The organism is Arthrobacter sp. B1805, assembly GCF_002929745.1.
In the GTDB taxonomy this organism is placed as follows: Bacteria; Actinomycetota; Actinomycetes; order Actinomycetales; family Micrococcaceae; genus Arthrobacter_D.
The window spans coordinates 1-54249 of the sequence record NZ_PJIQ01000001.1 but is presented as its reverse complement, the minus strand read 5'-3'; the positions used below and the strand labels follow the sequence as shown (position 1 = coordinate 54249).

The following is a 54249-nucleotide window of genomic DNA, read 5'->3' as shown; positions in this document are numbered from 1 at the left end:
CCTCGAAGGCAGCAGCGCCGTCGACGCCGCACTGCTGACCGGCGAGAGCCTCCCGGTCGAGGTGTCCGTGGGTGACCCCGTCACGGGCGCGACCATCAACACCTCCGGCCGGCTCGTGGTGCGGGCGACCCGCGTCGGTTCCGACACGGTCCTGTCGTCGATGGGCCGCCTGGTCAGCCAGGCCCAGGGCGGCAAGGCCCGGATCGCCCGGCTCGCCGACCGCATCAGTGCCGTCTTCGTGCCCGTGGTCCTCGTTCTCGCGATCATCACCTTCATCCTGTGGCTCGTGCTGGCCGGCGACCTCGACGCCGCCTTCACGGCCGCCGTCACCGTCCTGGTGATCGCCTGCCCGTGCGCCCTCGGCCTCGCCACGCCTACCGCGTTGCTGACCGGTACCGGCCGGGGCGCCCAGCTCGGCATCCTCATCCGCGGACCGCAGGTCCTCGAGGACACCCGGACCGTGGACACGATCGTCCTGGACAAGACCGGGACGGTCACGACCGGCACCATGGCGGTCGACGACGTCGTCGTGCTGTCCGACCTTCCCGCAGCGGAGGTGCTGCGCCTCGCGGGCGCCGTCGAGGCGGCCAGCGAGCATCCGATCGCCCAGGCCATCGCCAAGCGGGCCGCCGGTCAGGGCGAGCTCCCCGACGTGAGCGGTTTCTCGAGCGCTCCGGGCGGCGGTGTCCGGGGAGAGGTGGACGGCGCCGTCGTCGTGGCCGGGCGGGCCTCCTGGCTGGAGCGGAACGCGGTCCGCGCCACGGCCCCGCAGGTCGAATCCTTCACTGCGGCCGAGAAAGCGGGGGCGACCGCGGTCTGGGTCGCAGTCGACGGCGTGATCGTGGGTTTCATCACGCTGTCCGACACCGTCAAGGACGGCTCGACCGCCGCCATCGAGCGCCTTCGCGCGCTGGGGCTACGCCCCGTGCTGCTCACCGGGGACAACCGCGCCGTCGCGCTGCAGGTAGCCGCGACCGTGGGCATCGACCCGGCCGACGTCCGCGCCGGCGTGACTCCGGAGGGCAAGGTCGACGCGGTCCGCCAACTGCAGGCGGCAGGGGCAACCGTCGCCATGGCGGGCGACGGCGTCAACGACGCGGCGGCGTTGGCCCAGGCGGACCTCGGTATCGCGATGGGGTCCGGCACCGACGTGGCGATCGAAGCCGCGGACCTGACGGTGATGGGGAACAGCCTGGAGCAGGTGGCCCAGGCCATCGAACTCTCACGCCGCACCCTCGGCACCATCAAGGTCAACCTCTTCTGGGCCTTCTTCTACAACGCCGTGGGGATACCGATAGCCGCATTCGGCCTGCTCAATCCGATGCTGGCCGGAGCTGCCATGGCGGCGAGTTCGGTGCTCGTCGTCGCCAACTCGCTCAGGCTCCGCAGCTTCGGCAGGTAGTTCCCGGGGGGACGAGACTACGGAGTCGCCGTCGTCCCGGCCTCCGCAGCCGTCTGGGCGTACGACGCCGAGACCCTGCGATAGACCGGGGTGATGAAAGCCAGCGCCGCGGCCCCGATGATGATGATGCCGGCGACCAGGAACACCAGGGCGATGCCGCGGGACGTGCCCTCGCCCAGCAGTGGCGCCAGATGGGCTGCGCCGTCCGTGGACCGCGCGTAGGGGATGATCCAGAACTGGGCCATCGGCGCGATGAGGAACGCGGTGATCGGCGCGGCCGCGGACTCGAACGCCATCGCGAAGCCGAACACGCGCCCCTGCCGGTGCAGCGGTACCACCCGCTGGATCACCGTCTGCTCGGCGGCCTCGACGAATGGCACCAGGACCAGATAGAGCCAGATCCCGGCGACATACAGCCAGGCCCACTCGCGCACGGTGAACACCGCACCCACGACTCCCATCAGGATCACGGCGATGAGCATGGTGCGCAGCGGATTCGACCCCAGCCCGAACTTGCCGATCAGGGAGCCGCCCACGATGAACCCCGTGGCACCCAGCGCGAAGTAGGTTCCCCACATCTCCACGGAGAACAGTTCCAGACCGTAGGGATCCATCAACGCCATGTAGACGCCACCCACGAAGTTGTTGAACGTGGAGAAGAGGATCAGCGCGAACAACCCCGAGATCGCCAGCACCGCAGCGAAGGAGCCACGCAGGTCGAACCCGCCGTGCGCGTCCGTGGTGGCCACCCGCACCTCTTCGGGCATGCGCAGCGTGAGCAGATGCGCGAATGCCAGGGCCGTCAGCGCGATCGCGACGACGATCGTCCAGCCCATGCCGAGCAGCCCGACCGACAGGCCGGAGAGCACCGACGTGATGATGAACATCAATCCCTGCACCATGCCCACCAGACCGTTGGCGTTGGCGCGTCGGTCCGGCTCGATGAGGATGGTGACCGTCGTGGACAGGGCGATGTTGCGCATGTTCTCCACCACCGCGCCGATCAGGATGATCAGGGTGAAGACCCAGAACCACGGCTGTCGCAGGTCCAGCAGGACGGAGGCAGGTGTCAGCAGGTACATGACCCCGGACAGCACGAACATCACCAGTGTGAAGCCGCCGGCGAAGCGCATCACGGCCAGCTTGCGGTAGCGGTCGACGAAGGTCCCGAAGCTGATGCTGGAGAGGGCGATGAGCAGCATGTATGCGCCGCCGATCACTCCTGTGGCGATGACGTTGCGGGTCTGGAGGTACGCCCAGAACGTCAGTGCGAACCACAGATAACTCGTGGTGATGTTCGCGACGCCGGTGTTCACCAGGATGCCGCGGAAGGTGCGGGACCTCTCCGCCGGGCTGCGCAGGACCGGGTCGATGGCAGCCGACTCCTCGCACGGACCGCCGTCGTCACCGGGCTCAAGGGCAGCGGCGCTCTCGGACCGGCCCGCGCTGCCGCGCGGACCCGCAGCGGCCCCGGGAGGGGCCGGATCCTGCCCGGTCATGCGCCCCAGTGTACTGACATCGGTCGGCCGGCTACAGGGGTGGTGGCCCGTGTGGGTCAGGCGCGCGGAACCGGCTCCACGGGGTTCGATCCACCGAGGGCCGCCGGAGACACGGCGTCGTCGTCGTTCGCGGAGCGGACCTCGTCCAACCGAACGCATACCACGCCGGCGACGATGAGCAGGCCGCCCAGCAGCTGTACGACGCCGGGCAGCTCACCGAGGATCAGCCAGGCGGCCAGGACCGCGAACATCACCTCGGTCAGCGCGACGAAGCTCGCCACCTTGGACCCGAGTCGCTGCGCAGCCAGGATGCCCGTCACGTAGGCGGCCACCGTCGCCACCAGGACGAGGACCGCGACGGGCACGATCCAGCTGTAGGTCCGTCCTGCCAGCGAGACATCGGCGAAGACGAACCGGAACGGCATGATGTTCACCAGGCCGAGCACCAAGATGGTGAGTGCTCCGACCACCATCCCGCCGCCCGCCATCACGAGGGGCGGGAGCGACTCGTCGACCTTCGCCGACATCAGGAAGAACACCACGAGGCAGACGGCCGCGCCGAGGCCGAACAGCACGCCGACCGGATCCAGCCGGGCGTCCCCTGCGAGGTCCAGGACGAGCAGGAGTCCGAGGATCGCGGTGACCGACCCGATGATCGTGAGCAGGTTCGGCGCCTTCCGTGAGCGCAGCCAGAGGAAGCCCACGATCAGCACGGGTGCCAGGTACTCGAGCAGCAGCGACACTCCGACGGACATGCGCTGCACCGCGTTGAAGTAGAACAGCTGGCACAGAGCGATCGCCGTCGTGCCGTAGATCGTGACGGTAAGCGCATTGCCGCGCATCGTGGACCATCGGCCACGCAGAGCGATCAGGACCGGGATCAGCAGCACGACGGCGGCCCCTCCGATGCGGAGCCCGACGGCCGCGCCGGGGCTCCAACCGATCTCGAGGAGCGACTTGGCGAAGGGTCCGGAGACGCCGAACGTCGCAGCGGAGAGGAGTGCAATCCAGAAGCCGGTGGCGGGTCGCAGGGTCACGTCCGCTCCCTTCGGGGTCGATGATTGGTGTCAGGGGTGACAAGTGGTTATGGTCGTGACACTAGTGGTGCAGGATGTCAGGAGTCAACATGTCTTTTACCTATGACACAGAGGTGGCGCTCTCGTCTGCGGCTGCCCTGATCAACACCGCTAAGGAGGACGTCGATCCGCTCGACACGCTCGACGGCCTCGACCGATTCCTGACGGAGCAGCGGTTCTCCGGCTCCCGCACGCACACGGAGTCGGAACTGGAGTCGGTCCGGGCGCTGCGATCCGAACTGGAGGTGATCTGGTTCGCGGAGGAGGACGACGCCGTGGCGCTCGTCAATGCGATCCTGCGCAGGGCCAACGCCCTTCCCCAGCTCGTGCGCCACGATGAGTGGGACTGGCACCTGCACGCCACCGCACCGGAAGCGCCACTGGAGGAGCGGATGGCGACGGAGGCGGCCATGGCCCTTGCCGACGTCATCCGTGGACATGAGCTCGACCGCCTGCGGTCCTGCGCAGCGGAGGACTGCGACGGCGTTGTGCTGGACCTCAGCCGCAACCGGTCGAAGAGATTCTGCGACACGGGCAATTGCGCGAACCGCACCCACGTGAAGGCATACCGCGCGCGGAAAGCCATGGGCGTTTGACGCGGTGGCATCGCCCAGGACCGAGCGAGGCAGCACTAGCGTTGGTCGTCGGGCTCCTGCTCGTCGAATGACAGCGTCAGGGTGGATCCGTAGGGGGACGCGTGGCCGTAGGTCGTCGCGATCGGACCATAGCCGGGCGATATCGCGGTGCCTCCAGCACGAACGTCCTGGTCCGGGCCGTTGCTGCCGAGCAGGCTCCTGGTCAGGGAGGCGCCGTCCGACATCAATTCGTCCACCGCGGCAAGCAGGTGCTCATCCGCGACCGGCACCTGCTCCAGGGCGGCGGCGAGCGTGGCCCGGCGCACGAGTTCGCGCGTGAAGGACGCCGTGGTGCCCTCGGTCCGGCGGGCGACCGTTCCGACCGTCTCCCTGCTGAACGAGAGGCTGCCTGCGTAGAGCCGAAGGAGCGCTGCGCGCTCGGCCTCCGCAGGAAGCGGCACTTCCACCGCCAAGTCCACTCGACCGGGGCGCTGTGCAAGCGCCCGCTCGAGCATGTCGACGCGGTTCGTGGTGAGGACGAAGGTGACGTCGGCGTCGTCGTCGAGCCCGTCCATCGCATCGAGCACCTCGAACAGCAGGGGCTGCGGGCCGTGCCCGAAGCTGCGGTCCTCCGCGATGAGATCGCAGTCCTCGAGCACGACGATCGATGGTTGGAGGGCCCGTGCCATGCGAGCCGCCTCACTCACATGCGCGAGGGTGCCGCCGGACAGCAGGATCGCCGTCGTGCCCTCGCTCGCACTCAGCAGGAAGCGCACTGTGTGGGTCTTGCCCGTGCCCGGCGGACCGTACAGGAGGATGCCGCGCTTGAGGTGTTGGCCGGCGGCGACGAGCGCTTCGCGGTGTGCCGCGATGCCGAGGGCATGCTTCTCGACCCTGTCCAGCAGGCCCTCGGGCAGGATGACGTCCGCAGCAGTGATGCTCGGCCGATGGTGGAAGGTCACGCCCGCACTGCTCGGCCCGAAGGAGTCCGTGCTGTAGGACAGGATCTGGCCCTTCAGGACGCTCTCGCTCTGCATGCGCCGCCGGAAGTCGGCGAGGAAGGCAGAGGTGACCTCGGCCTCCGTGCACAGGACCTCGACCGATGCGGTCAGCCGCCCGTAGCGAGGCTCCGCGGAGCGCTGCAGGAGCGCGACGGGAACGCCGTCGCGCCGGAACAGCCGAAGACCGAGCGCGACTGTCTGGCGCTGCTCATCGGGCCCGATCGGCAGGTTTGCATAGTCCGGCTGCGAGAGCGGGAAGCTCGGGTACACCTGGGAGTGCTGCAGCATATCGCTGAGGGACATGTGGTGGCGCTGGTCGCCGCCGCCGATGCCGACAAGCCGCGCGTCCTGGCCCGTAATGCCCTCGAGGACGATGTCCGCATCGATGAAGCGGTGGGCCGGAACCTCTTCGACGACGATGGGCACCGTGCCGGCGGCGGCACCCAGATGCGCGGAGAGGGTATCGGCGAGTTCGCGTCCGGCCGCAGAACCCTGCTGCGCTTCCTGTGCGAGACGGACCATCGTGCCGAAGTTACTGACGAATTCTGCTAGTTCTTCCCCCATGAGGGGAGGCTAGCAGGGGCGTCAAGTGGTCTTCAGCGGTCTAGGTGTCCTGTTTCGGCAGGCGCTGCCCGTAGCGGGGTTCGTCGTCGGGCTCCGCATCCCGCTCAGGCTGAGAAGGCCATTCCTGGACGTCCGGCCTGGCGGACGAGCGATTGATGCCGGAACCCTTGCTGAGATGTTCCGCGTTCGGCGTTTCAGCCATCATCAGCATCGCGCAGATCACGAGGGATGCGATGAAGGCGATCCCCGCGGCAGTCAGTCCGAGATCGACGCGCAGCTCCCTGGCACCGCCTCCGGTGGCGAAGATGGACGTGGCTACTCCCGCCACTGCCGCGAGGACAGCGGAGAAGACTAGTGGAGCCTTGATGCCGTGGCGGAATCGTCCCTGTGTGGGTTTCCCCGGTCGGCGCTTGGCCACGGGCACTCCTTCCAGTGATGCGATATTTCTACGGAACGTAGAGCACCTAGTTTACGGGGTCCGGCTCGCTGCGGACGCCGGAAGAGGGCAATGCGCCGAGCGCGGAATCGTGCCGGTAGCTCAGGGCTGCGATACCGAGCACGACGGCGGTGACCAGCGCTCCTCCCCCGGTCACGCCGAGCAGCGCATGCGCGCCGAGCTGCTCCACGAAGGGAAGGATGGCACCGGTGGCTGTGCCGACCACTCCGACGATGACAAGATCACGCGCGGCCGGATGACCGTGAACGGCGAGCCCGCGCACCAGTTCCGCCAGGCCCGCGACGATCAGTGCGACTGCGCCGGCGAACGCGAAGCTGCGGTCGTCGATGAACACGAGACTTGCGACACCCGCGCCGAGCAGGAGGCCACCGCCGATGTCTGTCAGCAGTTTCGAACTCGAACCCCAGTGCGCCATTCGGTGCGTCCAGAGATACGCGCTGCCGACCAGCAGGAGGTACAGACCTCCGGCGAGGGACATCACGAGCGTGGACGGCTCACGCCAAAAGATCGTCAGCAGACCGAATACGGCACTGGCCACGGCGCGGACCAGGAACGGCTTCCACAGCTGTAGCTCGGTGGGGTCGGAACCAGTTCCGGCGGCGGGCGATGCGGCAGCCATCAATGACCTCCCTGACTGAAAGTGGCCGGGCGGTTTCCGGCGAGTCCAGTCTAGTCCTCGGGGATCGGGGGTGTGCTGCGACAGGCTCTTGCGGTAGCTCCTCGGGAACGCTCCTGTCGCGTGCGGCCCATCACCCGGGCTCCTGTTCGCCCCGCACGGGTGATGGGTAGGATGGTGAGTGACAGCCGTCACGCATCAGGGGAAGCGACGGTGGTGGTAGGTCTCTTCATATCTAGCCGGGACAGAAGATGAAGAAATTGAGTTTCGTCGCCTGCGCGCTCCTCCTCACGGGTTGCACGACCACTTCCTCCGACGGCGCGGTCGAGGGCGGGAACCAGTCCGAGGTTGCCAGCCCGACGTCGGCTGCACCCAGGACTGCCGTCGAGGAAGCTGACGCAGCGACATGCCAGACCCTCATCGGCGCCGACGGCGGTCTGATCTCCGATTCCGCCGAGTTCCTCACCAACGTGTCCGAGATGAACGCTGCGACGGCCACGGAAGCAGCACGCCTTGCAGGGACCCTGGAAGGCGTTGCCGACACCTCCTCTGCGCGGTTCCGGAACCTCCTGACGGTGATGCAGGAACCGTTCCACGACCTCGAGGCCGCCTATGAGAACGGCAGGAGGTTCAGCCTGAACCCGGACCGCTTCAAGTCCGCCAGCAAGGAGGTCATAGCTCTCTGCGAGCCCTTGATGTAGCGGCTCACAGGTGGGCGGCCCAGATCCGCCCTGCGTCTGCTGAAGTGGTTCAGTCCTCAACGGGGAATGCGCTGACGACGATGTTCTTTCCCAAGGGGTCCTGGGTGTAGCAGCTGATGATGATCAGTCTGTTCGGGACGATGTTCCATATACCGCTCGTGCTGAGAGTGTCCTTCTCGTAGGTGGTGACCGAGTCGATGACGTACTCGATGGTGCCGGTAGCCGTGGTGAGGGCAACGGTGTCCCCCACGGCGGTCGATGTGCTGAGTCTGTCGAAAGGTGCCTCCCGGCCCTCCCAACTGTGGCCGGCTATGTAGGTCGTGTTGGTGGATCCTGCGCCCGGCGTGCCATACGGAGTAAGCCAGTAGCCGTCATCGGTGAATGGCGGAACGATCGACTGGCCGGCCGTTTCAGCGGCACTGGGCGTCAGCGGCAGGACCGCGATATCGATGCCGGCGGTCTCGACCGCGAGACTGGTGGGAGCTGCCGCCGCCGGCATGGCGGCAGTACCGGATTCCGACGCCGTCGACGGATCACCTCCGCCTGGTGCGGAAGCGGCACGGTCACCGGCAGCAGCCGCAGGTGATGTCGCTGGGGCAGGTAGGTTCGACGGATCCGACGGTAGCCCAGCAGGCGCCGGGGGCTCGTCCACTATCGTTCCCACGATCGGGGCGGGGGCCCCGAAGGAGTCGCGCCCCTGCGGCACATCCACTCCGCCCTCCGGCCCGAAGTGCACAACCACGACGAGAACCGCTGCCGACATCGCAATCACCGCCCCCACCAGCAGCAGCCAGAGCTTCTGCCGCCGCCGTGAAGCAGACGCAGCGGAGTGCTTGGGCAGGGGATCTAGGGTGTGGCGCACAACCTGTGCCTTCCGGTGGTACTACTTTCGAGAACTGCCCTGATAGGTGCAGTGCCAGCCACGCATCGGGGCTGGCACTGCAGGTTGGTCTTCCGGCGGACGCCCTATCGGACGTCCGCCGGCCTGGCGGGGCCTACAGGGTGAAGCGACTCCTCCGGACCATAAGAGCCGCAGCTTCGACCGAGGAACCGGAGGAAGGGGCATGTTGATGACCAGGAGACGGCTGGGAACCGGGCGCCACCGGCCCTCTCGGGAGATCGGTGACCGTCGCGATGCCCGCCGCCGTCTGGATATTCAGCCCGGCGTTCTTCCCTACAGGTGTTGAACTTGCGCGGGGACCGATCCTGGTCTCCGGCGCGATAGGCCGTCGGTCCTTCTGCGGGGTGAGAACCGGCTGCCGTTCGACCGGCGGAACAATTACGGGAGGCACGACCGGCGGGACGACCGGCGGAACAACCACAGGAGGCACGACAGGCGGCACGACCGGCGGAACAACCACAGGCGGCACGACCGGCGGAACAACCACAGGCGGCACGACCGGCGGGACGACCGGCGGCACAACCACCGGCGGCACGACCGGCGGGACGACCGGCGGCACGACCGGCGGGACGACCGGCGGAACAACCACAGGCGGGACGACCGGCGGCACAACCACAGGCGGCTCGACCGGCGGCACGACCACAGGCGGCTCGACCGGCGGCACGACCACAGGCGGCTCGACCGGCGGCACAACCACAGGCGGCACGACCGGCGGCACAACCACAGGCGGCACGACCGGCGGCACAACCACAGGCGGCACGACCGGCGGAACAACCACAGGCGGCTCGACCGGCGGAACAACCACAGGCGGCTCGACCGGCGGAACGACCACAGGCGGCTCGACCGGCGGAACAACTACAGGAGGAGCTGCGACGATGCGCGTCTCGATCGAGCTCGTGCAGGTGACGTAAGCTCCGCCTCCGTTACCTGAGCCATTGCATTGATCGATCGTCACGGGAAGCGCAGTTGCAACGCTGTTCGATCCGACTGTGCATCGCACGCGCTCGGTTCCTCCGCCACCGTTACCGGAGACGTTGCATTGGGTGACGGTGGCGTTCGTGGTCGAGCCGATAGGGCTACAGACAATCGTCGGCTCGGTCCCGCCGTCCTCGCCGGATCCATTGCACTGGTTGACGGTGCCTGGCATCGCGGTCGCAGTACCCGTAATGGTGTTGACCACGGTGACGCGGCATTCGACGACTCCACCGCCGCCGTTGCCCGAACCGTTGCACTGGTTCACTGACGTCACGAGATCATTAGAGGGGACGGTCGTCGTTGTACACGTCAACGCCGTGTTGGCGGCCCCCACACAGGCTTCGGTGGTCACCACCGAGCTTCCGATCCCGGTCTCGAGATCGAGCGTATTGGCAACGGTGACGGTACAGGTGACGCCCTGACCGCCGACATTCGCGATTCCGTTGCATTGGGCGATGGCGGAAGCGGCAGAAGCGGACGAGACGGCGCCGAGTGTTCCTCCGGACAGAACCATCGAGAATGCCACGGCGAGGGCTGCTAAGAACGTTGAATACTTGCGCAAGGGAGGAAAACTGTTCCTCGCCCTAGTGGGTTGGCGATGGAGGGCCATGATGTAATTCCTCAATAAGAGTCGATCAGTCAGAAAAACTGTGCGGCAGCTCGCCTCGGTCCCAGGATCGGAATTGCTGAACATGGTCTTTGTTCTTGCAATGGAGCGATGTCTCCATCGGGCAACCAGGATGCATTGCCCGGAGAGCGGCGGGACCTCTAGGACTGTTGATTGCACAAAGCCATGCGCGACTGCCCGACAGAAATATCGAGCAGTAGAATCAACGCGGAATCACTTGCTGCTGGGCGCGTGCCGCGCAACTGCAGCAGGATGAGACCTGATTTATCAGCATTGGAGCGCCGTGCCACATCGTCGTGGACAAGGCCGAAGCCCTCAGGCTTCTCATCAATTAACTGGACCCCAGACCCGGATTGGTTTGTTGAGCTTCAACGTACGCCCGAACGGCTCTATTGGCTATCTTGGGGGTCAATCTTAATTCTTTAGGGCTCGCGAAGTCCCATCTTGCGGAAATCTTGCGCATTCTGCCTACCTTCCGGCGGTACGAGAAACGCGCAGCCGAGAATCCGCCTCTGCACGTCGTGCCACGAGCCCGGTGATACGCGGTCCCTCACGGTGCTACCGCGTCGGTGACGCCATCAGAGGGGAGTCCGTCGAATCACCCCGCGTGGCCCCGCGTCGCTCCCGTCACCATCCAGCGGTCGTCGCGGACGCGCCATCCCAGGGTCACAGCCCGCGCCACCATGTAACCGATCCCGAACGCGACCCACAGCCAGACGATGCCCTCGCCGCCGGTCAGTTCCGCCCGACCGACCAGGGCCAGCAACGGCAGGTACGCGACGAGATTCACGACGCCGGCGATCGCCAGGTACCGGGCGTCACCCGCGCCGATCAGGACGCCGTCGAGCACGAACACGAAGCCGCATACCGGCTGCGACGCGGCGAGCACCCACAGGCCGGCGGCGAACGCCGCCTGCACGTCCGGATCCGTCGTGAAGACCCAGCCGACGACCGGTGCCACGGCGGCCAACAGGCATCCGGTGAGGACGCCGAAACCCACACCCCAGATGACCATCCGCCGGGTCAGGGCGCGTGCCAGCGGGCGATTGCCCGATCCCAACTCCTTGCCGATGAGGGCCTGGGCCGCGATGGCGAGCGCATCCAGCGCGAAGGCGAGGAAGGTGAAGACGGTCATGACCAGCTGGTGCGAGGCAAGACCCAGTGGACCCTGCGCCGTCGCCACGAAAACGGTGGCGAGGATCGCCACGCGGAGCGACAGAGTGCGCAGCATGAGCCAGGACCCTACGCTCGCCGTCCTCCGGATGCCCCGGAATGACGGTGTCAGGGAAACGTGCTGACGCCGGGAAGCACGAACGATCATCACGAGATACACGGCCGCCATGCCCCACTGCGCGAGACTTGTTCCGAGTGCAGACCCCGCCACCGACATTCCGGCTCCGTAGACGAGCAGGTAGTTGAGGACGATGTTGGCACCGAATCCGGCGCCCGCGACGATCAGCGGGGTCCGGGTGTCCTGCAGGCCGCGCAATACTCCGGTGGCCGCGAGCACCATCAACATCGCGGTTAGACCGGGCATGGACCAGCGCAGGTAATCGACGGCGAAAGCATGCACCTGACCCTCTGCGCCCATGATGGTGGCCAGACGGGGCGCCGTAGCCCAGCCGACCACGGACAGGAGGAAGCCGAGCACGACGGCTAGCCCGATGCCGTCCCGGCCGGCCGCGAGGGCATGGGGCAGCCGCCCCGCACCGAGCAGGCGAGCAACTGCCGGAGTGGTCGAATAGGCGAGGAAGACCATCAGCCCGACGGCGGTCTGCAGGACGGTGGAGGCGAGGCCGACGCCCGCGAGCTCATCGACCCCGAGGTGCCCGACGATCGCCGAATCGGCCAGGAGGAACAGTGGCTCGGCGACAAGGGCTCCCAGGGCGGGGACGGCGAGTCGCAGGATGCTGCGGCTGAGCTGGCGGTTGGTAGGCAGTGTCTCGTGCACCCGTCCAGCGTAGGCGCGTCGGCGGCGGGGCCTAAGCTGGAAAAGATCCGACAAGCGCAAGGCCCCAGGGGAGATATGAAACTCGGCGTCAGGCAGTACCTTGCAGGACTGGTCCTGCTGTTCATCAGCACCCTCTTCGTCCCCCAGGCCGTGTCTGACTTCGCCAGGGCGGAATCGACGGGTACCCCGGCGCCCGCCGAGGCGCCGCTGCTACTGGCGATCGGTCTGCTCATCATCCTGGCCGCGGCAGCGTGTATCGCCTGGGGCTACTGGCTCACGCACCGTCGGGGAGCGCCCCGGAAGCGCAATCCCGAGGACGACCCGGACGAGCCTCTGATGCGGCCCGGGTACGGGCCTGGTCCTTCCGATCAGGACTCGTGGCGAGAGCACCCGCTGCGCCGTCCGGAGCGCGACACGGAGTGACCTCCTGATACTCCACGGCGTCCGCGGTGGCGTCGTGGATACGTCGCTTACCGCTCGTGTCCAGCCCTGATCGGTCCGCTGCTCCTCCTTGTCCTGACGTCTCCGTGCTTCGTACGGTCAGTACAGTGACTGCACGCACCCCTGGTCCTACGGTCACGATGCTTCCCGATGACCACCCCGCCCAGGAGGACCCGATCATGATGCCGAAAGCCCGGATCGCGACACCTGCCGCACTAATCGGTGTCCTCCTCCTCGCCGTCACGGGGTGCACGGACACCGGCACGAGCGATGCGGGATCGAGCGCACCCGCCCAGGTGCAGGGCGGCGACGGGAGCACGGCCTCGTCGGAGCCGTCGTCGAAGCCGTCGAGTCGGTCCTCGCAGGGGGCATCAGGGGAATCCGGCTCCCAGTCGGGCGACATGAGCATTCCGGACATCGTCGAAGCGGTGCAGCCCTCCGTGGTCACCATCTTCACCGAGGGCGGCCTCGGCAGCGGCGTCATCTACACCGAGGACGGGTTGATCCTTACCAACGAACACGTTGTGCGCGGGAACGACGACGTCGAAGTCGCCTTCGCCGACGGACAACGGGTGTCGGGGACGGTGGAGGCGGTGGACGCGGTGTCCGATCTCGCACTCGTGCAGGCGGACCGGACCGATCTTCCCGCGGCGACCTTCCAGTCCGGTCTTCCGCGTATCGGCGAGCTCGCCGTCGTCATCGGGTCACCGCTCGGTTTCGAGAACACCGCGACGTCGGGCATCATCTCCGGCCTGCACCGGGAGATTCCCGGCTCGGCGTCGACGAGTCAGTCGCTCGTCGATCTGATCCAGACCGACGCGGCGATCAGCCCGGGTAATTCGGGCGGCGCCGTCGTGAACGGTCGAGGCGAGATCATCGGCATCAGCGAGGCGTACATTCCGCCCTCGCAGGGCGCCGTCGCACTCGGTTTCGCCATCCCGGCTCCCACGGCGACCGAGATTGCCGAGGAGCTGCGGGAGGACGGCACGGCGGAACATGCCTTCATGGGTGTGGGCCCCGGCGCCATCACGCCGCAGATCGCCGAGCAGCTGAACCTCCGTGACACCACCGGCGTCGTGGTGCTGTCCGTCTCGGAGGGCGGGCCCGCCGATGCCGCCGGGATCCGGCCGGGCGACATCATCACGAGGATCGGGGACGAGGAACTGTCGGCGCCGGAAGACCTGCTCGCCGCGTTGCGCCAGCGGGAGCCTGGCGAGACGGTCTCCGTCATGACCAGGAGGGGCTCCGACACGGAAAGCGTGGACGTCCGGCTCACTGACCGCCCCGCCGCGCGCGGCTGATCGATCGGCCGCAATCAGTAGGCCCGTTCGACGCTCGTAGCCACCTGACGGCGCGTCGATCGCCGTAGGCCGTCGTCTATGGGAGCAGGCTCCACGCCTTCCAGCCCGGATACACCTCGTGCTGCATCTCCTGTGCCAGCGACTCGAGGTCCCTGAGGTCGGAATCGACGAACGTTCGGGGCGAGGTGGACATGACGCAGAGCGTGCCGACGTTCCATCCGCCGGGTCCGCGCAGCGGATAGCCGGCGTAGAACCGGATGTACGGCTCAAGGAGTTCGCCCTCGAGCACTGGCAGCTCCGCCTGTCCGCGAAGATAGGCGTCGATCTCCAGCTCCGACAGGGAACCGCCGATCGCGAAGTACTCGATCCATACCTCAGCGAGGGACAGATCAACTTGGCGCATTGTCCCGGCGATACGGTCCCGCAGGCCTAGCTCGTCCATGGCTCCTCCTGATTCCCTGGAGCGGGTCCTACTCGAAGTGCGTTTTCGCAGGTCCTTGGCCCAGCGACTGCACCACGGAGGCCGCAACGTCACGGAGCTTGATGTTCCGCGCGCTCGACGCGGTCTTGAGGATCGACATGGCCTCGTCCTGGGAGCACCGGTTCTGGCCCATGATCACGCCGACGGCGAGGTCGATGGTGGTCCTGCTCTCCATCGCGGCCCTCATGTCCTCGCTCGATTCGGTCAGTTTCGCGATCCTCACCGCGAGCCGGAGTGACGCGGACACTTCCTCGGCGAAGCGCTGCGCGGCCTCGATGGCATCCTCGCTGAACGCGTCCACGAGGGGCGAGTAGAAGTTCAGCGCGGCCGTCGCTTCTCCCTCCAGCGGAATGGGAACTCCGAGGGCTGATTTGACGCCGTGGTCCGCGATCGCACGGCTGTACTCCGGGAAGCGCTCCTCGGCATCGAAGTCGCTGACGTAATGCACAGTCCCCAGGCGGGCCGCCCGCAGGCAGGGTCCGTCGTTGTACTCGTACTGGACCTCGTCCATCTTCTGGGCATCCGGTCCGTTACTCGCGACCGTGGTCTTCGTGCGCGCCCGCAGGAGCGTCACGCCGCACAGGACCTCGTCGTGTTCGGCGGACAGGGTGTGACCGGCGATCGTCACCAGTTTCGTCAGGAACTCCTCGACGTCCTGACTGTCGAGGACGAAGTCCTGGAGCAAGCCCGGAACCGCCGGGCTCTTGTCGTTTCCATGATCAAGCAACGGATAAGCCTTTGCATCAACCCGATGCCGAAGACGCGTGATGCGGGCAAGGGGATGGTGAGTGGCCGCCTGCTGCTAAACGACCTAGATGATATTACCCAATCGGACGGGCGGCAGGGCCCTTGTGGTGGACGTTCGGTGCGCCTTGAATAGACCCACCCATGCCGTCACACCGAGAGGAAAGCACATGGCCGGAGAACGTCCCGCCCTTTCGTTGTCATCTACCGTGCTCGGTGCGCCTGATGCCCAGGAACTGGCTGCGTTCTACCAGCGGCTCCTCGGGTGGAACACGAGGACAGAAGAGCCCGGGTGGGTCGTCCTCGGGGCCCCCGACGGCGGGGCGGGCCTGTCCTTCCAGACAGAGGATCACTACACGCGGCCGACCTGGCCCGAAGAACCCGACCACCAGCAGATGATGATGCACCTCGATCTCGCGGTCGACGATCTCGGGGCAGCGGTCGAATTCGCCCTGTCCCTGGGCGCCGACCTTGCGGACTTCCAACCTCAGGACGACGTGCGCGTCTGTCTCGACCCGGCGGGCCACCCCTTCTGCCTGTTCTTGCAGTAGACGGACCCTGCCGCCGCGACCCGCGAAGTCAACCCGCGGTCCGCGCACGCCGTTCACCCCGCGCGCCGGGTAGCGCGACGCACATTGGAAGGACGCAACCTCCGTCCCGGACCCGTTAGTGGACTGACGTTGAATACATCGATGTGCTCGCACGGACATGGGCCGTCGGCCAGGGGTCGTAGCAGCCGGCTCCCGACCGACTGCTACGACGAAGCACCATCGAGGAGGCCGAGGGCAGCGTGCTGGCCTCGGTAGACCGCCGTTCGCAACTCGATGGCGTAGGGCTGCAGGGCAGGCATTCCCAGCGACCGGGCGACGGCGATCTCCGCCTCGATGTCGTACGCCACCCTCACGAACTGGATCCCGAACGGATCCCTCCGTTCGCCGTCGGGCTCCCCCTCGATAATGACGTAGGACGCCTGCGGTTCGTCCAGGGGGTTGCCCACGCTTCCCACGTTGATCAGCGTCCGGCTGCGATAGGTGGACACGAACGCGTCGTGGATGTCGCCGTAGCAGACGACGTCCGGCTGCGGGCCGTCGCCTGTCAGGTCCGTCGCCGCGAACATGCCTTCGAATGCGCGGTCATCGTGGCGGGCATGGACGCGGTGGTAGACGCTCTTCGCCGATGCGTGGAACATGCGGACACGCCGTCCGCTGAGGATGATGTCGTGGGACAGCGGAAGCGACTGCAGCCAGGAACGGTCCTCCGGAGTCAGCTCGTTGTGCCACCACCAGCCGGCGTCGTCCCGCCACTCCGGCGTCTCGCTGGGGAGGAAGTCATCCCAGTTGCCCCGCACCGTGACCGTGCAGTGCAGACGGCTCAAGCGCACGCACTCCGAACCGCGGGGGCCTTTTCCGGCCACGTCGCCCAGGTTGTACACCGTGGTGATACCCCTGCGACGCAGATCCTCGAGGACGGCCAGGAACGCGGTGGCATTCCCGTGGAGGTCGGAGATCACCGCAACGCGTTCCATTCCGTCAGGCTATCGCTGTCTGGACAATTGAACTGGAGTCATAACATTGCGCTACTCGGGCGACTCTCGAACCAGGACCTGCGCGAGTGGCACGCGACACGCAGTATCCGCCATGGGTGGTAATGCCCGCGTCGATGTCAACGGGCTGCTGCTGTGCCGGAACTCATGGCAGGCGGCCGTTGCAACGCCGTAGTCCTTGCCGTCGACTTCCAGCACTGTTTCGCCGGTCCCGGATGACAAGTCCCTACTTGGCGATGAACTGCCTGACTGCTGTAACGGCACTAAGGACCGCGTGCTCTCGGGCCGGGGCATCCTCGGACTCGGACTCGTACACGAACATCGTGAGACCGCGTCGACTGCCGCAGTAGTCGATGATGCCGTGTTCTATCTGGGTCCGGAGCGCCTGCTCGTACCCATGCCGGTCGTACACGCCGGCATCATCGCCAGCAACGGGTATCAGGTGTGTCGTGAGGTTCACGAGGTTGCGTTTCATGCCGCCCTCAGCGGCGACGTCGAATGCCCAACCGTTGACGAAGACGCGGTCTATCCACCCCTTGAGCAGGGCCGGCATCGACCACCAGAAGACGGGGAAGATCAGTACGAGGTGCGCGACCCCGTCGAGCCTTTGCTGCTCGGCGGAAACGTCGCGGGCGAAATCACCTCCGACTCGGTATGTGTGCCGATCGGCGAGAGAGAATCTCGGATCGAAGCCTTCTGCTGCTAGGTCGACGAGCTCGACCGTTCCGGGCAGCAGCATCTGCTCGAGTAGGCGCGCAATGTGATGTGTCAGGGAATCGGGATCAGGGTGAGCGGTCACGATGAGGGTCTTCACGCGCTCAATCATGACCACAGCTCACTCCTGATCGACAACTGACGACTGAGGGGCGCCGACATCCAACTGCTAACACCCCTTGAAGTAGCCGGAGGAATTCGCAGCACATCCAAAAGTCACTCGGGCGTCGGGCGCATACAGCACCCTCGATCTCGTCGTCGAGCCCGACAACACGGTGGGCGGTCAAGGCTCCGCGACCGCGCAGCGTGTTGTCAGGCTGAGCAGGTGTGCGTCGATAGAAGGCGCACCAGTTGCCGAGGGGAGTCGTCGGGTCGGCGTCAGTCGAGGACGGCTGTTGCCTCAACTTCGACCAGTACGTCCCGTTCGAATAGATATTCGACACCAATAAGTGACGCTGGTGGCATCGGCAGCGGCAGGCCGATGTCCTCGGCTACCGCATTGACGCCCGCCATGAAGGCCTCGATCTTGTCGGGGCTCCAGGCGGTCACATAGAAGGTGAGGCGAACGACATCACCGAAACTGGCACCAGCGCTCATAAGGCCCGCGTGCGTGTTCCGCAGGGCCTGGGCCACCTGGCCTGCCAGGTCACCGGTGGCCACCGGAGTGCCGTCGGCTTCTCTGGCGATCTGGCCGGACACATGCACGTGGCGGTTCCCGGCACCGACGGCGACGTGATGGTACGGGACGGGCTGCATCAGGGTCTCGGGCGAGGAAAGGCGAACAGTCATCGGAAGCTCCTTGGTCTGGACTGGAGGATTGCTGGTATCTCAGAGATACCTTGTGGGAGGTGGTCACTTCAACGAAACTGGGTGTCATGAGAACTACCAGCAGTCCACCGTCGGACCGCTTCGAGATCGATGTACCCCACCGTGAGCTACTCGACCAGGTGCTCGACAAGTGGTCCCTCCTGGTCCTGAACGAGCTATGCGAACGACCGATGCGTTTCAGCGAACTGCGGCGCGTCATCCCCGCGGTCACACAGAAGTCACTCACCGCAACGCTCAGGCGGCTCGAGCGCAACGGCATCATCGATCGCGCTGTCCTCAGCACCCGTCCAGTGGCGGTGGAGTACAGCATCACGCTGCTGGGAAAGACCCTCCGACCGCCGGTCGAAGCAATTCTCGAGTGGGCAGCAGAGCAGATGCCACTGATCGAGCAGGCGCGCCGCCGCTTCGACGAGTTCGATGAGGTGCACAAGTCACCGGAGGCATGAAGCGCGGGCCCGCGACATACTCGCAACTGACCCTCAGCCCACACCATCATGCGCAGAACGCACCAGTCACCTAGCTCACAGAGGACATGATCGGACGATGGGAAGCACCTGTAGGCGTCAATATAGGTTGACGTAGGATCAATTATCGGCGATCGAAAAAGGGTACGAGAGGGGACCTACTCGCCCTCAATGCTGCTGTGTTGAAGCGTTACTTTCCACGCCGTCGGCCCTGTGCCGGCTTGAGCGCCTTGCCTAGGGTGAACCGTTGTGGCGGGACAATGTTGCCATGACGTCGAGGCCTCCGCTTCAGTTCGCTCGAGCTCGTGATGGGGCGCGGATCGCATGGCGGGTCAGCGGGACTGGTGACCCGTTACTGCTAGTAACCGGTCAGGCCGTGGATTCAACGTCGTGGGATGCCGTTGTTCCAGCGTTCAGTGATTGCTTCCGGGTGGTCTCGTTCGATCATCGGGGTACGGGGGAAAGTTCGATGGGATCCGATGACGGCTATTCGACCGAGTCGTTCGCTGCGGATGCTGTTGCTGTGTTGGACGCAGCTGGTATCGATCGGGCCCATGTGTATGGACATTCCATGGGAGGAAGAGTCGCCCAATGGGTGGCTCTGCGTTTCCTAGAACGGGTAGGCGCCCTCGTATTGGGGGCCACGACTGCAGGAGATGCACGCGGTGTCCCCCGGTCCGTCGGCGCGACGGCTGACCTTGGCAGCGGTGATCAGGTCCGGCTCGCTTCGCTGTTCTTCCGCGACGGGAAGCCTCGGGATGATGCTGCTGCGTTTTTCACCCCGAGCGCGTCCCGTCACGCCCGGCGGCTACACCTTGCGGCCAGCCGCAACCACGATGCCTGGGACCAGTTACCTCGAATTGCCGCACCAACACTGGTCCTTCACGGCACTAATGATGAGATGACACCACCGGGCAATGCGGAGCGGATGGCTGCAGCCATTCCTGATGCTGAGCTCGCGTTACTGACTGCGGCGCGGCATGGGTATTACCTCGAGGAGCCCGACGCCACCGACAGGGTGATCAACTTCCTCCAATGTCACCCATTCGATCCGAAAGGATGGAGAGCACCGCCCGTTCAGAATAGAGCGACGACAAGGAATGCTCGATGGGTTGTTGCGCAGACGCTGCGGCAGGGTGTCAGGCAGTGCTGAAGACGGTGGAGACCAGCAGTACGTAGGTGGCGGTGCCGCCTGCGATGCTCAGCAGCATGTTCGCTTTCCAGAGGTGCAGCCCTGACGTGACGAGCACCCCGAGCGTTGCGGGAACGATGCTTGCCGATTCGATGACGTTGATGTGCCGGAGTGTGTAGACGGTGAGGATCACCATCACGCCGATCGGGATGCGTTCGGCGACGTAGGGCAGGAGCTCGCTGCTGCGCAACGGTGCGAGGATCGCGAACGGGAGGGCGCGTAGCGCCCACGTCACGATGGCGGCTACAAGGGTCACGGCCAGAAGGTATTGGGTGTCATCCACGGCGCCACCTCCAGCGCTTGGCCCCGTAGGAGACAAGGAGCAGGCCGACGAATGTCCCCATCGCGGGCAGGATCATCGCGTCACCGGTGAAGATCACGAAGAACAGTGCACAGGCAAGCGCTACCAGCGGAATCGGTACCGAACGGCGCACACGGTAGGCGTCGATGCCCAGCACGAGGAAGAACGCAGTGATGGCGAAGTCCAGCCCCACCACGCCGGGAGGGATGAGGGACCCGGCGAGCACACCGATCGTGGCGCTGAATACCCAGTTCAGGTAGAAAACCGCCTGGATGCCGAGGATGCGCGCACCGGTCCACTGACGCGCTTCAGGGTGAGCGGTCAATGCCCACGCCTCATCGCACAGGATGTACGTGCTCAGGACCCGGAGGCTGCGGGAGCGGATCTGTCCGAGGGGGAATGAGAGCGCGTAGAAGACGTGCCGGAAGTTCACCAGAAGTGCCGTCAGTGCGACCGAGGTGAGTGGTGCGGCCGCGACCACCATGCCAACGAGCAGGAACTCGAGCGAACCTGCGAAGATCACGCCGGTGAACAACGGCGCCGTCCACCAGGGCAGGGCGGACTGAGAGATAAGCACACCCAGCGCCATTCCCAACGGGAACATCGCGATACCGGCCGGCAGCGCGGTCCGGACACCCGTAAGAGCTTCCCTCGGGACGCTTGAAGCGCTCGATCCGTGGAGGCTGACCGCTGCTGCATTCATCTAGCAATCGTAGGAAGAATTGAGTGAACTATGGTTGCTGGTTTCCGCGCCAGTAGCGGATAGTTGGCAATATGAGAGAGATAGATTTGCTGGATCACGCAATTCTTGAGCAGTTGCAGTTGGATGGTCGTGTCAGCAACCTTGAGTTGGCCCAGCGGGTTGGGCTGACTCCTGCGCCGTGTCTACGTCGGGTGCGCCGTCTGGAAGCTGACGGAGTAATCGCCGGTTACCAGGCAGTCATTGACCACGGGAAGTTGGGCCGTCGTCTCGAAGTCACGGCCGCAGTCGAGGTCAGGAGCACCGATACGCAGACGATCGCTGAGTTCGAGCGGGCGGTCGTGGCTTTCGATGAGGTGGTGGAAGCGCGGAAGGTATTCGGTAACCCGGATTACTTCCTGCGGATCGTGGTGAGCGGCATCGAGGAGTACGAGCAGTTCCAGATGCAGAAGCTCACAGCACTCCCCGCAGTATTCCGGGTCGATTCGCACCAGACCATGAAGCTGCTCAAGAACTGACTGATCACTCCCCCGACTCCGTGGTTGTGTCACGATCTAACGAGTTGCCCCGGCTCACATAGCGCCATGAGTTGCACCCTGACCGCCGGCCCGGGTGAATGATGCCCTGCAGCGGCTGCTTCCCAGAGGGAAGCTCACTTCGAAAGGTGTCTGATCGCGATCATGGCTGCACAAATGCTACGTCAGAACAGTCACGGTTATGAGTGTGTTGGGTCATCCACCTGTGGGCGGGTGGAGCCCGAAGGAGAAAGCTCAAAGCCGTCCACCTGTGGAAGAGCCGACGCGTCAGCATCGTGCTGCCTTGAGGCGGAGCGGTCACGAGAATAGAGCAGCGCTATCGCGTTGGCGGTGACAATCAAAGCGATACCCGCCCATTCGATCGCTCCGAGTGCTTCGTGGAGGAGGGCGACGCCGATCAGCGCGGCCAGGACAGGGTTTAGGCTCATCAGAATCCCGAAGAGGCCGGCCGGAACCCGACGAAGTGCCAGCAAATCAGCGACGAACGGCACTACGGAAGCAAGTACCCCCGCGGCTACCGCGCACAGCAGTGTAAAAGTACCCGGTTGCTTGGTGATGAAGATCAGGACGGCGATCGGCAGGAACAGCATGGCGGACACCCCCGTTGCCGTCGCAGTGCCCTGAACTCCCGGTACACGGGCTCCGATGGTCCTATTGAGCAGGATGTACGCCGCCCAGCTGCAGGCTGCGATGATGCCGAGCCCGATCCCGAGATAATCCGTGGTCGGTTCAGGACGGGCTATGGCTACCACACCGGCACCTGCGATGACGGCGCCGGCCGCGCTGGTTCTGGTGCGGGAGCTGAACAGGGCAACAGCAAGGGGACCAAGGAACTCCAAAGTGACTGCGAGTCCGAGCCCGACACGCTCGACCGCCGAGTACAGGGTGAGGTTCATGGTGCCGAAGACCACGGCCAGGAGTAGGACCGGCCACCACTGAGCTCGGGTCATCGACCGGACCTGAGGCCGGACGAGCGGCAATAGGACAGCGGCAGCCACGAGCTGGCGGACGGCGACCACTCCGACCGGCCCGACGACCGGGAACGCCAAAGATCCCGTGGCCGCGCCCAACTGGTTCGAGGACGCGCTGATGATTGAGATGACGATGCCGGCGCTCCGACCCCTGTCGGCTTGTGCTGCTTTGGTCATGCTCGGAGTGTGCACTGCACCCGTCACTTCCCCACAATGCATGCGCCACACCACTCATGCGCCATGTGCATCAATAGACTGCATCTATGGACGTGGAACTGCGCCACCTACGCTCTCTAGTCGGTGTCATTGACACCGGCAGTTTCACCGATGCCGCCATCGAGCTCGGCATCTCCCAGGCCGCCGTGTCCCGGAACGTGGCGGCCCTCGAACGCGCCCTGGGAATCCGGCTTCTGCATCGCACCACGCGAAGCGTGGAACTGACCCCCGGAGGAGAGCGGGTGATCCGACACGCACGCCGTACACTCACAGCGGTGGCCGACCTTCATCACGCAGCACTGGCCGGCAACGGGATTGTCCGGATCGGATACGCCTGGTCAGCCCTCGGCAGGCACACCCCCGAGTTCCAACGCCAGTGGGCGGTGGCCTATCCCCACCGCGAGCTGCGACTGAGCAGGACGAACACGCCCACGGCAGGACTGCACGAAGGAACCTGTGATCTAGCGATCCTGCGCCGACTTCCGAACACCAAGACGCTCGACGTTTTCATCATCGGTGAGGAGAAACGCTACTGCGCAATGGCCGCCGAACACCCACTGGCTAGCAAGCGCAGCGTCACCCTCGCGCAGATCGCGACCTCGCCCTTGGCAATCGACCAACGAACGGGAAGCACGCAGCTCGACCTCTGGCCTGAGAACAATCGACCAGGAGAAGTCATTCAGACGGAAGACGTTGACGACTGGCTCACCGTCATCGGCAGCGAACGGGCACTGGGCGTGAGCGCGGAATCAACAGCACACCAATACCCCCGCCCAGGCCTGGTGTACCGTCCGGTTCGGGACGCCCCACCGGTCCAGGTCTACGCCGCATGGAACAAAGGCGACCCACCCGCAGGACATCAGGCTCTCCTCGCACTCCTCCGCAACCTCTACCCCTCGTGACACCACGATCCCGACGAGGGCAAAGAGTTCGTTCTAGCTAGTCCGTGCGCGGTATGCGCGCGGGCTCATGCCCATCTCGGCCTGAAAGTGCCGATTGAAATTTGAGAGGTTCGAGAACCCCACCTCGTAGCAGATGGATGACACCGGGATGTTTGTCTGGTCCAGCAGGCGGCACGCATGGGCCAGGCGGAGCTTGCGCACCATCTCGCTGAAGTTTTGACCGGTCGACTTCCGGAAGTACTTGGAGAAGGTGGGCTCGGTCATGCCCACCAGTTCCGCTACGTCGGCCATCCGCACCGGGCCCGAGTGGTTGGCGAAAATGTACTCCAGGGCGATGTCCACCACCGCAGCTGCTTCACCGTCGAGTTGGGGTTCAAACCAGTCCCGGGCTAGGAAGCGCCGATCGGTCTCGGGGGATCTGGCGAAGATCGTGAGGATTCGCAGGACGTGGTTCAAGCGTTCCATCCCGGTGGTTGTTCCGACCGCCTCAATGGCAGCGGCGGCCTCGCGCGCAGTCTCACCGGTGAAGTGGAGGCCTCGTGCTGATTGCTGCAATACGTCTTCTGTCTCTAGAAGCTCTGGCATCAGTTCGGCACATCGGAGCAACCATTCGCCATCGAATTGGAGGACGGCATCGCGCTTTTCGATGACTTCCCCGGGCTCGAGGTCACTGACCCAGTCGTGTGGGAGGCCCGATCCGATGAGCGTGACCTGTCCGGCCTCGAACGTGCCGAGGTAGTCGCCGACGATGAACCGACCAGTGCCCTTGCGGATCAGGTGGATTTCGTACTCGGGGTGGTAGTTCCACCGGGCGATAGGGCTTGGATAGTCGTGTTCGTGCCATCGCACGGAATGCTTGGGATCGTGGGGAATCACCTCCCGATTCGCACGAAGACCTGTCAGTCGTTCAGCAAGCCGGACAGCGGCGTCCGATCCGTCCTGGGCCATCACACGCCTCCTTCAAGTACATAAAAGTTCTCCGCCGAAGGTGCCCTCTAGACCCCGCACAGCATTACTCAGGGCTCTAAATCTCATGAGCTTGGAAAATAAGTATCAGTCGAAGGCAACTAGAGCGCTAGTTGTGCACCCTGTCACACCCCTACCTTTATAGGACAGGAGCAGGTACCCACTTCCACCGGTTGTACCGCCTCCACCCACTCAGAACGCACCTGCGTCGATCCGGCGCGCCTTGATCAGTAAGAACAAAGGAGTCCTTATGCGAATCCCACCTGCACAGGCAACCCTCACCGCCGGGCTGGCCTGCCTGGCCCTCACCCTCACCGCCTGCTCGGGTGCCGGCGGGGGCGGCGGAACCGAATCCGGCGAGGCACAGAGCATCAACGTGCTCATGGTCAACAACCCGCAGATGGAGGACCTGCAGCGCCTCACCGCGGAGAACTTCACCGCGGAGTCGGGCATCACCGTGAACTTCACCTCACTCCCAGAGAACGACGTCCGGGCGAACATCAGCCAGGAGTTCTCCGCCCAGGCGGGACAGTACGACGTCGCGTCCCTGTCCAACTACGAGATCCCGTTCTACTCCGCGAACGGGTGGCTTGCCCCCCTCGACGAGTTCGTCGAAGCAGACGAGGACTTCAACCAGGACGACATCCTCCCGGCGTATACCGAGTCCCTGACCGGTGAGGACGGCAAGCTTTACGGTGAGCCGTTCTACGGTGAGTCCTCCTTCCTCATGTACCGCACGGATGTGTTCGAGGAGCTCGGCTTGACCATGCCCGAGAACCCCACCTGGGACCAGGTCGCGGACCTCGCCGCGCAGGTGGACGAGGCCAAGGAGGACATGAAGGGCATCTGCCTGCGTGGACAACCGGGCTGGGGCCAGGTCTTCGCACCGCTGACCACTGTGGTCAACACCTTCGGCGGGACCTGGTTCGACAAGGACTGGAACGCCCAGGTCGACTCCCCCGAGTTCACCGAAGCCGTCACGTTCTACACTGACCTGGTGAAGGAGCACGGCGAGGCCGGAGCTGCGCAAGCCGGCTTCACCGAGTGCCTGAACAACATGACGCAGAGCCAGACGGCCATGTGGTACGACGCCACCTCCGCCGCGGGCAGCCTCGAGGCCGAAGGATCACCGGTCGCCGGCAAGATCGGCTACGCGGCCGCCCCAGTCAAGGAAACGGAGTCCTCGGGCTGGCTCTGGACCTGGTCGTGGGGAATCCAGGCCGCATCCCAGAAGCAGGACGCTGCATGGGAGTTCATCTCCTGGGCGAGCTCGCAGGAGTACGAGGAACTGGTGGCCGAGGAACTCGGCTGGGCGAAGGTCCCCTCGGGCAAGCGCATTTCCACGTACGAGAACCCGGAGTACCAGGCATCTGCTCCGTTCTACGAGGCAGAGCGCTTCGCAATCGAGAACGCCGATCCCAAGAATCCGGGCCTGCAGGAGCGCCCCTACATCGGCATCCAGTTCGCCGGATTCCCAGAATTCGCCGACCTCGGGACAACGGTGTCGCAGGACATCAGCGCGGTGATCGCCGGGCAACAGACGGTCGAGGAAGCTCTTGCCAAGGGGCAGGAAACCGCCGAAGCCATCGGCGAAAACTACAAGTAGCCACACCTACCGCACGGATGGTGCCCATGTCCTCGTGAGGGCATGGGCACCGTTCGGCAGGAGATCCCTATGAGCTCAGCTACCGCAACCCCGCAGCGTCAACGTCCATCTCGTCATCCCTCCACATCAGATCCGCAAGCCAACGCACGTGCCCGTGCCACCCGGTGGGCCCGCCGCGCCCCACTGCTCCCGGCACTGATATTCCTGATCGTCGTCACCCAGCTGCCCTTCGTCGCGACGCTGGTCATCTCGTTCATGAACTGGAACAGCCTCCGGCCCAATGACACGGGCTTCGCCGGCTTCGACAACTACATCAGCGTCCTGACTGATACGGATCTGCGAGCGTCGATCATTACCACGATCGTCCTTACCGTCACGGTGGTGCTGGTCAGCCTGCTCCTAGGGCTCGGTCTGGCCCTGCTGCTGGACAAGAAGTTCATCGGCCGCGGCATCGTCCGCACCATGCTCATCGCGCCTTTCCTCATCGTGCCGGTCGCCGCGGCCCTGATCTGGAAGCATGCACTGCTGAACCCGTCCTACGGACTCGTCAACGGCACGCTCACCTGGGTCTGGTCCCTGTTCGGCAGCGACAATCCGCCGCAGCCCGAGCTCCTGTCCCAGGCACCCCTGTTCGCCGTTGAGGCCTCCCTGATCTGGCAGTGGACGCCGTTCATGATGCTGATCCTGCTCGCCGGGCTGCAGTCCCGTCCCCTGGACGTCATCGAGGCAGCACAGATCGACGGCGCCTCCCGGTGGCAGATCTTCCGCTACCTCACCCTGCCGCACCTGCGTCAGTACCTGGAGTTGGGCGGCCTGCTCGGCACCATCTACATCGTCCAGAACTTCGACGCCGTCTTCACACTCACATCCGGAGGACTCGGGACGGCGAACCTGCCGTTCTCCATTTACCAGACGTTCTACACGGCCAATGATTACGGGCTGGCCTCGGCAACAGGCGTAGTCGTGGTGATAGGGACCATCATCATCGCCACGTTCGCCCTCCGCACCGTCTTCACACTCTTCCAGAAGGAGGAAGCCCGATGACTACCCTCACCCCGGCCCCCCACAAACAGAAGGCCGGCCCCCGCTTCCTGGGCCGGACGGGGAAGTCCCGCCTGGACCCTACCCGCAACAGCACCGCCGCCGGCCTCGCCGCATGGGCCGCCGCGCTCATCTTCGCGATCCCCGTGTTCTGGATGGTCCTGACGTCCTTCCACTCCGAAAACGACGCCGCAACCAACCCGCCGTCGATCGCAGCGAACCTCACACTGGATTCCTATCGGAACCTCTTCAGTGGAGCCTCCGGGCTGGACCCGTGGCCCCCTCTGATCAACTCGGCGACGGCCTCGATCCTCTCCACCATCCTGGTGCTGGCCCTGGCCATCCCTGCCGCGTACGCGCTGTCCATCAAGCCGATCGAGAAGTGGACGGACGTCATGTTCTTCTTCCTCTCCACGAAGATGCTGCCGATCGTCGCCGCACTGCTCCCGCTGTTCCTGTTCGCACGCAACGCCGGGACACTGGACAACATCTGGTTCCTGATCCTCCTCTATACGTCGATGAACCTGCCCATCGCCGTGTGGATGATGCGGTCCTTCCTCGCCGAAGTGCCTGCGGAGATGCTCGAGGCAGCCCAGATCGACGGCGCCGGGCTCATCCTGACCCTGCGCAAGGTCGTCGCCCCCGTCGCGATGCCCGGCATCGCGGCCACGGCGCTGATCTGCTTCATCTTCAGCTGGAACGAGCTCCTGCTGGCCCGGGTCCTGACCGGCGTCGTTGCCGGAACAGCACCGGTGTTCCTCACCAGCTTCGTCTCCAGCCAGGGCCTGTTCCTCGCCAAGGTCTGCACCGCAGCCGTGGTCATCTCCCTCCCCGTCCTCATCGCCGGCTTCGCCGCCCAGGACAAGCTCGTCCAGGGCCTGTCGCTCGGCGCCGTGAAGTAGAACCTCCCCTCCCCAAAAGGATCCAGCCATGACTGCAACAGCCGAACGAACAGCCGTCGAGGTCCCCAAGACCATGCGCGCTTCCCTCCTCAAGAAGCAGGGCGACGTCGCCCTCGAAAACCTCGCAGTACCCACCGTCGATGACGATCAGGTCCTCGTGCAGGTCGCCGCGGTCGGCGTCTGCGGCAGCGACGTCCACTACTACGAGCACGGGCGAATCGGCCCGTACGTGGTCGATCACCCCCTGATCCTCGGCCACGAACTCTCCGGACGCATCGTCGCCGTCGGTGCCGGTGTCGACTCCTCCCGGGTGGGCCAGCGCGTCGCCGTGGAGCCGCAACGCCCCTGCCGGGTCTGCGACCAGTGCAAGCACGGCCGCTACAACCTCTGCCCGAGTATCGAGTTCTATGCCACCCCGCCCATCGACGGAGCGTTCACCGAGTACGTCGCCATCCAGGCAGACTTCGCCTTCCCCATCCCGGACAGCGTAAGTGATGAGGCCGCGGCTCTCATCGAGCCGCTCTCGGTGGGCATCTGGGCCTGCCAGCGGGCCGAGATCGGCCCGGGCAGCCGCGTCCTCATCGCTGGAGCCGGACCCATCGGCATCATCGCCGCGCAGACCGCCCGGGCCTTCGGTGCCACCGAGGTCTACATCAGCGACATCTCCCCCGACCGCCTCGCCTTCGCTCTCGAGCACGGCGCGACACACGCCCTCGACGCACGCACCGATTCAGTGGAGGGGCTCAACGTCGATGCCTTCATCGACGCCTCCGGTGCACCGCAGGCCGTCCGCTCCGGCATCCTCGCGGTACGTCCGGCCGGGCGTGTCATCCTCGTCGGGCTCGGCGCGGACGACGTCGAACTGCCCGTGTCCTTCATCCAGAACCGGGAGATCTGGCTCTCCGGCGTCTTCCGGTACGCCAACACGTGGCCGCTGGGCATCCAGCTCGTCGCGGACGGCAAAGTGGACCTCGACGTCCTGGTCACCGGGCGCTTCGGCCTGTCCGAGGCAGAAGCCGCCCTCCAGGCCGGCAAGCAACCCGGCCAACTCAAAGCCGTCGTTTACCCCGGCCGCTGATGGAACCGATCCCGGCGCCCGGCATGGTGGTCATCGGCGAATCCCTCGTCGACGTCGTTCACGATGACGCTCGGCGGGCCACGGTCGAACATCCCGGCGGAAGCCCCATGAACGTAGCCGTCGGGACGGCTCGGCTCGGCCTGCCCACGACCCTGGTCACCGCGTTCGGCGACGATCACCACGGTCAGGCTATCGAGCAGCACCTCCTGAGCAATGGGGTCGATGTGGTGAAGGCTGGGGGCACGCGCACCAGCACCGCTGGTGCGCGCATAGGCACCGACGGAGCCGCCACCTACTCCTTCGATATTTCCTGGGACATCGCCACGTCGGTTGACACTGCACGCTCCATGGCAGCAGCGCACTTCCACACGGGATCGATAGCGACCGTCCTGGAGCCTGGGTGCCACGACGTCCTGGACCTCCTCGAACAGGTCCGGAACACCAGCACCATCAGTTTCGATCCGAACTGCAGGCCAACGATCACACCGGATCGTGATGAGGCACGCCGCACGGTGGAACGTTTCGTGGCCCTCACCGACATCGTGAAGGCAAGCGACGAGGACCTGGCGTGGCTCTATCCGGGAACGGAACTGAAGGACGTGATGGATGCGTGGTTGGCCCTTGGGGCCGCCCTCGTGGTCATCACCTGCGGTGGACAGGGGTCCCTCGCGGCCACCGCATCCGTGCAGGCGAGTGAAGAGGCGGCACCCGTTGACGTCGTCGACACTGTCGGGGCAGGAGACTCCTTCATGGCCGCGCTCCTGGCCGGATTGCGGTGGTGCGGTGTGCTCGGGGCGGACGACCGAGCACGGATCGCAGCCCTTGATCACGTGACCCTGCAGCAGCTCCTGTCGTTCGCAGCTACAGCGGCAGCAATCACCTGCTCACGAGCCGGCGCCAACCCACCATCCCTGTCCGAGGTAGCAGCCTTCGAGGGCGTCCCCTGGAAACGACTGGCATGATCCAGGTAGCGAACGATCCCCGCGAAGTCGGAGCCGGAGTCGAGGATGTCATGAAACCCGTGATTTCGGTCAGGAACGCCGGTGAGCTCCACCGCCTGCTTCCCCAATCCGAAGCCGGCCGTCGCACCATGCTGGGCATCGTCGGAGCACCCGGTGCGGGCAAGTCGACCATTGCCACCGCACTTCGGGCGCTGAGTCCGAAAGCCTTCGCGCAGGTACCCATGGATGGCTTCCATCTCGCGGATCAGGCGCTCACCCGACTCGGGTTGCTCGATCGCAAGGGGGCACCGGAGACATTCGACGCCCACGGCTATGCGGCCCTCCTGTCCCGCCTCAGGGACAGGTCCAACCATGTCGTCTATGCACCGGAGTTCCAGCGGGATCTCGAGCAACCGCTGGCCAACGCGCTGCCCGTCCCACCGTCAGCCTCGCTGCTGATCACTGAAGGAAATTACCTTCTTCTCGACGGACCCGGGTGGCGAGAAGCGCGGCAGCAGCTCGACGAGGTCTGGTTCATCGACGCGGACCCGGAGATACGCCGTCGCCGGCTCGTCGACCGGCACATCCTGTTCGGCAAAGAACCCGCGGCCGCCGAGGAATGGGTGCGCCGCGTGGACGAACCGAACGCCGAGCTCGTCGCCGCCACCCGGCACTGCGCAGACCGCGTCCTCGACCTGTCCGACTGGCAGCACACCGAACCCACCCAGCCCCATTCCTGACTACTCCTGATTACTACGCAAAGGCGCGCAATGACCCAGCTCTCAGCCGCAACACTGTCCTCCCTCCCTTCAGGCCTATCGGTGCCTACATACGACCGCTCGGCGCTCACGGTGGGCATCGTGCATTTCGGTGTGGGAGGGTTCCACCGCGCCCACCAGGCCATGTACCTCGAGCGGCTCATGTCCCAGGGCCAGGCCCACGACTGGGCGATCTGCGGCGTCGGGGTCCTCCCCCACGACCGGGTCATGCAACAGGTTATGGACAGCCAGGACGGCCTCTACACGCTCGTCGAGAAAGCACCTGACGGCACGCAGAACGCCCGTGTTATCGGCTCGATCGTCGATTACCTCTTTGCGCCCGATGACCCCGATGCCGTCATCGAAGCCATCGCAGCTCCCGGGGTCCGCATTGTCTCCATGACCATCACCGAGGGTGGATACTGCATCGACCCCGTGACCGGGGACGTCGACATCGATCACCCCGCCTTGCGCGCCGACCTCGCACCGGGCGCGGTGCCGGCATCGGTCTTCGGCCTCGTCACCGAGGCCCTCGCACGACGCCGGGAACGCGGACTGCCCGGGCTGACCGTGATGTCGTGTGACAACATCCAGGGCAACGGTGACACGGCCCGTACCGTCTTCACCGCCTTCGCCGAAGGCCGGGACACGAACCTCGCACGGTGGGTCGCGGACAACGTCACCTTCCCGAATTCCATGGTCGACCGCATCACGCCCGCGACCACGGACCAGGACCGGACCCATGTTAAGGACGCCTTCGGGGTCGAGGACGCCTGGCCGGTGGTGTGCGAGGACTTCGAACAGTGGGTCCTCGAGGACCACTTCGCTCAAGGCCGGCCCGCCTTCGAGGACGCGGGCGTGCAGCTCGTCGACGACGTCGAACCCTATGAGCTCATGAAGCTGCGCCTGCTTAACGCAAGCCACCAGGCTCTCTGCTATCCCGGTTACCTCGCCGGCTACCGCCTCGTCCACGACGTCTGCCGAAACCCCACGTTCGCCCGCTACCTCCTCGCCTACATGGAGGAGGCAGTTCCGACCCTACGGCCCGTACCCGGGGTGGACCTCGACGCCTACCGCCAGAAACTCATCTCACGGTTCTCCAACGCGGCCGTCCGCGACACCGTCGCCCGGTTGTGTGCCGAGAGCTCGGACCGCATCCCGAAGTGGCTGGTCCCGGTCATCCGCGAGAACCTGGCCGCCGGACGAAGCGTCCGCTACGGGGCTGCCATCATCGCGACCTGGACCCGCTACGCAGAAGGCACCGACGAAGCCGGGGCACCCATCGACGTCGTCGACCGGCTCAAAATCCAGGTGCTAGACGCCGCGGGACGCACACGGACCGATCCACTCGCTTTCCTCCAGCAGCGCGACCTCTTCCTCGATCTGGCCGACCAGCCCGCCTTCGTCGACGCCTACCTCGAAGCCCTCGGAACACTGCACGGCCCCGGCGCCGCGGTACTGGTGGCCGAAATGGGCTGACAATGAACGATGGAGCCGCGATGTGGAGCCTGATTCGAGCTTCGCGAAAACTGGAGCGAGCCCTCGCCGATGTCCTCGCAGACTACGAACTGACGCCCGCCCAATTCACCGTCCTCGCCCACCTTGGTGAAGCCCCGTCCCTGACACAGGCTGATCTTGCCCGTACCACCTTCGAGCGCCCCCGGAGCACAGCGTCCCTTCTTAGGGGACTGGAGGACCGACACCTCATCGCGCGATCCCCTGCACGCGGCCGAGGTAATCGCCAACCGTTCGAGCTGACACACCACGGCCGAGCGCTGCTCTCTTCCGCTCGCCCGGCGGTGGAATCCACTCTTGATCATCGCCGGTATGGCCTCTCATCCCTCGAGGCGACCTTCCTCAACACGACCCTGCAATCAATCCTGACCAACGGATGATTTTGGGTCACACCAAGCAACCCGACAGAAGCTTCGGTGGTAGGCAGACTAAAGCCCCTGAGAGAGCATGGGAAGCGCTGATCGTATTGCACCTGCCGGTTCTGATTTCTGGCTGTGTCTCACTGGGCATGGTTTATCTGGCTTACATGCAGTTAGGAGGCTCCAGCAGGACAAAGGACAACGAGGGAGCCAGTTGCAAGCCAGTGGCTCGCAGGCACGGTGTGAATTGGCAGCAAGTAGCACTAGCGTGGCTCCAGCTCCAGCTCAACGTCATCCCACTGGTCGGCAGCAGCCCGGCCGGAAACAACGAGGAACTCCCTCCTGTTCCGAACACTCCGTTTGCTCCCCGAGGATCTTCCGCTGCTCCCCACCATCAAATCTTTAGGTTAGCGAGGTCGTGGGATGACGCACGCTCATGGAGAGTGAGGTCATGCCGAGTTCAGACCTTCCGGGGCTGAAACGATTGGTAGCGGTTTGTTCGCTGGTTTGTGCTCCGATGGCGTGCAGCCCTGGAAGGGCCCAGTTGAGGAGAATAGGACGGCCATAGTGGGATCGGCGTAGCTGTTCCACCAGTTTGCGAGTCCTGTCGTCGGGTCCACGCGCAGCGCTTCCCATGCACGCCAGAGGGCGTTGAGCCGGTTGACGGCTTCCTCGTGCCGCCACCAGCCGGCGCACCAGGTGAACTCGGCGCGGCCGTAGGACGCAACGGGCCGCTGAAACTGGTGCACGAGGAACTGAGTGACGAACTCTTCGAGGTTGTTGAAGACCATCTCCGGTGGGGGCTGCGCGGTCCCCTGACTCTCATGCACGCTATCGGGCTCGGGCTCCTCGCCGGGGAACACATCATCGGCAGAGTAGTCGGGTCCGAAGAGTGCGTGTAGATCCACTCCCCTTCTCCTTCACCATGGCCGACCAGCGGTTACCGCCGGCCGCGACAGCAGGGCTGGCAGGAACTTCAGCGCTGCTCTCTGCCACGGGAGGTGACGCTGCAGCGGATGCAGAGGCGACTCGGGTGACAGTGTGAACGGCTTCTGCTGCCGCAACCTTATCCGCGTAGTGGTGTTCACTGATCGGGACAATGCGGAGCAGGACGGCTCGTGAGCCGGAGCCGAGCATGGTGGCCCGGCCTTTGGGCATCGCGGCGAAGTTCGCGACGGAGAGGATGTCGTCGGTGGAGTCCTGACGGCTCGTGGATCGGCATGATCTGCACCAGCACCGCGAGCAGACCGCCGACGTTGATGAGCATCTGATCGCCCATCAAGGACGTGGCGCTGGAAGTGCCTGTGTCTTCCATGCCCAGCAGCATCTGCACATCGGCGTGGAAGTCGTTGCCGACGCCGGCGTCGATGTTCTGTTGTGCTGGACCGTCGGTGGCTCCGAGGAGCACGTTGAGGAGGCAACTCCCCAGGCTCGTAGTCGTCGAGGAAGTGCTGAAAGCCACGCGGTGATGCGATAGGTAGCAACCAGCGGGACTATCGGAGGGCCGCTGACGGTACCGGCTGGGTTGTGCTGCAGGACCCGGAGGGCAACGAGTTCTGCGTGCTCCGTAGTACCGCCGAGCGCGGTGAGGGCACTTCGGCCCCGGCACTTGACCGAGGGCGGCACTACAGCGAGCGGCAGTCGTCCCCGTCATCACATCGGCTGAAGGCGCATCACTCCTGCGGGCGATGTGCCCCGGCCGGCCGCTGGATACGCTCGGTGGAGCAGGCCGGGCATCAGGCCGGCCTGAACACGAGGGACAGGACAGCATGGATCTGGCACAGGGCGTCGAGCGCTTCACGGTGACGCAGAAGATCACCCTGATGGTGAACCGTTACGAGATACGAACTGCGGGCGACGACGGCAGGCCCGGCGGTCTTCTGGCCTTCGCCCAGCAGAAGCGCACCGCCTTCAGGGAACACGTGACGTTCTACAGCGACGAGTCGAGGGCGACTGCCCTGTTCTCCTTCACGGCTCGGCAACGGCTCGACATCGGAGCGACGTACGACGTCCTGGACGCCGCCGGCCAGCCGATCGGAAGCTTCCGCAAGGATTTCGGCGCCTCGCTGCTGCGATCGACGTGGCATCTCGATGCTCCGGGCGTCCGGGCGAAGGGCAGCGAGCGGAGCATGGGCGTGGCTCTCGGCCGGCGGCTCTGGGAGATGCTCCCGGTTCTCGAAGCCATCCCCTCGCCGTTCCGCTTCCACTTCGACTTCGTCGACCAGGCGGGAGAGGTCGTGCTGACGTCGGAGCGTGGGCAGTCGCTGCGGGACAGGTACCTCGTCACCGTTCCCGGCGCACGGATCGATGGGCGGGTAGCAGCGGCGATGGCCGTGGCACTCGACGCCCTGCAGTCCCGGTAGGTCCATCCGTTCCGCCGGGTGCCTGCAGGACGCGGCCACGACCGCTAGCCGTGCACGCACGCACCGCGATGGGGCTGTGCGGCTCGTCGGAGCACATGGCGCTATAGGGAGCGCGGCAGCAGGGTACGTCTCCGTTCCTGGCGCCGTCGTCGAGCAGTTCGTTCACCGCCTGCGCCACTAAGTCGGAGTCGTCGTCGGGCAGGGTCAGCATGCCGTGGAGGTAAGCGTCGAGTTCGAGGTGCCCGATCACCCCTCCCATGTTCAGGAAGTGGTCGTGGACGATCGTCGGGGAGAGGTTCGCGTGCGTCATCGCGGTGTGGGTGTGCAAGCCTTGCATCTGGAATTTCCTTCGGGCGGCCCGGACGTGGGCGGGAAGCCGCTCGGTAGCCACCGCCCGGTGGGCAGCGCAACAAGGTACCTCCAGCGGCCGGCTTCCTGACTGTCTGGAGGATCACCGGCTTCGCCGTGCACCCTCGTTCCGACCATTCTGGCACTGACGCACCGATCAGGGGAGACGTGTCGCCTCATCGAGGGCATCTGTGTTTCCCAGGAGACGAGCGATGACCACCGAGCTATCATCCATCGGCTTGAGTCGGGGGAATGCCGTGCAGCTGGGGTCGTCGGACAGCCGGGCCACCAGAGCGCCCATCAGTGGCACCGGACCGCTCCGACGGAGTTCCTGGAGCAATTCGCCGGCCGTACCGACGAGCCGGGCGACGTCGAGGGCTGCTGCATAGCCGTCCGTCATCAGCGCGACGTCGCGGACCTGTGCCGCCGGGAGGGTACGCGTCAGCGCGTGCCCGACGCCGGCAGCGCTCAGGTCAGCGATCCAGTAGCCCTCGGGCCGGTTCCGCAGTTTCCGGTTGCCGACGAGAAGGTCCTGGACCAACGCGCGCGCCTGGTCGATCGCCAGATCGGTGCCTCGGCGGAGCTCCTGCAGGCGGCTGAGGACGGCGGCGTCGAGCTCTCCCACCGCACCGTCCCGTATCGACGCCACTGATCCGTCGGCCATGCCGACGAGCGCGAGGCAATCCCCGAGCGAATAGACCTCGAGTTCCGATCCGGTGATGCGGGCGATCAGCACGGATGCGGACGGACCGAGGCCCCCGTCGTCATCGTCCCCGTACTCGATGCGCAGCTCGTCGAGGCACTGTCCCAGCGCGTCCGCGATCGAGATATCACCGTCGAGCCGGTCCGCCAGGAGAGGGGCCAGTGAGTGCGCGAGCCACTGCGCGTCGCTCGGCCATCCCGTCCGCCGTCCGGCGGCCAGGCCGGTGGCGCCGTCGATCATGATGAGCGACGACGCCGACACCGCTACCGCGTCCTCGTTCACGAGGGCGCCGGGTACGGAGAGGGATTGCGGCTGGAACCAGCTGTACGCGGGAGCTGTCACTGCAGCCCGTCGTTCAGGGCCTGGGCATCGCGGTAGTACTCCAGCATCGTCAACTGCGAGGCAGCTCCGGGGTCCAGGACGATGGTGGCCCGGGGGTGCAGCTGCAGCACGGAGCCCGGACAGAACGCGCTCACGGGTCCTTCCACCATCGCCTGCACAGCGGCTGCCTTCGCACTGCCGAGTGCAACGAGTACGGCCTGCCGGGACTCGCCGATGGTGCCGAGGCCCTGCGTGAGGCACAGCTTCGGCACCTCCTCGTCGTCGCCCTCGAAGAACCGCGCATTGGCGGTACGCGTGGCCACGGCGAGCGTCTTCACGCGCGTCCTGGAGCGCAGCGACGACGTCGGCTCATTGAAGCCGATGTGTCCGTTGGCCCCGATGCCGAGGAGCTGTACGTCGATGCCCCCCGCTCCGACGATCGCGAGGTCGTAGCGCGCGGCCTCGGCCACGAGGTCCTCGGCGTCGCCCCTCGGCGTGTGCAGCTTCGCGAGGTCGAGGTCGACGTGGTCCACGAATTCACGGCGGATCGTCGAGTGGTAGGACTGCGGGTGATCGGCCGGGAGTCCTGCGTACTCGTCGAGCGTGAAGGCCGTGACGTCGCCGAACCGCAGCCCCTCCTCCCGGTGCCGGCGGATGAGTTCCGCGTAGGTCGACGCCGGTGAGCCGCCGGTCGCGAGGCCGAGGACGGCGGGGCCCTGCCGCACCCGGGCCTCGATGATGTCGGCGGCCCGCCGCCCTACCTGCTCCGCCGATTCGCAGAGGATGATCTGCACGCGTGGTCCTTCCTGGTTCCGTCGGTCGCCGTCAGCCGGCGTCGGGGGTGGCGAGGGACGGTGCACCCTCGTCCTCCCGGCCCAGCGTCTTCAGGTTCCAGCGCCGGATGACGAAGCGGAACAGCACGTAGTAGACGGCTGCGTATCCCAGTCCGATCGGGATGAGCCACAGCGGCTTCTCCGCGATACCGAAGTTCAGCAGGTAGTCGATGGCCCCTGCGGAGAATCCGAACCCGTGGTGGATATCGAGGGCGTTGACGAGCATCATCGAGGTGCCGGTGAGGACGGCGTGGATGACGTACAGCGGCCAGGCGACGAACATGAACGAGAACTCGAGGGGCTCGGTGATCCCCGTCAGGAAGGCCGTGAGGCCGGTGGAGAGCATGATGCCGCCGACGATCTTGCGCTGCCCGGGGCGGGCCTCCTGCCAGATCGCGAGCGCCGCGGCGGGCAGGGCGAACATCATGATCGGGAAGAAGCCGGTCATGAAGACGCCGGCCGTGGGATCACCCTCGAAGAACCGGGAGAGGTCCCCCGTCTTGCCGTTGTACTCGCCGAGAGTGAACCAGACGAAGGTGTTCAGGATGTGGTGGAGCCCGAGGGGGATGAGCATGCGGTTGAGGAACCCGTACACTCCGCTGCCCGCGACGGTGTTCTCGGAGACGGCGTCGCCGACCGCCGTCAGGCCGTTGTTGAAGAACGGATAGACCAGCGCGAGGACGACGCCGATGATGATGGCGGCGAAGGACGTGATGATGGGTACGAAGCGGCGCCCACCGAAGAAACCGAGCCAGTCCGGCAGCTTGATGCGGTGGTAGCGCTGCCACAGTAGTGCGGTCGTGAGGCCCATGATGATGCCGGCGAGCACGCCGTAGTTGAGGACGGGTGGGTCCTCTCCGTCCGCGGGCGCTCCGAGCACCACGGGTGCCATGGCCTCGAAGACGCCAGTCATGACGAGGTAGCCGACCACGGCGGCGAGTGCCGTCGAACCGTCCCCCTTCCGCGCGAAGCCGAAGGCGATGCCGACGGCGAAGAGCAGCGGGAGATTGGCGAACAGCGCGTTACCTGCGGCTCCGATGACGGCGGCGACGGTGGTCAGCGATTCGAAGCTACCCAGGAGATCGTCCTGGCCGAGGCGGAGCAGGAGTGCCGCCGCGGGCAGGGCGGCGATCGGCAGCATGAGGCTCCGACCGAAGCGCTGCAGGTTCTGCAGGGCCTTGCTGTCACTCTTCTTGGTGGCGGCGGGCGCCGGCGATGCGCCGCCACCTCCGGACAGCGGAGTCTGGTCCGTGGTCATCGTGGTCCTCGTTTCGGGGCTGGTGGAAGGCCGGATGGTGCTGGGGCCGTGTCCGGGGGCGTACTTGTGACGGTGCGGCGGAGTCAGTAGAGTCTGCTGCAGCTGGTTATAACCAGTGAGTGTGATCACTGTGAAGCCTCGGGCGCGGATCTGTCAACAGGAGCAGCGAACTGCGATGGTGACGAACGAGCAGCCACCGTGACCCTGACCAGAAGGAGCAGACATGTCGAAGGCCGAAACCATCCTCGCCGCACTCGGTGGAGCAGCGAACGTCGATGAGATCGAGGGCTGCATCACGCGCCTCCGCACAGAAGTGGTGGATGCATCACTCGTTGACCAGGCGGCACTGAAGGCGGCCGGGGCCCATGGCGTCATGGTGGCCGGAACCGTGGTGCAGGTCGTCGTCGGGCCGGAGGCGGAGAACCTCGCCGAGGACATCCAGGATCTGATGTGAGCCCAGCCGAGGCAGGCCTCCTGCAGGTGACCTCGCCCCTGCCCGGCCGCGTGATTGCCCTGGAGGACGTGCCCGACCCCGTGTTCGCGTCGGCACTCGTCGGTGACGGCGTCGCCGTCGTGCCGCACGACGACGCCATGGTCCTCACCGCCGTCGCACCCTTGGACGGACGCGTCGTGAAGGTCATGCCGCATGCGTTCATCGTGCAGCACGCGACCGGGCCGGCAGTCCTGGTGCACGTGGGCATCGACACCGTGCACCTCAAGGGCGAGGGCTTCACCGTGCACGCGGCCAAAGGAGACGTCGTCTCGACCGGGGCCCCCATGGTCAGCTTGGACCTCGCGTTCATCAGGTCGAAGGGCCTCGATCCCTGCTGTCCCGTCGTCGTCCTCGACACCAAGGCCGGCGCGATCGGCTCGAGCGTCGCCGGTACGGCGGTGGACGCCGGGTCGCTGCTGTTCACCCTCCCGGCTCCGGCCGCGGGAGCCTAGGTGTGGCTGCCGGATCCCCTGGCGCGAGCAGTGGCGAACTGAAGCATGTCTGGGTTCGCCGCAAGATCCAGGAACTCGTAGCGAGAGGCCTCCGGCCCGGAGACGCCCTGCTCGGCGAGCGCCAGCTCGAGGAGGAGTTCGGCGTCTCCCGGATCACCGTCCGCCGCGCCATCGCCGACCTGGTGCAGGACGGCGCGCTGGTACGCATCAAGGGCAAGGGCACCTTCGTATCCCACGGGATGGTGCGTTCGACCCTCCACCTCGCCTCATTCAACGAGGACATGCGCGCCGCCGGCCTCGAGCCGAGCACGCGGGTCATCACGGCCAGTGGGGACGTCCCTCCCCGCGAGGCGGCCGAGCACCTCGGGCTGGCAGCCGGCGACCGTGCCCACCTCGTGGCACGGCTTCGACTGGCGAACGGTGCACCCGTCAGCGTCGACGAGTCCTGGCTGCCACCTGCACTCCTGCCGGATCTCCTTTCCCACGACCTCACCGGCTCGCTGTACAGGGTGTTGTCCGCGAGTGGTTACCCGGTGGAGCGCGTGGAGCAGACCGTCCAGGCCGCGGCGGCGCCCGAGCCCGTCGCGAGGTTGCTCGACATCGAGCCGGGCGCGCCGGTCCTGCTGTTCCACCGGCGTTCCTTCAGCGGGCAGGGCGAACCCGGAACGGCGATCGAGTACTCCATCTCCACCTATCGCTCGGACCGGTACCAGATCTCCATGCATCTGGGACCGCAGTAGCCGTCACTGCACCTCACGACGGCCACTCCCGACGTCGCGATCGCTCGTGCTACGCGGGATCGGCGCTTCCGGCACCATCACCCGTGGCGGGGCAGGCAACGGGTGAGCTCAGGACGTCACGCGGGGGCGGCGTCCGCGCACGGCTGCGCCCGCGGTTCGGGCACGGCGTGCGCGAGCACAGCAGATGCCCAGCACCGCGATTCCGGTCATGACGACGAGGGGTACACCGAGGAGCACTCCGATCAGGACGACGACGATGCCGATGACGACGACAAGTCTCGGCATGAGGTACCGGTAGGTCTCCGACGGAACTGTGAGGGTCCACGGGCCCTGCACAAGGGGGGTGGGACCACGGGAGACGCCGCCGACCAGTGAGCGCTCGAGCTGGGCCCATGCGCGGCGCTCTTCTTCCGACAGCGGCATTCGTCTCCTCCACCGATCCGGCGAGAACCGGGAACGCTTCGTCGCCCGGACGGGTTGTGATGCGAACGCGGAAGCGAGGCTCCACCAGCACCAGCCCCGAATCTAGGCCGGAAACGTGGCCATCCGGGATCGTCCGGGAACCATCGGATGAAGGTCGGGTGAACAGGCTGTCGACCCGGTGAAGGCGCTCCATGCGCCTGCACCCTACGACCAGGGCACGGCACTGCACGCCGCACCGTCAAGGCGTAGCGCCTAGGGAGCGCCCGGGACCACGCGCCCGGAGTCGAGCACGATGAGGTGGTCGGCGACACCCAGGGCGACGTCGTCGTGCGATACGCAGACGACGGTCGCCCCGCGGGCCCTCTCGGCCACCAGGACGTCGGCGACCACGGACCGCGTAGCCGCGTCGAGTCCTGTCGTGGGTTCGTCGAGGAGGAGGACATCGGCACGCTGGGCGAGCCCCTGCGCAAGGAACGCACGCTGCCGCTGTCCGCCCGAGAGCGCCCCCAGCGGGCGCCCCTGATGACCGTCGAGCCCGACGAGCCCGATGCACTCGTCGATGATCCGCCGGTCCTCCGGACGCAGGCGCCTCAACAGACCGGCCTGCGCCCAGCGGCCCATCGCCACAGCATCACGGACCGTGAGCGGCATTCGGTCCGGCACCTCGCTGCGCTGCACCACCAGTGCGGTGCTGCGCCTCCGAGGAAGGACGACGGTGCCCCTGCGCGGAACGAGCAGCCCGGCGAGCAGGGCCAGCAGCGTCGATTTGCCGGAGCCGTTCGCCCCTGCCACGGCAGTGACGGCACCGGCATCGACCGTCAGCGAGACGCCCCGGAGTGCCTCGACGCCGTCGTGGTCGAACCACACATCGTCGAGGACGAGCGGGCACGCTGCCCCTGCTGGTGGCAGGACGGGGTGTGATCGGGCGAGGAGCATGGTCCGAATCTAGCATGTTGAGAATGAGACTCAATTACGTCTAGGGTTGCCTCGTGACCCTGCTCTTCGAACCCTTCTCCGCAGATTTCATGCTGCGCGCCCTCATCGGAGGATCGCTGTGCGCTGCCATCTGCGCCGTCGTGGGAACCTGGGTCGTCATTCGCGGCATGGCCTTCCTCGGTGAGGCCATGGCCCACGGCATGCTGCCGGGCGTCGCCCTCGCGACTCTCGCAGGCGTACCCGTCATCCTCGGAGCGGCGGCGAGCGCGATCGTCATGAGCCTCGGGGTCAGCTTCCTGGCACGGAGGGGCCGGCTGTCACACGACACGAGCATCGGTCTCTTCTTCGTCGGCATGCTGGCCGCCGGCGTCATCATCATCTCGCACTCACGCAGCTTCGCCACGGATGCGACCGCGATCCTGTTCGGCGACGTCCTCGCCATCGAGTCCGCCGGCGTCTGGCTGCTGGCAGGAGCACTCCTCCTGACGATCCTCGTCGCCGCGACGTTCCACCGGGCCTTCGTTGCGCTCGTGTTCGACCGCCGGATCGCCCAGGTCATGGGGTTGAGGCCACGCGTGGCCCAGGTGCTCCTCGTGGGACTCGTGACGCTCGCCGTCGTCGCTTCCTATCAGGCGGTAGGCGCGCTGCTGGTCATCGGGCTGCTCCTCGCCCCGGCTGTCGCAGCCGCCCCCTGGACCTCCCGCATCCCGAGCACCATGGCACTCGCAGCCCTGATCGGCGCGCTGTCAGTGCTTCTCGGGCTGCTCGCGTCCTGGCACTACGGCTCGGCGGCCGGCGCGTCGATAGCCCTTGCCGCCATCGCGTGCGCAGCCATGTCGAGCAGCATCCGCGGTATCACCCGTCGACGCACCACCTCTTTTGACCGTTCTTCACAGAACGTCGATCGTTCCGCCGGTCCTGTGCCGGTACGTCCATCACAGAAAGCCCTTCGTGCGAACGCCTAAAACCCTCCTGCTCTGCTTCCCCCTGCTCGCCCTGTCCCTCACCTCCTGCTCCACCGCCGATTCGGCCAGTCAGTCCGAGTCCGCGACGGACGCGACGGGCAATCCGTCAGCCGCGTCCAGTTCCGCTCCCGCCCAGATCGGGGACGGCCACGGAACTCTCGAAGGATCCACCGAGGTCGCCGAGCCACAGCTTCACCTGATGAGCGTGGACACCGACGGCCGAATCGATCTGCTGAACCTGGCCGACGAAACAACCACCTCGGTCGGCGACGTGCCGCAGGTCAGCGCCACCTCCACGGACGGGCGGTACCTCTTCGCCTCGTCCGCGACCACCGGCACCATGACGATCGTCGACAGCGGCATGTGGACCTGGGACCACGAGGACCACTTCCACTACTACAGCGGTGAGCCCAAGACCATCGGCACCATCAAGGGTGAAGGCGAAGCCATCGTCACCGCCGGCTCGTCGGCCACCGGCGTCTACTTCCCCGACAGCGGCAAGGCGACCGTGCTCGACAACGACGCTCTCGCCAAGGGCGAGATCCGTGTCCGCGCCGATCTGTCCACGGACCCGCACCCCGGGGTCCTCGTCCCCCTCTCGGACGTCACCCTCCTTACCGAACCGGACAGCGCGGGGACGGCGGCGTCCGTGCAGGCGTACGACAAGGACGGCCAAGCCATCGACGGGGCGACCGCCGACTGCGCGGACGCCCAGGGCAGCATCACGACATCGGTCGGCACCGTCATCGGCTGCGACGACGGCGCGCTCCTGGCGACGCTCGAAGCCGACGAGGTCGTCTACGAACGCATTCCGTACCCGGCGGAAATGAGCTCTCCGAAAGCCACGGAGTTCCGGGCCCGCGAAGGCCGCCCTACCGTCGCCGCCGTCGCCGGAAACCAGGGTGCATGGCTGCTCGATACCCGGGAGCGTTCCTGGCAGTTCATTCCCACCGACGTCCCCTTGCTGCAGGTCTCGGCCGTCGATGACCGAGAAGGGCATGTTGTCGCCCTTGCCGACAACGGCCGTGTCCTCGTCCTGATCGCCGAAACCGGTGCAACAATCGCCGCTACCGAACCACTCCTGCCACAGACCCTGGCTAACCCTGCGCTCCTGGCCGGGGTCGAGCTGACTACTGACCAGCAGCGCGCATACCTCAACGCCCCCGCGGAGCGAACCCTGTTCGAGATCGACTTCGCCGACAACGCCCGTATCGCCCGCACCTTCGACACCGACACCGTCCCGGCGCACATGGTCGAGGTCGGCCGATGAACAGGACGCGCCGGCAGTATCTGGCCCTCATCCTGGCTGCCACGACTCTCCTCGGGACTTCGGGATGTGCCGCCGCAGGGTCGGACGAGCCGGTCATCGTGGTGACCACGAACATTCTTGGCGACGTCGTCTCGAATGTTGTCGGGGAGGAAGCTGACGTGCGGGTTCTCATGCAAGCAAACGCGGACCCGCACTCCTTCGAGATCTCGGCGCAGGACGGCGCGATGATGCGGCAGGCCGACCTCATCGTCACCAACGGCCTCGGACTCGAGGAGGGACTGCAGCAACACATCGACAGTGCGCAATCGGCCGATGTCCCCGTGCTCGTCGCGGGCGACACGATCGAGCCCCTCGAATACGACGACGGCGAGTCCGCCGGAGTACCCGACCCCCACTTCTGGACGGATCCGGGGCTCATGGTCGACGTGGTGGACGAACTGCAGCAGCGGGTGCGGACCATCGACGGAATCGATGCCGACACCATCGACGCGTCGGCGGACGCCTACCGGGGTGAACTGACCGGCCTCGATGCGTCCATGGCAGACGCCTTCGGAGCCATCCCTGCCGACCGGCGGAACCTGGTGACCAACCACCACGTGTTCGGCTACCTCGCCGACCGGTATGACTTCCGCATCATCGGCGCCGTCATTCCGGGCGGCACTACCCTTGCCTCCCCCAGTGCCTCAGATCTCCGCGACCTCGTCGCGGCCATCGAGGAGGCGAACGTCAGCACGATCTTCGCCGAGTCCTCCCAGCCGGACCGGCTCGTCCAGGTCCTCGCGGACGGCGCGAACATCGACGTCGACGTCGTCGAGCTCTTCACCGAATCCCTTACGAACCCGGGCGAGGGTGCGGACACGTACCTCGCCATGATGCGCACCAATACCGAACGCATCGCCACCGGGCTCTCTCCTTGAGGGTCCAGAACACAGAAAGAATGATGATGACAGCGATTCCTCTGACGAAACGCCCACGGCGCCTTGCCCTTGCCGCCACGGTCGCCACCTCCGCCCTGCTCATGACGGCCTGCGGCTCCTCCTCCGAACCGGCAGCCGAAGGCTCCGCTGCGCCGGACACCAGCACGTCAGCTGCTGCGGCCGGCAAGCAGACGCCCCGTGTTGCCCTGACCTACGATGGCGGGATCCTCGTCCTCGACGGCACCACGATGGAGCTTGAGGGAGACATGCCCATCGAGGGCTTCACGCGCCTCAATCCCGCAGGCGACGGGCGTCACGCTCTCGTCACCGTGCCCGAGGGTTTCCAGGTCCTGGACCTCGGCACGTGGACCGATTCCTCCGGCTCCCAGCAGGCGGAACCGAAGCTCACGGACCTGATGTTCGAGGCCGACACCGCTGGCCACGTGGTGCAGCACGGCGACAAGACCATCCTCTACGCAGACGGCACCAGCGACACCACCATTTACACGACCGATGATCTCCTCGAGGATCCCGAAAGCCTTCCGGCAACCGAGACCATCGAGGGCGAGGAGGCCCACCACGGCGTCTCGATCGTCCTTGAAGACGGCACCTTCCTGACCACCGTCGGCAATTCCGAGAGCCGCTCCGGCATCAAGGTTCTCGACGCCGACGGCAACGAGGTCGCCACCAGCGACCAGTGCCCCTCCGTCCACGGTGAAGGCACGGCGAAGAACGAGGTCGTCGTCTTCGGCTGCAGCGACGGCGCACTCGTCTACGACAACGGCGAGATCACCAAGATCGACGCCCCCGACAAGTTCGGCCGCATGGGCAACGCGTACGTCAGCGAGACCAGCCCCATCATCGCCGGCGACTACAAGTCGGACCCCGACCTCGAGGGCTACCTCCTGCACCAGCTCACGCTCATCGACACCGAGACGAAGACCATGAAGGTCATCGATCTGCCCGAGGGAGTCGAGTACACCTTCCGCGACGTGGCCCGCGGACCGAACGACGAGGTGCTCATCCTCGCCTCCGACGGAGCCCTGCACTCCTTGGACCCCGAGACCGGCGAGATCACCGACTCCCTGCCAGTCATCGACGCCTGGGAAGGCCCTGTCGAGTGGCAGGATCCGCACCCGGCCCTCAAGGTCGTCGGTGGCACGGCGTACGTCACGGAACCCGCCACGAAGAAGCTCCACGCGGTCGACCTCGCGACGGGGAAGATCACCTCGTCCGAGGAACTGCCCGGTACGCCGAACGAGATCGCGGTCGTCGAGGGCTGATCCCGACGTGATCAGCCAGGGGCCGGCGCCGTCGATGGCGCCGGCCCCTGCTGCTGTTCAGGCCTGGCCGAGCGACCCCAGCTCCCCGGTCAGGTTCCTCCGTGCGTTAGCGCTCCACAGGGCTTCGGCTCGCGCCGTCCTGTACAGCGGGTCGAGTGCCATCAGCCTTTCCAGCACGGCCCGTCGGCCGAGCCGGAATGCTTCGTCGGGGATGTGGCTGTATTCCTCCCTCACGGCCGAGACGTACCGCGCGTAGTCCTCCGCCCGACCGCCGAGCACCGCGAGGTCGGCGTCGCAGAGGAGTTCACCGGCGCGGTCACCCGGCTCCGGATCGTGATGCACGGTCAGGAGGACGAGCCGCTCGACCTCTCGCGCCGTCGCCCCGCTCGTCCGGAGCCCCAGCCGTTCGACGGCGAGGGCCGCCGAGGCGCGCTCGTCGTCCCCCGCTGCACCCTCGTACACGGCGTCATGGAACCAGGCGGCGAGCAGGACGGCCTCCCGCACGGCGGCGTCGGCCGGTTCCAGCAGCTGGTCGAGCGCTTCGAGGACTCCCAGGAGATGGGAGGTGGTGTGGTACCTGCGGTGCGGCTCACTCCAACGGTCCAGCAGATCCCGCCCCAACTCGGGGTCGCCGGGCAGGAGGGCCTCCCAGCGCGACAGGAGGGCGATGCGGAGCTTCGGCGCCCGTCGCCTCGCCGGAACCCGCAGTCCACTCGCGATGAGCGAGCGCACGAGTTCCGTACCGCTGACCTCCAGGGCGCCACGCTCCACGAGCTCCTGGTAGCGATGGGCAGGGACATCGTAGTGGTCCTCGTCGAAGGCACGGCGCGGGACGCCCGCATCATCGGCAAATCCGTGCAGTTCCTCGAGCGACGACGTCGAGACCAGATGGGAGAAGACCGTTCCATGTGCCGGCCAGGACGGTGGATCGATGAGGACGGTCATGATCAGCAGTCTAGGGCTCAGGCTACGGCCTCACCCTTCCCCCGCTCCCCCTCCCACTACCGGCGAAGACCGTAGGAGGCCAGGACGTTGCCCTTGCTGGTGGTGCTGACCTCCTGCAGTTCGAGACTGGTCATCGGGTCCGTCCCTTCGAAGAGGTGACGACCCGCGCCGGCGACGACGGGATGGATCATCAGGGTGAGTGAGTCGAGCAACCCGGCGAACATGAGTTGCCGGACCAGGGAGATGCTGGCGCAGACGGCGATATCCCCGCCGTCGGTCTGCTTGAGGGTCTCCACGAATTCTTCGAGCGGCGCATCCATGAGTGACGCATTGGTCCAGCCGAGATCTCCCTCGAGGGTGCGCGACGCCACGAACTTCCGGACGGGATTGATGAAGGACCCGAACGGGTCGGTGGGTTCGGCTGCCGGCCAGTACTGCGCCCACTCCATATAGCCGTGCCGTCCGAGCAGGACCGTATCCACCCTCCTGATCATCGCGCCCATCCCAGCGCCGAGTTCGGCGTCGAAGCTGTCCAGCTGCCACAGATGGGGGGATTCGACCACTCCGTCCACGGAGGAGAAGAGGCCTGCTGTGAGTCTGCGCATCGAGTGCTCCCGACGATCGGTGGTTTGCTGTCCCACCAGTAGACGGTATCGGGGACGGGTTTTCATCGATACCGGCGGCTTTTGAGGCTGCTCACTCCTCCCGCGCGGCGGCCACGGTCGCTACGCTCGATGCATGCAGCCCGCCGCAGCGAACGATGTACAGGTCACCGACTCAGGAACAGGGTCCTTCGATCAGCTTTTGGAGGCATCACGGCGCGACCTCACCGGGTACTGCTACCGGATGCTCGGGGCGGCATCGGAGGCCGAGGACGCCGTGCAGGAGACGATGATTAAGGCGTGGTCCCGGCAGGAATCGTTCGCGGGTCAGTCCTCGCTGCGAACCTGGCTCTTCCGCATCGCGCACAACGTCTGCGTGGACATGCTCCGCAGTCCCCAGCGCCGCGCCAGGCCGATGGACCTCGGCCCGTCCACGCGGACGGCGGATGCGGCGCTCGGTGCTCCGCTCATGGAGAGCGTGTTCGTGCAGCCGATCCCTGACGAGAGGGTCATCGATACCTCGGGTGATCCCGCCGTCGTCGCCGAAGCGCGTGACACCATCCGGCTGGCGTTCGTGGCCGCACTGCAGCATCTCCCGCCGCTCCAGCGCAGCGTGCTGATCCTGTGCGAGGTGCTCCGATGGTCGGCTGCGGAGGTGGCGACACTGCTCGAGGTCACCACGGCCTCCGTCAACAGCGCCCTCCAGCGGGCACGCAAGACCATGGCCGGATACGAGCCCAGCGCATCCATGCCGCTCGAGGATCCGGCGCACAAGGACCTGCTGGCGAAGTACCTGCGTGCCTTCGAGGCCTACGACATGGCGGCGCTCGTCTCGTTGCTCCGGGACGACGTCGTCCTGTCCATGCCACCCTTCAACCTCTGGCTCAGGGGCCCTGACGACGTCCGCGCGTGGTTCGTCGGCGAGGGCAGGGTGTGCGAGGGCGGGCGCCTTGTTCCCCTGCCGGTGAACGGTGCGGGAGGATTTGCGAACTACCACCTCGTGGAGCCGGGCCTGTGGGAACCGTTCGCCCTCCAGGTCATCGAGACCGACGGCGAGCGCATCATCGGGCATCACAATTTCCTGTACCCGGACATGTTCGAAGCATTCGGGCTACCCCTCGTGATCGACGAGCGTGACGCACAGGTCGCGGACGAGCGCTGATGCCCATCCACGGGGCCGCGGCGGGCATCGATCAGCGGAAGGGCAGCGATTCTCCACAGTGACGGAAAGGTACGGCGCTTCAGAAGATCGGCAGGATAAGGTCGGTGACCGGGGGTCCATGAGTTCGTTCGGACGACACAGGAGATCATGATGGCTCAGCGCATACAGGTTCAGTTGGTCGACGACCTCACAGGTGAACAAGCGCAGGAAACAGTGCGCTTCTCCCTCGACGGCACGCAGTATGAAATAGACCTCACGCAACAGAACGCCGATTCGTTGCGCGCCGCCCTCGCTGATTATGTCGACAAGGGGCGCAGGGCCGGTTCCGGCAGGCAGCCGTCCTCCAGTCCGAAGGCGGGCTCCTCCCGCAGCAAGCGGGAGGACACCCAGGAGATCCGGCAGTGGGCCCAGGAGAACGGGTACAACCCTAGCTCCCGTGGGCGTATCACGCAGTCGATCATCGACGCCTATAACGAGAGCCGGTAGCTCCCGGCCGCCGACGTCCGGCGATTGCACTACTGGTGGCGGTTCTGGCAGCCCGGTGAACCCGGTCGCTGGTCGACGAATACGGCCTTCGCGGCGATGCGGACAGGAACTGGTAGTGGAGCCTATACAAACGGGAGGGCGGGTGGCATTCTCCCAAGTGATCGACACCACTCGAGCCGGTATCGCGCCGGAATGACGCCAACGGGGGCAGCCATGTCAGCAACGGAAACCACCCTCCTTGCCATCGGTACCAAGAAGGGGCTGTGGCTCGCCTCGAGCACCGACCGGAAGACCTGGTCAGTATCGGAGCCGAAGTTCCTCATGGAGGAGATCCCGAGCGTGGGCATCGACACGCGTGGCGGACGGACGCGCCTGTTCGCCGGCAGGATGTCCTGGCACTTCGGCCCGTGCATCTCCCATTCGGACGACCTCGGGAAAACCTGGGCGGAGCCGCAGGAGGGCAGCATCCGCTTCGGGCCGGACGACGGCACGGCGCTCGAGCGGGTCTGGCAGATCCAGCCGGATGCGGAGAATCGTCCCGGGGTGGTCTGGGCCGGGTGCCAGCCCATCTCGGTGTGGAAGTCGACGGATCACGGCGAGACCTTCGAGCTCAATCGCGCGCTCTGGGACCATCCCCATCGTAGCGAGTGGGGTGCCGGCTTCGGCGGGGCTGCGGCCCACACCGTCCTTCCGAGCCCCGCCGACGAGACCGTCCACGTCGCGATGAGCACCGGCGGGGTCTACCGTTCCGACGACGGCGGCGCCTCGTGGCAGCCCCGCAACCGTGGCATCAGTGCATACTTCATGCCGGATCCGAATCCGGAGTTCGGTCAGTGCGTGCACAAGGTCGCCCGGGACGCCGTGGACCCGGACCGCCTGTTCGCGCAGAACCACCACGGCGTCTACGCAAGCAGTGATCGGGGCGATTCCTGGCAGTCGATCGCCGACGGCCTACCGGCCGACTTCGGCTTCGTGATGCTGGCTCATCCTCACCGGAGCGGCACGGCGTGGGTCATCCCGCTCAAGGCCGACGGCGAGCGCATCCCTCCGGACGGGCATCTGCAGGTGCACCGGACGGACGACAGCGGCGCGACCTGGCAGGCGAGCGCGGCCGGGCTGCCCGCAGCGGAGTACAACGCCGTGCTGCGCGATGCGGCCTGCGTCGACACGGCAGAGACTCCAGGGGTGTACTTCGGAACAAGGGGTGGTGCGGTGTACGCCAGCGCGGACGAGGGTCGTACCTTCCAGGAAGTCGCGAGTCACCTGCCGGACGTGCTGTCGGTGCGCGCCGCCGTCGTCCCCGCCTGACGGGAGGACCCTGATGTCCTCGGTGACGGTGCTCATCCCGACCCTCTTGCGCCCATACGTCGACGGCAGGAGCGAGGTCAGCATGACCGTGTCCGACGACGGTGACGTCTCCGCGCTGCTGGATGGACTGGGTGCCGGTCGGCCGCTGCTCGATCAGCGGATCCGCGAGGAGACCGGGGCATTGCGGCGCTACGTGAACATCTATGTGGACGGTGAGGACGTGCGCCGCCTGGACGGCCTTCGCACCCTCGTTCCATCGGGGGCCACCGTCATGATCATCCAGTCGGTCGCCGGGGGCTAGAGCCGGAACGAGGCGTAACACAGAGTTAACGGCGACCGCCGAGGGCTGAAACCTGCCGCTGTCTACCATTGCTCAGCGCGGTGTGCCACTCCCGGTTCCCACCCACCCCCAGTGCGATCCCGGGCTCAGTTCCCTCCGGCACGTGCAAGCGCTTTCACGGAAATGGACTTCCCATGGATTCTGGAAACGTCGCTTGGATTCTCGCCAGCGCCGCGCTCGTCTGTCTGATGATCCCGGCCCTGGCTCTGTTCTACGGAGGAATGGTGGGGTCCCGCCGCATCCTCAACATGATGATGATGTGCTTCGGCGGGGCGAGCCTGGTCGCCGTGTTGTGGGCCCTCTTCGGTTACTCGATGGCATTCGGTAACTCGGTGGGCGGCTCAGGGCTGATCGGGAACATCGCGGAGTACGCAGGCATGGGCCAACTGCTCACCGAGGACCCTGCCGCCCCCCTCCCTCCGATCCTGTTCGCAGCCTTCCAGCTCTTCTTCGCCTGCGTGACGACGGCACTCGTCGCAGGTGCCGCTGCCGGCCGCATGAAGTTCGGTGCCTGGATGATCTTCGCGGGGATCTGGGCCACGCTGGTGTACTTCCCCATCGCCCACTGGGTCTTCGCCTTCAGCTCGGAGGACGGCTCGGTCGTGGGCGGCTGGATCGCCAACAACCTCGGTGCGATCGACTTCGCGGGCGGACTGGCGGTGCACATGAACGCCGGCATCGCGGCCCTTGCGTTGTCACTGGTCCTCGGCCGCAGCCACGGCTGGCCGAAGGCGGACCACGCGAAGCCGCACAGCCGCCCTCTGGTTCTCGTCGGCGCCGGCCTCCTCTGGGTCGGCTGGTTCGGGTTCAACGCAGGGTCCGCGCTCTCGGCAGGGCATTCCGCGTCGGTCGTCTTCCTGAACACGGCGGTTGCCGCGTCCGCCGGGTTGCTGGCCTGGGCCCTCGTCGAGCGGATCCGCAACGGCGCGGCCACCAGCATGGGCGCCGCGTCAGGATTGATCTCTGCACTGGTGGCCATCACACCGGCATGCGGGGCGGTCAGCCCCATGGGCGCTCTGGCCATCGGGGCCATCGCAGGTGCCGTCTGCTCCCTCGCGATCGAGCTCAAGTTCCGCCTGGGCTTCGACGATTCACTCGACGTCGTCGGGGTTCACCTCATCGGCGGCATCCTGGGTACGCTCCTGATCGGGCTCTTCGCCACCGAAGACGCCCCGAACGGTGCCTCCGGGCTGTTCTATGGTGGCGGTTTCGACCTGCTGGGTGTTCAGGCGCTCGCAACGGTGGCCGTCCTCGCCTACTCCTTCGTCGTCACGTGGGTCATCGCGCAGGTCATCCAGCGCACGGTCGGCCTCCGTATCGAGCAGGAGGACGAGCTCCGCGGCATCGACATCTCCGCGCATTCCGAGTTCGCCTACCTGACAGATGAAGACCCCGTGGACCTGGGGGCTCCTCCCCGCAGGTAACCGCACGTCACCCGGCAGCAGCCATGAGGGCACCGGGCGCCCCCCGCCATTGCGGGCGGGTCGCCGGGTGCCCTCGTCGTCGGTCTGCACTGGGGGGACATCCGGCGTCGTCGCTGAGGCTTCCACCGCGTGCGGGATGGGACTCAGGGCTCGAACCCTGTGCGGGGGCGTGCAGGCCGGCAATCGGCTTAGCGCCGGCGCACCAGGCGTGGCTAGAGCCTCAGCGTGGTCAGCTGCGCAACAGCGTCCATCGGGCCGACCGTCGCGATGCCGTGCGCGCGCGCCCAGGACAGGAGTTCCTCTGTGATGGCAGCGGCCACGCCGGACCACCGCGCGTACGGCAGCACGTAGATGTAGTCGACGTCGGCGCGCGAGTCGTCGAGCAGCCGCAGGCCACCACAACCCACCGGCTGACCCGTCGCGAGCTCGTAGGCGATCAGGAAAACGGCGATGGAGTCGCAGTCGTCGGTGGTCGGACGGAGTTCCGGCAGCTGCCCTCGGTCGTTCTCGGCTCGCAATGCGTCACGCAGCCCCATGCCGACCGGGTTGGTCCAAGGGACCCGTCGTACCCTCAACGTCTGCATGGCGGCCTCCTGTGGAAGTGGTGTACGTCACCACGCTACGGAGCAGCGGTTTCGGCAGCGTTTCCGGTGGCGAAACTCCGTGTGCCCGGATCCCCACAGTCGACCGCCGCCTACGGGCCCGTGTTCCCATCCGCTGCACGGTCCGCTCGCTGTGCTCCATGCGTGAGATGCTCTGCATGCCGCATGACGAGGGAGGCTCCGACCAGGACGGCGCCGAACGGCAGGCAGAACGAGGTCACCGCGGAGACGAGGGCCGCCCAGGAGTGGTACAGGGTGTTCGGGACGCGGGCATCCTGGTAGACGGCGTCGAGCAGCGGGTACGGAGACAGCAGGAGTACGAACCCGACGACGCCGACGATCACCCCGGCGACGAGGGTCTTCTTCTGCAACGACGATCTGTTCACAGCGGCTTCCTTCTCGGGGCAGGCTCTCCGCCCCTCCTACTGCACGCGAGGCGGCCACGAATCCGACGAGGGGACGGCCTGGGGTGCCCTCCGATGGACCTCCACGGCTGCGAGCGCACCCGATGCACCGAGGCTACTGGCTCCTCCGTCGAGTACCAATCGCCCCGCCGGGTGAACCAGGAATCGTCATCACGTCGCCGGTGGTAGGTTCGACTACCGGGCTGAACCAAGGCGACCAGTCGCGAGCAGCGCCGTCACCCGCCCGACAGGCCCCCGTCGGCAGGAAGGTGAACGGACGCCGCGCAGCAACTCCAGCACGCGGCCGAGAGGCGGCAGTCGCGGCATCTCCACCATCGCTTCCTCGATCCTCGATCCTCGGGTGGAGTGTCCTGCTGGCCGCCGCCCTCGGCCTCCTCGCCGTCGTCGTCGGGTGGTTCCTGTCCGCTGATGCCCGTGCCTACAGCGGCCCGGCGCAGGTCGTCGAGTCGAGCCACCACAAGCTGTGCGACGTCGAGGTGCAGTTCCCGGATGGTTTCCACCACACCTATTCCTTCCGCGCCGACTCGGAGGAGTGTGCAACGTACATCCCGGGCGCGAGCATCGAGATCACCCGCGGCACGGTGGCGCGACCAGCCGGGTAGCCGCGCGGCCCGTGCCTGTCGCATTGCTTGCAGAGAGGGGGACGACGAGCGGGGGACGACGAGCGGGGGACGACGAGCGGGGGACGACAAGCGCGGGGCGGGCCGGAACCACCAGGCCCGCTAGGTGTACCCGGCCATGAGGTTGGTGGCGTTTCCGGTCTTGTGAAAGGGGAGAACCTCCGGGCTTAGTGGAGATGTCTGA

At 66.1% G+C, this 54249-nt stretch carries 60 protein-coding genes (1 of these 60 only partly in view); 32 read left to right on the top strand and 28 right to left on the bottom strand.

Annotated features, from left to right (window positions below):
* Positions 1-1402, top strand: the 3' portion of a protein-coding gene (locus CXQ96_RS00310) for a cation-translocating P-type ATPase (RefSeq protein WP_104116053.1). It extends 857 nt beyond the left edge of the window; only the last 1402 of its 2259 coding nucleotides appear in the window; its start codon lies off the left edge, out of view; its stop codon occupies positions 1400-1402.
* 17 nt (positions 1403-1419) lie between these two features.
* Here the strand turns inward: CXQ96_RS00310 and CXQ96_RS00305 are convergent, their stop codons facing one another.
* Both CXQ96_RS00305 and CXQ96_RS00300 read right to left on the bottom strand, forming a co-directional pair.
* Positions 1420-2901 carry an MFS transporter gene (locus tag CXQ96_RS00305; protein WP_104116052.1) on the bottom strand — a complete coding sequence of 494 codons (1482 nt, stop codon included), beginning with the start codon at positions 2899-2901 and terminating at the stop codon, positions 1420-1422.
* Between the two features lie 56 nt (positions 2902-2957).
* The gene (locus tag CXQ96_RS00300) at positions 2958-3938 is read right to left on the bottom strand and encodes a DMT family transporter (protein ID WP_104116051.1); all 981 of its coding nucleotides are present in this window, start codon (positions 3936-3938) and stop codon (positions 2958-2960) included.
* Between the two features lie 89 nt (positions 3939-4027).
* Between CXQ96_RS00300 and CXQ96_RS00295 the strand changes: the two genes are divergently transcribed.
* On the top strand, positions 4028-4573 hold the full coding sequence (locus tag CXQ96_RS00295; RefSeq protein ID WP_104116050.1) for a CGNR zinc finger domain-containing protein: 546 nt from the start codon (positions 4028-4030) through the stop codon (positions 4571-4573).
* A 35-nt stretch (positions 4574-4608) separates the two neighbouring features.
* Here the strand turns inward: CXQ96_RS00295 and CXQ96_RS00290 are convergent, their stop codons facing one another.
* The 3 genes from CXQ96_RS00290 to CXQ96_RS00280 are packed head-to-tail and all read right to left on the bottom strand — an operon-like array spanning position 4609 to position 7193.
* Complete coding sequence (locus CXQ96_RS00290) at positions 4609-6117, bottom strand: ATP-binding protein (RefSeq protein WP_104116049.1); 1509 nt, start codon at positions 6115-6117, stop codon at positions 4609-4611.
* A 40-nt stretch (positions 6118-6157) separates the two neighbouring features.
* Positions 6158-6535 (bottom strand): hypothetical protein, encoded by a 378-nt coding sequence (locus tag CXQ96_RS00285; RefSeq protein ID WP_308662299.1) that lies wholly within the window; start codon positions 6533-6535, stop codon positions 6158-6160.
* 46 nt (positions 6536-6581) lie between these two features.
* A complete protein-coding gene (locus tag CXQ96_RS00280; protein ID WP_104116047.1) occupies positions 6582-7193 on the bottom strand; it encodes a hypothetical protein in 612 nt (203 codons plus the stop codon).
* A gap of 248 nt (positions 7194-7441) precedes the next feature.
* Between CXQ96_RS00280 and CXQ96_RS00275 the strand changes: the two genes are divergently transcribed.
* Positions 7442-7891, top strand: a complete 450-nt coding sequence (locus CXQ96_RS00275; RefSeq protein WP_146070774.1) for a hypothetical protein — start codon at positions 7442-7444, stop codon at positions 7889-7891.
* A gap of 49 nt (positions 7892-7940) precedes the next feature.
* Here CXQ96_RS00275 and CXQ96_RS00270 read toward each other — a convergent pair whose 3' ends face one another.
* The 3 genes from CXQ96_RS00270 to CXQ96_RS00255 form a co-directional block, all read right to left on the bottom strand.
* Positions 7941-8753 (bottom strand): class F sortase, encoded by an 813-nt coding sequence (locus CXQ96_RS00270; protein ID WP_258058675.1) that lies wholly within the window; start codon positions 8751-8753, stop codon positions 7941-7943.
* A 133-nt stretch (positions 8754-8886) separates the two neighbouring features.
* Complete coding sequence (locus CXQ96_RS18265) at positions 8887-10461, bottom strand: hypothetical protein (protein WP_181036300.1); 1575 nt, start codon at positions 10459-10461, stop codon at positions 8887-8889.
* Between the two features lie 532 nt (positions 10462-10993).
* A complete protein-coding gene (locus CXQ96_RS00255) occupies positions 10994-12346 on the bottom strand; it encodes an MATE family efflux transporter (RefSeq protein WP_104116044.1) in 1353 nt (450 codons plus the stop codon).
* Between the two features lie 75 nt (positions 12347-12421).
* Here CXQ96_RS00255 and CXQ96_RS00250 point away from each other — a divergent pair, with 75 nt between their 5' ends.
* Both CXQ96_RS00250 and CXQ96_RS00245 read left to right on the top strand, forming a co-directional pair.
* Positions 12422-12769 (top strand): hypothetical protein, encoded by a 348-nt coding sequence (locus CXQ96_RS00250; protein ID WP_104116043.1) that lies wholly within the window; start codon positions 12422-12424, stop codon positions 12767-12769.
* A gap of 125 nt (positions 12770-12894) precedes the next feature.
* Positions 12895-14088 carry a S1C family serine protease gene (locus CXQ96_RS00245; RefSeq protein ID WP_258058661.1) on the top strand — a complete coding sequence of 398 codons (1194 nt, stop codon included), beginning with the start codon at positions 12895-12897 and terminating at the stop codon, positions 14086-14088.
* A 76-nt stretch (positions 14089-14164) separates the two neighbouring features.
* On the opposite strand, the gene CXQ96_RS00240 is transcribed toward CXQ96_RS00245, so the two are convergent.
* Positions 14165-14530, bottom strand: coding sequence for a GAF domain-containing protein (locus tag CXQ96_RS00240; RefSeq protein ID WP_104116042.1), 366 nt, complete (start codon positions 14528-14530; stop codon positions 14165-14167).
* Positions 14531-14558: 28 nt separating this feature from the next.
* On the bottom strand, positions 14559-15296 hold the full coding sequence (locus CXQ96_RS00235) for a GAF and ANTAR domain-containing protein (RefSeq protein WP_104116041.1): 738 nt from the start codon (positions 15294-15296) through the stop codon (positions 14559-14561).
* Positions 15297-15483: 187 nt separating this feature from the next.
* Here CXQ96_RS00235 and CXQ96_RS00230 point away from each other — a divergent pair, with 187 nt between their 5' ends.
* The gene (locus CXQ96_RS00230; protein ID WP_104116040.1) at positions 15484-15864 is read left to right on the top strand and encodes a VOC family protein; all 381 of its coding nucleotides are present in this window, start codon (positions 15484-15486) and stop codon (positions 15862-15864) included.
* Positions 15865-16067: 203 nt separating this feature from the next.
* Here CXQ96_RS00230 and CXQ96_RS00225 read toward each other — a convergent pair whose 3' ends face one another.
* The 3 genes from CXQ96_RS00225 to CXQ96_RS00215 all read right to left on the bottom strand — a co-directional run bounded on the left by CXQ96_RS00225 (position 16068) and on the right by CXQ96_RS00215 (position 18359).
* Positions 16068-16838, bottom strand: a complete 771-nt coding sequence (locus CXQ96_RS00225; protein WP_104116039.1) for a metallophosphoesterase — start codon at positions 16836-16838, stop codon at positions 16068-16070.
* A 244-nt stretch (positions 16839-17082) separates the two neighbouring features.
* The gene (locus CXQ96_RS00220; protein ID WP_258058658.1) at positions 17083-17682 is read right to left on the bottom strand and encodes an NAD(P)H-dependent oxidoreductase; all 600 of its coding nucleotides are present in this window, start codon (positions 17680-17682) and stop codon (positions 17083-17085) included.
* Between the two features lie 266 nt (positions 17683-17948).
* Positions 17949-18359 (bottom strand): RidA family protein, encoded by a 411-nt coding sequence (locus CXQ96_RS00215; RefSeq protein ID WP_104116038.1) that lies wholly within the window; start codon positions 18357-18359, stop codon positions 17949-17951.
* Between the two features lie 86 nt (positions 18360-18445).
* Here CXQ96_RS00215 and CXQ96_RS00210 point away from each other — a divergent pair, with 86 nt between their 5' ends.
* Positions 18446-18844 carry a helix-turn-helix domain-containing protein gene (locus CXQ96_RS00210; RefSeq protein ID WP_104116037.1) on the top strand — a complete coding sequence of 133 codons (399 nt, stop codon included), beginning with the start codon at positions 18446-18448 and terminating at the stop codon, positions 18842-18844.
* A gap of 286 nt (positions 18845-19130) precedes the next feature.
* Positions 19131-20015, top strand: coding sequence for an alpha/beta fold hydrolase (locus CXQ96_RS19025; protein ID WP_104116036.1), 885 nt, complete (start codon positions 19131-19133; stop codon positions 20013-20015).
* Here the strand turns inward: CXQ96_RS19025 and CXQ96_RS00200 are convergent.
* Positions 20002-20337, bottom strand: coding sequence for a branched-chain amino acid transporter permease (locus CXQ96_RS00200; protein WP_104116035.1), 336 nt, complete (start codon positions 20335-20337; stop codon positions 20002-20004). The two genes, CXQ96_RS19025 and CXQ96_RS00200, sit on opposite strands and share 14 nt — an antisense overlap.
* Positions 20330-21058, bottom strand: coding sequence for an AzlC family ABC transporter permease (locus CXQ96_RS00195; protein WP_104116034.1), 729 nt, complete (start codon positions 21056-21058; stop codon positions 20330-20332). The genes CXQ96_RS00200 and CXQ96_RS00195 overlap by 8 nt, the downstream gene beginning before the upstream one ends.
* Positions 21059-21129: 71 nt before the next feature.
* On the opposite strand from CXQ96_RS00195, the gene CXQ96_RS00190 reads away from it, so the two are divergent.
* The gene (locus tag CXQ96_RS00190) at positions 21130-21573 is read left to right on the top strand and encodes an Lrp/AsnC family transcriptional regulator (RefSeq protein WP_104116033.1); all 444 of its coding nucleotides are present in this window, start codon (positions 21130-21132) and stop codon (positions 21571-21573) included.
* Positions 21574-21770: 197 nt separating this feature from the next.
* On the opposite strand, the gene CXQ96_RS00185 is transcribed toward CXQ96_RS00190, so the two are convergent.
* Positions 21771-22739, bottom strand: coding sequence for a DMT family transporter (locus CXQ96_RS00185; protein ID WP_104116439.1), 969 nt, complete (start codon positions 22737-22739; stop codon positions 21771-21773).
* An 86-nt stretch (positions 22740-22825) separates the two neighbouring features.
* Between CXQ96_RS00185 and CXQ96_RS00180 the strand changes: the two genes are divergently transcribed.
* Entirely contained in the window at positions 22826-23680 is an 855-nt protein-coding gene (locus CXQ96_RS00180) for a LysR family transcriptional regulator (protein ID WP_104116032.1), read from the top strand.
* 33 nt (positions 23681-23713) lie between these two features.
* On the opposite strand, the gene CXQ96_RS00175 is transcribed toward CXQ96_RS00180, so the two are convergent.
* Positions 23714-24628 (bottom strand): AraC family transcriptional regulator, encoded by a 915-nt coding sequence (locus CXQ96_RS00175; RefSeq protein ID WP_104116031.1) that lies wholly within the window; start codon positions 24626-24628, stop codon positions 23714-23716.
* A 268-nt stretch (positions 24629-24896) separates the two neighbouring features.
* Between CXQ96_RS00175 and CXQ96_RS00170 the strand changes: the two genes are divergently transcribed.
* The 8 genes from CXQ96_RS00170 (at position 24897) to CXQ96_RS19020 (ending at position 32867) form a co-directional block, all read left to right on the top strand.
* Positions 24897-26252, top strand: coding sequence for a sugar ABC transporter substrate-binding protein (locus CXQ96_RS00170; RefSeq protein WP_104116030.1), 1356 nt, complete (start codon positions 24897-24899; stop codon positions 26250-26252).
* 69 nt (positions 26253-26321) lie between these two features.
* Positions 26322-27296 carry a carbohydrate ABC transporter permease gene (locus CXQ96_RS00165; RefSeq protein ID WP_104116029.1) on the top strand — a complete coding sequence of 325 codons (975 nt, stop codon included), beginning with the start codon at positions 26322-26324 and terminating at the stop codon, positions 27294-27296.
* Positions 27293-28195: a carbohydrate ABC transporter permease gene (locus tag CXQ96_RS00160; protein ID WP_104116028.1), complete on the top strand. Its 903-nt coding sequence runs from the start codon at positions 27293-27295 to the stop codon at positions 28193-28195. The genes CXQ96_RS00165 and CXQ96_RS00160 overlap by 4 nt, the downstream gene beginning before the upstream one ends.
* Positions 28196-28223: 28 nt before the next feature.
* Positions 28224-29273 (top strand): NAD(P)-dependent alcohol dehydrogenase, encoded by a 1050-nt coding sequence (locus CXQ96_RS00155; protein WP_104116027.1) that lies wholly within the window; start codon positions 28224-28226, stop codon positions 29271-29273.
* A complete protein-coding gene (locus CXQ96_RS00150) occupies positions 29273-30235 on the top strand; it encodes a carbohydrate kinase (RefSeq protein ID WP_258058623.1) in 963 nt (320 codons plus the stop codon). The genes CXQ96_RS00155 and CXQ96_RS00150 overlap by 1 nt, the downstream gene beginning before the upstream one ends.
* Entirely contained in the window at positions 30232-30954 is a 723-nt protein-coding gene (locus CXQ96_RS00145; RefSeq protein ID WP_308662295.1) for a nucleoside/nucleotide kinase family protein, read from the top strand. Before CXQ96_RS00150 ends, CXQ96_RS00145 begins: the two co-directional genes overlap by 4 nt.
* Positions 30955-30984: 30 nt before the next feature.
* Positions 30985-32451, top strand: a complete 1467-nt coding sequence (locus CXQ96_RS00140; RefSeq protein ID WP_104116025.1) for a mannitol dehydrogenase family protein — start codon at positions 30985-30987, stop codon at positions 32449-32451.
* A 2-nt stretch (positions 32452-32453) separates the two neighbouring features.
* The gene (locus CXQ96_RS19020) at positions 32454-32867 is read left to right on the top strand and encodes a MarR family transcriptional regulator (RefSeq protein WP_104116024.1); all 414 of its coding nucleotides are present in this window, start codon (positions 32454-32456) and stop codon (positions 32865-32867) included.
* A gap of 428 nt (positions 32868-33295) precedes the next feature.
* Here CXQ96_RS19020 and CXQ96_RS00130 read toward each other — a convergent pair whose 3' ends face one another.
* Together CXQ96_RS00130 and CXQ96_RS17990 are read right to left on the bottom strand one after the other, a co-directional pair.
* On the bottom strand, positions 33296-33754 hold the full coding sequence (locus CXQ96_RS00130; RefSeq protein WP_258058622.1) for a DUF4913 domain-containing protein: 459 nt from the start codon (positions 33752-33754) through the stop codon (positions 33296-33298).
* 176 nt (positions 33755-33930) lie between these two features.
* The gene (locus tag CXQ96_RS17990) at positions 33931-34308 is read right to left on the bottom strand and encodes a hypothetical protein (RefSeq protein ID WP_146070773.1); all 378 of its coding nucleotides are present in this window, start codon (positions 34306-34308) and stop codon (positions 33931-33933) included.
* A 307-nt stretch (positions 34309-34615) separates the two neighbouring features.
* Between CXQ96_RS17990 and CXQ96_RS00115 the strand changes: the two genes are divergently transcribed.
* Positions 34616-35209, top strand: coding sequence for a hypothetical protein (locus CXQ96_RS00115; protein WP_104116021.1), 594 nt, complete (start codon positions 34616-34618; stop codon positions 35207-35209).
* Between the two features lie 505 nt (positions 35210-35714).
* Here the strand turns inward: CXQ96_RS00115 and CXQ96_RS00110 are convergent.
* From CXQ96_RS00110 to CXQ96_RS00100, 3 genes are read right to left on the bottom strand one after another with little or no spacing between them, the layout of a single operon-like run.
* Positions 35715-36602 (bottom strand): protein phosphatase 2C domain-containing protein, encoded by an 888-nt coding sequence (locus CXQ96_RS00110; protein ID WP_104116020.1) that lies wholly within the window; start codon positions 36600-36602, stop codon positions 35715-35717.
* Positions 36599-37375 (bottom strand): glucosamine-6-phosphate deaminase, encoded by a 777-nt coding sequence (nagB, locus tag CXQ96_RS00105; RefSeq protein ID WP_104116019.1) that lies wholly within the window; start codon positions 37373-37375, stop codon positions 36599-36601. The genes CXQ96_RS00110 and nagB overlap by 4 nt, the downstream gene beginning before the upstream one ends.
* Positions 37376-37406: 31 nt before the next feature.
* Positions 37407-38672 (bottom strand): PTS transporter subunit EIIC, encoded by a 1266-nt coding sequence (locus CXQ96_RS00100; protein ID WP_104116018.1) that lies wholly within the window; start codon positions 38670-38672, stop codon positions 37407-37409.
* A 223-nt stretch (positions 38673-38895) separates the two neighbouring features.
* On the opposite strand from CXQ96_RS00100, the gene CXQ96_RS00095 reads away from it, so the two are divergent.
* From CXQ96_RS00095 to CXQ96_RS00085, 3 genes are read left to right on the top strand one after another with little or no spacing between them, the layout of a single operon-like run.
* Positions 38896-39126, top strand: a complete 231-nt coding sequence (locus CXQ96_RS00095; RefSeq protein WP_104116017.1) for a glucose PTS transporter subunit EIIB — start codon at positions 38896-38898, stop codon at positions 39124-39126.
* Complete coding sequence (locus CXQ96_RS00090) at positions 39123-39617, top strand: PTS glucose transporter subunit IIA (RefSeq protein ID WP_219816058.1); 495 nt, start codon at positions 39123-39125, stop codon at positions 39615-39617. Before CXQ96_RS00095 ends, CXQ96_RS00090 begins: the two co-directional genes overlap by 4 nt.
* A 2-nt stretch (positions 39618-39619) precedes the next feature.
* Positions 39620-40357, top strand: a complete 738-nt coding sequence (locus tag CXQ96_RS00085; RefSeq protein ID WP_104116016.1) for a GntR family transcriptional regulator — start codon at positions 39620-39622, stop codon at positions 40355-40357.
* Positions 40358-40465: 108 nt separating this feature from the next.
* Here CXQ96_RS00085 and CXQ96_RS00080 read toward each other — a convergent pair whose 3' ends face one another.
* The gene (locus CXQ96_RS00080) at positions 40466-40780 is read right to left on the bottom strand and encodes a DUF3040 domain-containing protein (RefSeq protein ID WP_104116015.1); all 315 of its coding nucleotides are present in this window, start codon (positions 40778-40780) and stop codon (positions 40466-40468) included.
* Between the two features lie 252 nt (positions 40781-41032).
* Positions 41033-41716, bottom strand: a complete 684-nt coding sequence (aztA, locus tag CXQ96_RS00075) for a zinc ABC transporter ATP-binding protein AztA (protein WP_104116014.1) — start codon at positions 41714-41716, stop codon at positions 41033-41035.
* 53 nt (positions 41717-41769) lie between these two features.
* Between aztA and aztB the strand changes: the two genes are divergently transcribed.
* From aztB to aztD, 4 genes are read left to right on the top strand one after another with little or no spacing between them, the layout of a single operon-like run.
* On the top strand, positions 41770-42681 hold the full coding sequence (gene aztB, locus CXQ96_RS00070; protein WP_104116013.1) for a zinc ABC transporter permease AztB: 912 nt from the start codon (positions 41770-41772) through the stop codon (positions 42679-42681).
* A complete protein-coding gene (locus CXQ96_RS00065; RefSeq protein ID WP_104116012.1) occupies positions 42668-43951 on the top strand; it encodes an ABC transporter in 1284 nt (427 codons plus the stop codon). The genes aztB and CXQ96_RS00065 overlap by 14 nt, the downstream gene beginning before the upstream one ends.
* Positions 43948-44868: a zinc ABC transporter substrate-binding protein AztC gene (gene aztC, locus CXQ96_RS00060; protein ID WP_104116011.1), complete on the top strand. Its 921-nt coding sequence runs from the start codon at positions 43948-43950 to the stop codon at positions 44866-44868. The genes CXQ96_RS00065 and aztC overlap by 4 nt, the downstream gene beginning before the upstream one ends.
* Positions 44869-44894: 26 nt before the next feature.
* The gene (aztD, locus tag CXQ96_RS00055; protein WP_258058616.1) at positions 44895-46151 is read left to right on the top strand and encodes a zinc metallochaperone AztD; all 1257 of its coding nucleotides are present in this window, start codon (positions 44895-44897) and stop codon (positions 46149-46151) included.
* Between the two features lie 57 nt (positions 46152-46208).
* Here the strand turns inward: aztD and CXQ96_RS00050 are convergent, their stop codons facing one another.
* Positions 46209-47096 (bottom strand): DUF4031 domain-containing protein, encoded by an 888-nt coding sequence (locus tag CXQ96_RS00050; protein ID WP_104116010.1) that lies wholly within the window; start codon positions 47094-47096, stop codon positions 46209-46211.
* Between the two features lie 56 nt (positions 47097-47152).
* Entirely contained in the window at positions 47153-47701 is a 549-nt protein-coding gene (locus tag CXQ96_RS00045) for a dihydrofolate reductase family protein (RefSeq protein WP_104116009.1), read from the bottom strand.
* A gap of 133 nt (positions 47702-47834) precedes the next feature.
* Between CXQ96_RS00045 and CXQ96_RS00040 the strand changes: the two genes are divergently transcribed.
* The 5 genes from CXQ96_RS00040 (at position 47835) to CXQ96_RS00020 (ending at position 52418) form a co-directional block, all read left to right on the top strand.
* Positions 47835-48860, top strand: coding sequence for a sigma-70 family RNA polymerase sigma factor (locus tag CXQ96_RS00040; RefSeq protein WP_104116008.1), 1026 nt, complete (start codon positions 47835-47837; stop codon positions 48858-48860).
* A 150-nt stretch (positions 48861-49010) separates the two neighbouring features.
* A complete protein-coding gene (locus tag CXQ96_RS00035) occupies positions 49011-49346 on the top strand; it encodes an Lsr2 family protein (RefSeq protein ID WP_104116435.1) in 336 nt (111 codons plus the stop codon).
* 243 nt (positions 49347-49589) lie between these two features.
* The gene (locus CXQ96_RS18735; protein WP_368783530.1) at positions 49590-50654 is read left to right on the top strand and encodes a WD40/YVTN/BNR-like repeat-containing protein; all 1065 of its coding nucleotides are present in this window, start codon (positions 49590-49592) and stop codon (positions 50652-50654) included.
* A 13-nt stretch (positions 50655-50667) separates the two neighbouring features.
* Complete coding sequence (locus tag CXQ96_RS00025; protein WP_104116006.1) at positions 50668-50955, top strand: MoaD/ThiS family protein; 288 nt, start codon at positions 50668-50670, stop codon at positions 50953-50955.
* Positions 50956-51128: 173 nt separating this feature from the next.
* Positions 51129-52418, top strand: coding sequence for an ammonium transporter (locus CXQ96_RS00020; RefSeq protein ID WP_104116005.1), 1290 nt, complete (start codon positions 51129-51131; stop codon positions 52416-52418).
* A gap of 212 nt (positions 52419-52630) precedes the next feature.
* Here the strand turns inward: CXQ96_RS00020 and CXQ96_RS00015 are convergent, their stop codons facing one another.
* Complete coding sequence (locus CXQ96_RS00015; RefSeq protein WP_104116004.1) at positions 52631-53002, bottom strand: GNAT family N-acetyltransferase; 372 nt, start codon at positions 53000-53002, stop codon at positions 52631-52633.
* 110 nt (positions 53003-53112) lie between these two features.
* Positions 53113-53406 carry a hypothetical protein gene (locus CXQ96_RS00010; RefSeq protein ID WP_104116003.1) on the bottom strand — a complete coding sequence of 98 codons (294 nt, stop codon included), beginning with the start codon at positions 53404-53406 and terminating at the stop codon, positions 53113-53115.
* Positions 53407-53693: 287 nt separating this feature from the next.
* Here CXQ96_RS00010 and CXQ96_RS00005 point away from each other — a divergent pair, with 287 nt between their 5' ends.
* Positions 53694-54047 carry a hypothetical protein gene (locus tag CXQ96_RS00005; protein ID WP_104116002.1) on the top strand — a complete coding sequence of 118 codons (354 nt, stop codon included), beginning with the start codon at positions 53694-53696 and terminating at the stop codon, positions 54045-54047.
* Positions 54048-54249 lie beyond the last annotated feature (202 nt).

What these genes read in the sequence shown, in the direction of transcription:
- CXQ96_RS18265 (WP_181036300.1), bottom strand. Translation starts at nt 10,461, where the DNA reads ATGTTCAGCAATTCCGATCCTGGGACCGAGGCGAGCTGCCGCACAGTT.
- CXQ96_RS00115 (WP_104116021.1), top strand. Translation starts at nt 34,616, where the DNA reads ATGGATCTGGCACAGGGCGTCGAGCGCTTCACGGTGACGCAGAAGATC.
- CXQ96_RS00050 (WP_104116010.1), bottom strand. Translation starts at nt 47,096, where the DNA reads ATGACCGTCCTCATCGATCCACCGTCCTGGCCGGCACATGGAACGGTC.
- CXQ96_RS00150 (WP_258058623.1), top strand. Translation starts at nt 29,273, where the DNA reads ATGGAACCGATCCCGGCGCCCGGCATGGTGGTCATCGGCGAATCCCTC.
- CXQ96_RS00295 (WP_104116050.1), top strand. Translation starts at nt 4,028, where the DNA reads ATGTCTTTTACCTATGACACAGAGGTGGCGCTCTCGTCTGCGGCTGCC.
- CXQ96_RS19025 (WP_104116036.1), top strand. Translation starts at nt 19,131, where the DNA reads ATGACGTCGAGGCCTCCGCTTCAGTTCGCTCGAGCTCGTGATGGGGCG.
- CXQ96_RS00160 (WP_104116028.1), top strand. Translation starts at nt 27,293, where the DNA reads ATGACTACCCTCACCCCGGCCCCCCACAAACAGAAGGCCGGCCCCCGC.
- CXQ96_RS00145 (WP_308662295.1), top strand. Translation starts at nt 30,232, where the DNA reads ATGATCCAGGTAGCGAACGATCCCCGCGAAGTCGGAGCCGGAGTCGAG.
- CXQ96_RS00045 (WP_104116009.1), bottom strand. Translation starts at nt 47,701, where the DNA reads ATGCGCAGACTCACAGCAGGCCTCTTCTCCTCCGTGGACGGAGTGGTC.
- CXQ96_RS00215 (WP_104116038.1), bottom strand. Translation starts at nt 18,359, where the DNA reads ATGACTGTTCGCCTTTCCTCGCCCGAGACCCTGATGCAGCCCGTCCCG.
- CXQ96_RS00035 (WP_104116435.1), top strand. Translation starts at nt 49,011, where the DNA reads ATGGCTCAGCGCATACAGGTTCAGTTGGTCGACGACCTCACAGGTGAA.
- CXQ96_RS00040 (WP_104116008.1), top strand. Translation starts at nt 47,835, where the DNA reads ATGCAGCCCGCCGCAGCGAACGATGTACAGGTCACCGACTCAGGAACA.
- CXQ96_RS00025 (WP_104116006.1), top strand. Translation starts at nt 50,668, where the DNA reads ATGTCCTCGGTGACGGTGCTCATCCCGACCCTCTTGCGCCCATACGTC.
- aztA (WP_104116014.1), bottom strand. Translation starts at nt 41,716, where the DNA reads ATGCTCCTCGCCCGATCACACCCCGTCCTGCCACCAGCAGGGGCAGCG.
- CXQ96_RS00170 (WP_104116030.1), top strand. Translation starts at nt 24,897, where the DNA reads ATGCGAATCCCACCTGCACAGGCAACCCTCACCGCCGGGCTGGCCTGC.
- CXQ96_RS00195 (WP_104116034.1), bottom strand. Translation starts at nt 21,058, where the DNA reads ATGAATGCAGCAGCGGTCAGCCTCCACGGATCGAGCGCTTCAAGCGTC.
- CXQ96_RS19020 (WP_104116024.1), top strand. Translation starts at nt 32,454, where the DNA reads ATGAACGATGGAGCCGCGATGTGGAGCCTGATTCGAGCTTCGCGAAAA.
- CXQ96_RS00280 (WP_104116047.1), bottom strand. Translation starts at nt 7,193, where the DNA reads ATGGCTGCCGCATCGCCCGCCGCCGGAACTGGTTCCGACCCCACCGAG.
- CXQ96_RS00175 (WP_104116031.1), bottom strand. Translation starts at nt 24,628, where the DNA reads ATGGCCCAGGACGGATCGGACGCCGCTGTCCGGCTTGCTGAACGACTG.
- CXQ96_RS00210 (WP_104116037.1), top strand. Translation starts at nt 18,446, where the DNA reads ATGAGAACTACCAGCAGTCCACCGTCGGACCGCTTCGAGATCGATGTA.
- aztC (WP_104116011.1), top strand. Translation starts at nt 43,948, where the DNA reads ATGAACAGGACGCGCCGGCAGTATCTGGCCCTCATCCTGGCTGCCACG.
- CXQ96_RS00190 (WP_104116033.1), top strand. Translation starts at nt 21,130, where the DNA reads ATGAGAGAGATAGATTTGCTGGATCACGCAATTCTTGAGCAGTTGCAG.
- CXQ96_RS00230 (WP_104116040.1), top strand. Translation starts at nt 15,484, where the DNA reads ATGGCCGGAGAACGTCCCGCCCTTTCGTTGTCATCTACCGTGCTCGGT.
- CXQ96_RS00305 (WP_104116052.1), bottom strand. Translation starts at nt 2,901, where the DNA reads ATGACCGGGCAGGATCCGGCCCCTCCCGGGGCCGCTGCGGGTCCGCGC.
- CXQ96_RS00165 (WP_104116029.1), top strand. Translation starts at nt 26,322, where the DNA reads ATGAGCTCAGCTACCGCAACCCCGCAGCGTCAACGTCCATCTCGTCAT.
- CXQ96_RS00100 (WP_104116018.1), bottom strand. Translation starts at nt 38,672, where the DNA reads ATGACCACGGACCAGACTCCGCTGTCCGGAGGTGGCGGCGCATCGCCG.
- CXQ96_RS00155 (WP_104116027.1), top strand. Translation starts at nt 28,224, where the DNA reads ATGACTGCAACAGCCGAACGAACAGCCGTCGAGGTCCCCAAGACCATG.
- CXQ96_RS00225 (WP_104116039.1), bottom strand. Translation starts at nt 16,838, where the DNA reads ATGGAACGCGTTGCGGTGATCTCCGACCTCCACGGGAATGCCACCGCG.
- CXQ96_RS00250 (WP_104116043.1), top strand. Translation starts at nt 12,422, where the DNA reads ATGAAACTCGGCGTCAGGCAGTACCTTGCAGGACTGGTCCTGCTGTTC.
- CXQ96_RS00180 (WP_104116032.1), top strand. Translation starts at nt 22,826, where the DNA reads ATGGACGTGGAACTGCGCCACCTACGCTCTCTAGTCGGTGTCATTGAC.
- CXQ96_RS00240 (WP_104116042.1), bottom strand. Translation starts at nt 14,530, where the DNA reads ATGGACGAGCTAGGCCTGCGGGACCGTATCGCCGGGACAATGCGCCAA.
- CXQ96_RS00020 (WP_104116005.1), top strand. Translation starts at nt 51,129, where the DNA reads ATGGATTCTGGAAACGTCGCTTGGATTCTCGCCAGCGCCGCGCTCGTC.
- CXQ96_RS00140 (WP_104116025.1), top strand. Translation starts at nt 30,985, where the DNA reads ATGACCCAGCTCTCAGCCGCAACACTGTCCTCCCTCCCTTCAGGCCTA.
- aztD (WP_258058616.1), top strand. Translation starts at nt 44,895, where the DNA reads ATGACAGCGATTCCTCTGACGAAACGCCCACGGCGCCTTGCCCTTGCC.
- CXQ96_RS00220 (WP_258058658.1), bottom strand. Translation starts at nt 17,682, where the DNA reads ATGATTGAGCGCGTGAAGACCCTCATCGTGACCGCTCACCCTGATCCC.
- CXQ96_RS00080 (WP_104116015.1), bottom strand. Translation starts at nt 40,780, where the DNA reads ATGCCGCTGTCGGAAGAAGAGCGCCGCGCATGGGCCCAGCTCGAGCGC.
- CXQ96_RS00185 (WP_104116439.1), bottom strand. Translation starts at nt 22,739, where the DNA reads ATGACCAAAGCAGCACAAGCCGACAGGGGTCGGAGCGCCGGCATCGTC.
- CXQ96_RS00275 (WP_146070774.1), top strand. Translation starts at nt 7,442, where the DNA reads ATGAAGAAATTGAGTTTCGTCGCCTGCGCGCTCCTCCTCACGGGTTGC.
- CXQ96_RS00095 (WP_104116017.1), top strand. Translation starts at nt 38,896, where the DNA reads ATGTCGAAGGCCGAAACCATCCTCGCCGCACTCGGTGGAGCAGCGAAC.
- CXQ96_RS00015 (WP_104116004.1), bottom strand. Translation starts at nt 53,002, where the DNA reads ATGCAGACGTTGAGGGTACGACGGGTCCCTTGGACCAACCCGGTCGGC.
- CXQ96_RS00290 (WP_104116049.1), bottom strand. Translation starts at nt 6,117, where the DNA reads ATGGGGGAAGAACTAGCAGAATTCGTCAGTAACTTCGGCACGATGGTC.